Below are 57,671 nucleotides of genomic sequence, written 5' to 3'. Positions count from 1 at the left end.
ACGGATTTAGGGTGATACGAACCTGAAAGGCAGGCACCCTGCAAGCATATCGGTATGCCGCTCTGACAGGGTGATCACCGCATCAGTTTTCTGAGCACGCCTGCAGAACCCGCTTTCAGCCCGTTCTGCCGGTTCCTGCTGACAAACACAAGCTGGCAGCGGCGCCTCAGAAACAGCGGGCGTCGCTCACGGTTGCGGAGCTCAACGCCTGTCCGATCTGCCCAGCAAGCTTGAGTACATTACTCTGCTGGGCAGCCACCAACGGTGCCACACCGGGCGCGGCCGCGGTCCTGAGTTCTGAATAACACGTCAGGCTCTGGCCAGACTGCCTGGTCTGGCCAGGCACATCAACCTGCCATGCCACGTCCAGTAGCGCTGCCTGGCCTGGCAGCAAATCAAATCGCTGCACGTCGACACTGACCTGTGACACGGATCGTTGCCCAGGCCCTGTCGGGTTTGATGCAAGATTCTGTAAAGGGGGCACCCCCATCTCCCGCGTGAGTGCCTGGGAGAGCGCATCACGCAACTGATCCGACAAAGGCGCGGTCCAGCGATCGAATGTCAGCACCATCAGCTGATCCGGGGATTGCCTCACAACCAGAGACGTATCATCCACCTGCGCAGGTATCGTCACCGAATTGATCCGGTACGCCACGGGTGTCGAAGAGCCGGTGCTTTGCATCGCCACGGGCTGGCCCGCTGGTGGTGCACTCAAGGTGTAATACAGCGTCGTGGGTGACGAGCACCCCGCCAGCAGCAACACGGCCACGACCGAAGTCGCCAGCATGGTGAACCGGGCGCGATGACGCAAGCAAGCAAGCGCACGATCCACGAACCCAGCCACCACCACACCGGCCAATACTACACCCCCCACAACGCCATCCATCCATTGGCTTATGGGATCATGGTCTGCTTGCGCGAGGTTTCTGCATCCAATCTGTTTCACGGTTGATTGTCTCCCAGCGTATCCCTGGAGTAGTCTTGACCTGGTGTGCCGAAGATGATCGAGTTTGGCCTGGCCCGAAGTTCGTCAATCAGCGCACGGGTCGAGCGTATCGTCCGGTCAATTTCCCGAAGTGACGAATCGACCTGGCCCGGTATCGAACCGCTGGCGGCCAGCAGCCCATCCAGTTCATCGAGCGTCTTGCGCAAGGCGACCAGTGAGCGGGTCAGTTCAGGCGTCACACTGCTGTCCATGTTACGCACCATCTGCGTGATTTCCTTCAGGCTCTCATCGAGATTCGTGCCGATGGACTCGAACGGGATTTTCTCGAGCTGATCGACAATACTCGTGATCTGTTTCTGAAGATCCTGCAGACTCTCGGACGGAACCGTCGGAATGACAAACGGCAAGTCAGCCTTGATATCTTTGTCCTTGAGCGGCGTGTCGTGATAGCCAAGTTCGACGAAGGCACTACCAGACAGAATGTTCGACGACTTTAACTGGGCACGCAGCCCTCGCTCCACAAAGTCCACCATGTTCGCAGCAATATCCTTCAAGTCGCGACTGCGTTCCGCCATCCTCTCAAACGCGGGTCCGAGGCGAGACGGATACAGGGTTCCGAGAACCTTGGTGTACATACGCATCCGTAAGCGATCAAAGCGCAACTCGACCGATTCGACCATCCCTAGCTTGAGCCCCTGGAACTCGATGGAAGCACCCACATCCAGCCCTCTGGTCGACTGCTCGAAGTACATCGCAATCGGTATGGCAACGCCGGTTGGCACCTGCTCTGCCTGACTACGATCGGTGTAAAGCTTGAAGACATCCTTCTCCCCCAGACTCTTGGCAGGCCCGAAGTTCGCGAATGCCAGCCCCCCGGAAATGATCGAAGCCAGCGACTCGGTGCGCACTGTCAGGCCTTCGGCGTTGATATTGAAGTAGATGCCGCTCTCGTTCCAGAATCGCGTACTGCCACTGACGTACTTGTCGTAGGGCGCATCAATAAACACATTGATATCGACAAACTGGCCACCCTCATCGAGCTCGTAACCCGTCACGATGCCGACCGGAATTCTCAAAAAATAGATGGGTGTGCCCGCCCCTAGCGAACCGAGCGAGTCTGCACGCAGTCGATAGGTTGTGCCAGGCCGATCGCTCTTGATGGGAGGGGGCTTTTCCAGCCCGACAAAACTGAACTTGTTGGGATCGTCCAGAAACGCAGAGTCCGTATCAGCTTCAATGTAAGAGCCAGACAACAGGGTTGCCAGACCCGACACCCCTTCAAGCCCGATCGATGGGCGCACCACCCAGAAAACAGTGCCTTCGTTGGCCAGACCTGCCGCATCCTTGTCCAGTTGCGCGCGCACCAGGACCTGGTCACGGTTCTCGCTAAGACGAATGTCGTCAACAACACCCACCACCACATCCCGATATCGAATCTGGGTTTTACCTTCCTCGAGCCCGGACGCCGACTGAAACGTGATCGTGATGCGAGGCCCTCTGTTCGACATCTCGTGCCAGATGATCGACAGACCGATAAACGCGGCTGCGATCGGTATCAGCCAGACCCACCCCTGGCTACGTCGCCGCTTGCGGATGACGCGCGGAGCCGGTAATTCTTTCTTCGGGTCAGGCTGGGTGGGTTGCATGTGAATCTTTTATACCGACCGGATAGAGTATTAAAAAAAACCGCCTTGTTGATCAGGCAGACTGCGCCGTTCCGGCACCGGCTGAATTGGCACTTGCGGGAGCCGCTTCACCAAGATGGCGCCGATGACCTGCCCGCCGCCAGGCGAGCCGGGGATCAAACCCCATGGCAGCCACCATGGTGAGAACCACCACCCCGCCAAACGCTGCCGCGCCGGTGCTCGGTTCGAACTCCAGCAACGCGCCAAATCGCGCCAGCGCCGAAAGCAGTATAACGACGAACACATCGAGCATCGACCACTGGCCAATGAACTCGACCATATGGTAGAGCCGGGTTCGGCGTTTGAGCGCCACTTCGGAACTGCGCTGCGTCAGAATCAGCAGGACAATCAGTCCAATCAGCTTGCCGATCGGCACCACCACACTGGCAATGAAGACCACGGATGCCACACTGTAGGACCCCATCTGCCAGAGTTCGATCACCCCGCCCATGATGGTGTGCCCCGAGCTGCCGTTAAATGCCCGGATATACATGATCGGCAGCAAGTTGGCTGGAACGTAGAGGATCAGCGCACCGATCACCAGTGCCCAGGTTCGCTGCAGCATCAAGGGCGAAGGTGGGCGTGGCAAAGGGGGATGGCTGACAGACAAGCCCATATCGTGGGCCATGAAACGCAGGCGCTCACTGTCAAGCCGCGTCAGACCGGTCATGATCACCGCCACGGCGATCGTGCCAAACAGACCGATGCCTGGCTGCAGACTCGCCAGGTCGACGAGCTTGACAATCGTGACCAGTGCTCCCATCAGGAATACCGGGACCATGCTCCAGGGCTTGACCCAGTCGATCCAGCGCACGGCCGCTTCGAATCCGAGTGGCAGACGTCCAAACGCCAATGCACCAAACACCCACAACAGCAAACTCAGATGCAGGAACGGCATGGCAAATCCGACTCCGAAGGTCAGTATAGCCACCAGCGGATAGCCGGCATCCCAGGTTACCCTCGCCGCATCAAGAAATGTCGCGGACTGAGTGGACCCCTGAAACGAGAGCGTTACCACCGGAAACGCGTTGGCGAGCACAAATGCGATGATCCCGGTGATGATGATGGCCAGCCACGCATGCGGCTTGAATGTCGCGTAGGCATCGAGCACCGTATCACAGCGCACACACCGGGCAATCTGCCCAGGATCGAGCATCACGCGACGGTACAACGCACCGCAGTGGTGGCACGACAGCATATCGCCTGGGCCAGATCCGGACTTCTCAGTTTCCAGAACGCCCTGCGCCTGCTCGTCAGTGTTCAACGCGACCGGGTTTGTCATCAGAAATGCAGTTTCTCAAAATAGTTCCTCATAAAACCCCGTCAAGCGGTCCCTCACCCCTTTCATTTTCCCCTGTCTTGCATCATTGCCGGAGCGTCGCTACACGTGGAATCACGTATGCCGTATGCGCCATGAGGAGCGAATGATCCGGACAGTTGACAGATACGTACTCACCGCATTCTACGGTTAGCAAAACGCTTTGTGTGAATTGTGTGAATTGTCTGATTAACGTGTGTAACCTGGGTTGTCCCGGCCCATGAGAAACAGAGGGCAGTTGCCCATCGCAATGGCGTTCGGCCCATGATACTGTCAATCTGGACACTGCATCATGTTATCTACAAGTTACGACTCGATCATCCTGCGGGAGAATTTATCCTCCACACCTGTCAGGATAGCCAGCCCCCAGGCACCACACCCGACACAACACTCGACACCGCACTCGACACCGCTACGGAATCATCACAGTCGAGCCCTGTGACATGACGACTGTATCAATCCCCTCTGAAATCAGCTTCGGTGTCTTGCATTGCGTTGGCCGCCTCCGATAGACTTTGAGGTTTGACGCATGTCACCGTGCACAGGTTCACCGAGCACCCATTATCGACTCTCCAGTGTGATGGAACGAGTCAGCTCTGAACCAGCCGCTTCTCGGCAATGCACGTAAATGATTCAAGGGGATGTGAAGTGTCATACATTCAGGCCAACGGGGCGCAGTTGTATGTGGAAGAAATTGGCGACGGACATCCCGTCGTGTTTGTCCACGAAATGGCCGCCGACTATCGGGAATGGGAAACACAGGTGCAGTGGTTTGCGCGCCGATATCAATGCGTGACCTACAGCGCCAGAGGTTACATCCCGTCTGAGGTTCCAGCCGACCCTGCTCTGTACGGACTCGAGCACGCAGCTGACGATATCGCGGCCGTCATTGACGGACTCAATCTGGGCAAGGCACATGTGGTCGGGCTCAGTATGGGGGCCTACGCAACCTTGCGGTTCGGGATGAAGTATCCCGACAAAGCCAGCTCACTGGTGGTGGCGGGTGTCGGTTCTGGCTCACCCGCCCAGGACCGGGATGCGTTCGTGGAGAACTGCCTGCGCATGGCACAGATTTTCAGGGAGCAAGGCTCGCAAATAGCTGCCCAGGAAATTGGTTACGCCGCGACGCGAATCGGTCTCAAGCGTAAGGATCCTGTCGGATGGCTGCGTTTCATGGACCACCTGTCTGAACACGACCCGCAAGGCATGGCGATGACGCTGACTCACTATCAGGCGGCGCGCCCCTCGATCGAATCATTTGACGAACAAATCCGCAAACTCAACCTGCCGGTACTGCTGTTTGTGGGTGATCAGGATGCGCCCTGTCTGCAGACCAACCTGTATCTGAAACAGGCACTGCCCAACGCAAGACTGCTGGTCTATCCAAACACGGGCCATGCGGTGAACCTTGAGGAGCCCGCTGCATTCAATGAAGCGGTACAGGCATTTTTTCACGATGTCGAACACCGGGCTGCGAAGGGACTCAAAGCCGGATAAGGCCACAACTTGAATGCATTAAGGCGCTGGCCAGGAAGAACCAGACCTGGCATCAAGAGTGAGGGGAATTTCCGTTCGGACTCCCCCCATTGGTATCGCTTGCCGGAGCGCTGTCATTGTTCGACGCCCCGATGCAATTGAGCCGGTTGAGATTGTTGCTACAAAGTGGTGAGCTGACTGGTGCAACCTTGAGCTGGCCACGCCCACCACGCCTGGTACACCTACCGCATCTATTTCACCTGGCTCACCACACCTGGTTCGTCACACCATCCAGTCAGATGCTCTTGTAAAAGATCTGACTGCGCAGATCCCGTTTGAGCACATCCACCAGTCTGATCAGGCGCAAGATCTCCGCGGGCTGGCACACATTGGATGGAAGATCCATGACAAGATGACGTGTGGCAACTACATCCCTGTCAGATCGTTCATAGTGAGCTTTGTACATCAGGCCATTCTCTTCAAACACAACATCGTCGGGCACCTGTGTGAAGACCGTCCCATCATCGAGCGTAATGTGGAATGTTTCCTCGTAATCAGATGATGCGCACGGCATCGGGTTTCGCGGAGTCGAGCGGCGGAGCTTGCTGAAGTCGACCATGATGCCGGACATCGGATTTGCTGTCAGTCCGTCTGGAAGATTGAAAGCCCCCTGCCCCGGAAAGTTGGTGATGGGTTCGAGCTCGAATGTGAAATCAAACTTCAGGGGATTGGCCAGATCCCACAACCCCGAGACCTCGATCTCCCCGTTCCCCGGGTGCATGCTTGCCGCCAGCATGCGTCGAATCAGATCCTGAGGATCTTCACGATACAGTTTAGTCATCCAGTACCGTGACCCCATCGAAACAGGCCCGAACGCCTCGCTGTGCGACTTGCCTAGAATGACGCCATCGTCACGGATTCTGAGCTCCACCTGGCTTTTGACCATGTTGTCAGCGGGTGTCTGCCTGGGCGTGCGTACGACCTTGCCGTCACGCACCAGCACTGCAGGCTTGTCCGTATCGGTATCAGGCAACACCCCAAACGGTGTCAGCGCGTTAGTCGAGTCGAGGAACAGGTTCCATTGTGGCAGGTAGGTAATCACATGGTTCAAGCTACCCATGCCGCCAATCTTAGGGATCTGGTAGGAGTAACCGTTATTGATCAAGGCACCCTGCGCATCAATTCCTTTGGCCTTGAGCAGACTGATCAGTAGCGTGTTGTGATCCTTGCAGTCACCATAGCGGTTTCGCAAGATATCCGACGCCATGTTTGGCACAACCGTCGCGTCCCCCAGGTATATGCCAACATAGCGGATTTCCTTGACCACCCACTCATACAGCGCCCTGGCCTGCTCGAACGGATCTTCGATACCCTCTGTGATCGCGTTAGCCAGCGCCTCGATCTCCTGGGTCGGCATCTCGGCTGGCTCGGCTCGCATTGCATACTGTTTGCCAAGCATCTCGACGGACCCCATCGTGGAAACGATGAAGTATGGCGAGAAATCTGCCCAGGCGACCGAGGTCAACTCGTACTTCTCTGGCTTGTCGCGACGAAAACGGTAACGATGCAGCGTCACCTTGCCATCTGGGCCTGTCTGCGACTCATCGACCAGTCCGCGCGTTTCAAAATAGACTTCGATACCCTCGTCATGCGTTAACTCAATCATGAAGTCCCGGTATACGACCTCGGGAGACAAGAGCGTTTCCAGCGTGAACTGATTGGGGAACGTGGTCTTTTTGATGTTCAGGCGACTATGAAAATGCAGACGCGAGCCAGGCTCGACATTGGGAAATACAACGACACGCTTCTTCTTGTCGCTGTAGACCCCCTCCAGGCCAGTATGCTCATCAACGTCCTGAATTGCATCAGGCAGGACATCAATACGTTCACCATCGGGACGCTGTGTCCACGCACCGAGGATTTCCAGGTGATCCAGGCTCGTGCTGTACGTCTCACTTTGCTGAGCAGCCATCTGCACACCGATCTCGTCATATGGGGTGATATCAACCTCTCTTTCCACGACTGCGGTGCCATCGGCGTTCACATGAATCCGGATGTGGTGGCGGTCCATTGCGTAGTTGATCGGCGTTGAATCGTCGGCGGGTTCAGGGAGGTTCCCGGGATCAGGCCTGGCAATGGAAGGGGAAGCAGCAGACGAATCAGCCGAGTCTGTGGTGATCTCGGCCTGAACCGAACCACCTGCAGCTGCCGGGGGAAAGTGGCCCGTCGCATGGGAGCGCGCGGGCCAGATCTCGTTTGCAATAAAAGGGGCGCTTGCAAGCGCGGCAAGAAAGCAGACACGTTTAATCCTGCTCCTGGTTGCCATCGAAAGTTTCAACTGAGTGTCCTCTGAGTCATCAGAAAGTCAAATGCTCACCACGAGACCGCTGACCCTGACCATATACGCTTGCATCGCACGGCGCATGAACGCCAGTCGGACAGCACCAGATCGCGATGCGACGCAGTGCTGGCGCACCCGGACCGCTCAAAGGCCCTGCCATGTCGACTGTGTTATGGAGATGCGATGATCAGACTTGCATGGTTGAAGGTAGCTTGTGTCAGGGACTCGTACTCGATTGCTCGTATCTGAGTGCCCGGCACAACAGGCTCATGGAAAGCCACCGATTGCCCGGAAAAGAAGGAGATCAATCCGGCAAGGAGATGACAATACACCAACTGAAATTTTGATGGTTGGATGATCAAATATCAGTTACACCGATATCAATTCTGGTGCTACCAGGACCACGAAAGCACCATCCGGCGAGTTTGAGGTTTGACGGCCAGGCAATGCTCACTCCTGCGCGGATGGGCAGTCCTTGCGTAGCCAGTCAGCGAGACCAGCCACAGGCGTAAAAGCCTGAAATCAGCCCTGGAAATCAGCCTTGGAAACCACTCCAGGAATCGACCAGGATCGTCGTCAATCCCCCACCAGTGCCAGCATGGTGAGGTAAATGATCGATGCCATGATCGCCGACGCCGGAACCGTGATGACCCATGCGGCCACGATTTTGTAGAGGATCGAGCGCTGCACCAGTTCGGTCTTGTAGACCTTGCGGATCTGTTTGACTTCTTTCTTCTTGAGCCGCACAGACGCTGATCTGGCCTTGAGTTGCTCGAGCATCACCTGTTTGGTCTTGACGTCCGCCTGCGTGAACTCTTCAAGGTAGGCTTGAACGGCTTGCGCATCATGTCCATCATGATGCAGCCTGATTTCCTCAACCATCCGGGAGTAGTTCGCCTTGAGATGTTCTCTGAGAAACCCGACACCGAGTACGCCACCAATGGCGATGTGGGTCGAGCTCACGGGGATGCCGAGCTGAGAGGCAATAATCACCGTGACCGCTGCTGCCATGGCAATACAGAAAGCTCGCATCTGATCCAGATCCGTGATCTCCCCACCGACAGTACGAATGAGTTTGGGGCCGTACAACGCCAGTCCGATCGCAATACCCACAGCACCAATCATCATCACCCACAGCGGAATTCCCGCCCTGGACGACACTCCCTGATTCATCACTGTATCGGCAATTGCAGCAAGCGGTCCGATCGCATTGGCCACATCATTGGCCCCGTGCGCAAAACTGAGCAAGGCGGCCGCAAAAATCAGCGGGAATGTAAAGAGCGCGTTGATACCTTGTTTGGAATTCTCCATTGCACCGGCCCGGCTGGCGATCACCCTGCTCGTGAGCAACCAGACCAGTAATCCTGATACGACACCGATGACCAGTGCCATGGTGAAGCTGACGGGCATCACCTTGCTCAGTCCCTTGAGCATCAGGTAGGTCGCAAATGCAAACCCCATCAGACCGATCAGAATCGGTACCGTCGTCTGTCCGGCGCGGACCATATCCTGCTTGTAGGTGATCGCACGCTTGATCCAGAACAGAAAACCCGCTGCAATCAGCCCGCCCACTGCGGGCGAGATCACCCAGCTCGCCACGATGCCACCCACAACACCCCAGTCGGCTGCGGCAAACCCGCCTGCTGTAACACCGGCACCCAGTACGGCACCTACAATCGAATGGGTTGTGGAAACCGGCGCGCCGGCTGCGGTTGCCAGATTCAGCCAGAGCGCGCCTGCCAGCAGACTGGCGGTCATCATCCAGATGAAATGATCAGTGCTCGGGATCAAGGCCGGGTCGATAATGTTGCCACGAATCGTCGAGACGACATCCCCTCCGCCGATCAGTGCACCCGCCATCTCGAAAATCGCTGCAATCACGATCGCACCGGCCATGGTAATGGATCGCGAGCCGACTGCCGGACCCACATTGTTGGCCACATCGTTGGCACCGATGTTCATGGCCATGTAACCACCTATCATGGATGCCACGACGAGCAGAATACCCTGCTCGCCAGTCAGCCCGATCCCCAGCGTGGTGTAGATCATGATGCTGACAACAAACATCAGGCCTAGACCAAATCGGAAGAACTCACGCTGGGTTTTAGTGGTGCGACGATTCTCGGAAAGATCGGAGAGCTGCATGGAGGGTGCGACGTCCTGTTAGACGGTGTCGTTATGATGTGTGAGTCGAATTGTACCGAGTGTATTGTCGGATGACACAAACGTGACATCCGAATGTCACATGTACCACCAGGGAACATGCTTGCACAGACCCAAAGTCTTTCTGCAGGACACCACAGTGTCAACTGCGGCTCCGGGCCACCGCGTCCATCTCATGCCCTGATGTACCAGCCATGATGTACCTGCCCACATGCACCAGACCACAGCACCAGACCACAGCACCAGACCACAGCACCAGACCACAGCACCAGACCACAGCACCAGACCACATGCACAAAGCCTCGAACCTGAACAAGTACTGAGCAAGAAACAGTGGCCGCTGCCGAACTTCTTGCACACAATATGATCAATAGGGTGAGGCGTAATGGATCAAGCAATCGATGTGTACACAGCAATCAATCAGCGTTCATTGAACCCTGCACTGCACGCCACACACCCTACGTAGGGGCCACCCCTGCCACCACACGGAGTCAAGCATGCTGGATTTCCTGCGTTACCTGCTTGAACGCAACGCGAAAGAGGTTTCATCCAAAGCATCCCGGTCATCCTGCGTTGTCCACAGAACTGGTACCTTACGCTGCATCGTCGATCCGAATCTTGATACCACCGACACTCGCGCGCAGGCAGATCGCCCGCAAGCAGATCGTCCGCAAATGGACGCCACCGGCGCAGCGCAATCCGGACCTGAAAACACGCCCGGCAAGAAGAAGGTTTGATCGAGAAGACACTGAGCGAGCACAATCTGAACGAGGCGACCTGCAACGACAACGCTTTGAACGAAGACGGTGAGCTACTCAGAATCCTGTCAACACGCAGCCAGAGACCAGGGATGGGCGGGCAGGCCGTAATCAATCGCCGGTGCATCTCTCGCATGCTGTCGCATCTGAAAATGCCTGCGAGAGCATTCGCTTGATCATTTGATTGAACGCTTGATTGATCGTTTGCCTGCTGCCCTACCTTGCCGGCCTGACCAGTGGAGCCGCCTCGCTCTTGAGCGCAGGCATGTCGGTCACTGCCTCATCAGAGACGATCATTGCACTGGCCTTTTGCAGATCAGCGCCTAGCCAGGTCGCAAACTGCCGTTGCGGCAAGACAAGCGGCGTACGCTTCTCATCGCCAGGCTTGTGAAACCGGCGCATCTCCGGGTGACGGTCTGCGTTGATGGTCAGCATGGTGAATGACACAATCAGCTCACCCGTTTCTGGGTGAGTCCAGCGCTGCCACAGACTCGCAATCCCCATGGGTTGACCATCTGTGCGCTGGATTTTCCAGCGCACAGCCCGTCCTGTTTCGTAACAAGGCTCGTAAAAATGATCCACCAGCGCGATCGCAAAGTGACAAGCCCGCCAGGCGTGGCGGTAGCTGGGCCTGTCTGACACGGTTTCAGAACGGGCGTTATACGTTTTTCTGGAGATCGTCTCGTCCCTGGCCCAGGGCGGGATCAGTCCAAACCGGGCAGCTCCGATCACCAGCTTCTGCCGGACATGACTTCTCGCGACAATCAGACCGCTCTGTCCAGGATAGACATCTGATGGTGAGGAATTCACTTGCCCGCTGGCGCCAACTCCATCTGAACCATCCTGATTGCCTTCTGGTAACAGATGTGCATCAACGTCCAGGCCAAACGTCTCGCGAATCCAGTCCCGACGGTAGGATGGTCGGTATACCGCACACATACTGCCCCTCCATTTCTCTGGGCCCGGAGTCGCAGGAATCAAGCCGCCCGGCAAACGTGCTCATCCGCGACTAAAATCAAGAGTAACCGTAAATTGACTGGACGGGAACGACGGACGTCACGGGATCACGCAACTGAACGACCCGACTCTGGATGCACGACATTGATGCGCACCAGATGACCACGTCGGTCCAGACATTCCCGGCAACCGGTCTGATTGAGCACTTATTCAAGCATCACGACTTTGCATTGATTCTTCCACTATTCACACATGGCGACTGACATGACCACTATGAACACATCTCAATCTGTTTCTCGCACATCCTGCCTGATCAGGCATTCCGTGCTCGCCGTAGCCGCTGTCTTTGGACTGGCTGCCAGCCAGGCTGCCATGGCGGCCTGGCCAGATGACAAGCCCATCCGTGTCGTCGTGCCCTTCCCGCCTGGCAGCTCACCAGACATTCTGGCGCGCACGATCACTGAGCCACTGGCCGAAGCCCTCAATCAGGCCATCGTGATCGAGAACCGGGCAGGCGCAGGTGGCAACATTGGAACCCGCCAGGTGGCCCAGGCCGACCCAGACGGTTATAGCCTGCTCTACACCATCAATGGCCCACTGGTGACCGCACCCATCCTCTACAAGAACACGCTTGGCTATGATCCGCTGAAAGATCTCGCCCCCATCAGCCTGATTGCAACCAGTCCCAACGTACTGATTGCGAACAAAGAGCTGGGTACACCGGATCTCGCCTCATTTGTCGCCAAGGTCAAGGCAGATCCTGACAAGTACAACTATGGATCGGTCGGACCCGGCAGCGCCTCGCACCTTGCAATGGAAATGTTCACCAATGACGCCGACCTTGATCTGGCGCATATCCCGTACTCGGGATTCCCGAACGTGATCAACGCGATTCTTGCTGGCGACATTCAGGCGAGCTTCATGGTGCCGGCCATCGCAATGTCCCAGGTCAAAGCGGGCAAGATCGACGCGCTCGCGATCTCGAATCTGACACCTGTCGACACGCTACCGGGCATTCCAGCCTTAGCTGAAAACGGTTTTCCGGGGTTTGAAGCCATTTCCTGGAACGCGATGCTCGCACCTGCAGGAACTGACCCCGAGATTCTGAACCGGGTGAGCAGCGAGATCACGCGCATCATGCAGGATCCCGCTGTGGTCGAGAAGTTCAAGTCTGTGTACTTCAATCCCGTCGGATCAGATCCAGAAGAGCTGACCGAATTGATCGAGCGCGAGCAAAGTACATGGAACCCGGTTATCGAGAAGCTGAACATCTCGCTTGAGTGATTTCAGTACGCTAACCAGCAATCTGAGCAACCCGCGCCTGCCTGCAGGCCGGCGCGCAGTCAAGACACAACCAGGGCAAACCCAAGGCAAACCCAAGGCAAAGCGCATGAACACCAGACCGTTTCAGCAGATTGACGTCTTCTCTGACCAGCCTTTCATGGGTAACCCGCTGGCCCTGGTGCATGATGCCCAGGGCATGAGTGACGCCGACATGGCCAGCATGGCCAGATGGACTAACCTGTCTGAGACGGCGTTTCTGTTGCCGCCCACCCATCCTGATGCGGACTACCGCGTGAGGATCTGGACACCCAGGATGGAGCTACCCTTCGCCGGTCATCCAACTCTGGGTAGCTGCCATGGCTGGCTCACCAGAGGCGGGGCTCCCAGGCAGCCCGGAGTCATTGTGCAGGAGTGTGCGATTGGCCTGGTGAGAATCCGCCAGCACAATAACCGCCTGGCCTTCGCAGCCCCGCCGTTGCTTGAAACAGGTTCGATCGAACCCGCACGTCTGGACGGCGTTATCAAGGCACTCGGGTTACGCGCATCCCAGGTACTGGATCACCAGATCATTGATAACGGACCCGGCTGGATTGGACTGCTTCTGGACAACGCACAATCGGTTCTCGCCATCGAGCCCGATCCGGTCGCGCTTGCTCCCTACAAAGTGGGCGTCATCGGTGCCCACGTCACCAAAGATTTGAACGCAGACCCACTGACCCCTGCAGCAGCATTTGAAGTCAGAGCGTTTGCGCCTGCTGGTGGCATCCTGGAGGATCCTGTCACGGGGAGCCTGAACGCCGGCCTGGCGAGCTGGATGATCGCAGAAGGGATCGTCACCCGGATGTTGCCTGCAGAGGCGGCAAACCACCCCAATCCTGCATACGTCGTTTCCCAGGGGACCCGACTCGGTCGTCGTGGCCGACTATTTATCGAGCAGACTGGCCAGGATATCTGGATCGGCGGGCACACCCTGACAACAATCGAGGGCTCACTGAATCGCTGACATGTTCGGGAGTCGATAAGCGAGACACAGCGAATTGTATGATCACCCTTCAGATTGCGGCAAAAGAGGGACTGCCTCCATCCTGGTCAGGAGCAGAGACAGGGCAGGCGTGAATGCTGTTTCGATGGTTCCGGGCCCAACATTGAGACCGAAAAAGTTCACATCAAGGTTGTTCGACCCAGATCAGCCACAAATCCCTGAGCAAGCGCCTTGATCGAGGGTCACACAGTGCCGGATCAAATCGGTGTCTGGACCTCAGGGTGGCAATCAGAGAGTAACCGGATCACTTCGGTTCCATCCCTGGAGAGATAAAAACGAAGCATTCGCCACAGCGCCTTGCATTGAGACTGATGCATATGTCTCGAAGGACTCACACTCTGTCGACTGCCCGGCAACATCCGGCTCTGGATCTGCAACCCGGAGCGGGCACCTCCGTGGAAGTGCCCGCTGCCGTGGGTTGATTTACTCTGTGATGCCCAGCACTGCACGCGCCAGGATTTCGCACTGGACCTCGGTGCTGCCACCATAGATCGTCGAAGGGATGGAGTTAAAGAGGATCGCAGGCGGATTGAGCGAACTGACATCGGTGTCGTACGCTGCATCCACTGAGCCGCTTTCCTGTGCAGCTTCCATCAAAGCCTGGCAGACACGCTGGTAAGCCTGCGTTCCCCAGACCTTGAGCAGCGAGACACTGGGCGGCAGGTTGTCACCACGCTTGATGTACTCAGCGAATTCCGAGTAGGCTGCGGCCTGATCGTCCACGTCCATCAGCAGTTCCGCATACTTGGCACGAAACACCGGATCTTTGAAGAGATCGCGCTCACGTGCCAGCGCATTGAGCTGGCTCAGCGCATAGCGCCCCTGCTTTGGACTGCCCAGGAAGATCCGCTCGAATCCGAGCAGTGCCTTGGCCATGGTCCAGCCCTGGTTGACCTCACCCACCAGGTTACGCACCGGCACCCTGACATTCTCAAAAAACACCTCACAGAACTCGGTGTGACCCGCGATGTCCTTGATCGGACGCACCGTGATGCCCGGTGAATCAAGATCAATGAGCAGGAAGCTGATACCGGCCTGCTTCTTGGCATTGTTGTCAGTGCGAACCAGCGCAAAGATGTAGTTCGACGAGTGTGCCATGGTGGTCCAGATTTTCTGGCCATTGACGATGAACTCATCCCCATCGAGCACCGCACTGGTTTTGAGCGATGCCAGATCAGACCCGGCATTCGGCTCGGAATACCCCTGACTCCAGCGGTGTTCGGCATTCAGCATCTTGGGCAGGAACTCGGCATGCTGCTCAGGCGTGCCATATTTGATGAGCAACGGCCCCACCATGATGACGCCCTGGTCGATGGTCCGGGCGACACCATAATTTTCTTGCTCTTCGACGTACGCCAGGAGCTTCTCAGGCGACAGACCCATGCCACCAAATTCCTTTGGCCAGCCCGGTGCGATCCATCCCTGACGCGAGAGCGTCATGGTCCAGTCACGCACTTCTTCCCAGGTCAGGCGACGCTGGATGTTGCGAAGATTCTCCGGATAGTTGCGACGATAGAACGTACGCAGCATGTTGCGGAAATCGCGATCCGACATCGCATTCCAGTCCTGATCCTGCGGGATCTCGACGTCCACAACTTCCTGCACCGCGTCCGACAAAGCCGGCGTCAGTTCAAGGTAGCGGGCGCGATGCGTCGATGCATTGCCGAGCCAGGCCGACAGCACCATGGCACGCTTGAGATACAGACCAATGTCATACTCGTCGGTGTATCCGATTGCACCGTGGAACTGGATGCACTGGCGAGTAATCGACAGGGCCGCTGCCGAGCAGCGTGCCTTGGCACGGCTGGCCTGGCGCGCCAGAACTGCGTCTGACCCATCTGCCTGAGCAGTCGCAATCGCATCGTTCAGTGCAGCACTGGCAACCTGGATTTCTACCCACGCATGTACAGCACGGTGCTTGAGCGCCTGAAACGAGGCGATCGGCTTGCCGAACTGCTTGCGCACCTTCATGTAGTCAACCGTCATGTCAAAGGCACGACGCATGACACCCACGAGTTCGGCAGCAGCCATCAGGCGGGTCATGTCGTTGGCGCGATTGACGTTCTGGAGCGTCCCGTCACCGGCCATGATGACACGGTTTGCGGGCACTTTCACGCCGTCAAACACGAGATCGGACAGCACAGAGCCGTCGACTTGCGGATAGTCCTTGCGTTGCGGCTTGTCTTCGGCCGCCACCCAGATCAAGGCACCCTGACCATCGTCGGTGTGCGCCACCAGCAACCAGCCATCTGCCCCCTCAACCGGACCCACCAGCCGCTTGGTGCCGGAAAGAACCAGTTCTTCACCCTGACGCGTCGCCGTGACCACAGGGTCCGTGATCTCGAGCTGCCCCAGCGTTTCCTGCCAGGCCAGCCCTGCAACCAGCTCACCGGCCATGGCGCGCTCGAGGAGTTCATCGCGCAGCGCGCCAGCAGGCGCACCCAGCAATGCCTGAACGATCTGCACCGACCCGGCGAGGTAGGGTTCTGCGAACAGCTGCTCGCCGGCCTGCTGGGCAATCACCGACAGATCCGCCAGGTTGCGCCCCAGGCCGCCCGCTTCTTCGGGCACCAGCAGCGAGAACCAGCCAGCCTCGGCCACTTCGGCCCAGACTTTGCGGTCAACTGCCGGGTTTTGCGGCTTCTGGCGGCAACGCGCCATGTTGTCGTGGCGGCCAATGAGGTCCTTGGCACTATCGCGAAACGCTTCCTGAAACTCCGTGTCGAGCATCACTTTCTCCTGTCAGCTGGGCAACCGGGCTGATCTGACCCTCACGGCCACCGTCCGATTCCCTATCGATCATTGCACCCGGCATTCTATCGCCCGGCGTCACATTCCTTAACCTTTTGATTAAACCTGATCTGGACAGGATCTGCGGGACCCCTGCCTCTGCTTCCCCGAAACCTTCGCTTAAGCGCGAGCAAAGTCACGCTTTCGAACCGAGGTGAGACAACGCTAAACAGCGCGATATGGAGCGAAACAGGATGACACGCGCATCAGCAGTCCGCATCAGAAGTCGGCACCAGTCGCCGTTATCCGCCTTGCCAATCAGCCGCCCTGCAGGAGCATCTTGCGAAACCGCCGCATGGCCAGCCAGAAGAAGATGGAAGCGATCACGAACATCGCCAGCATCTGCGGCCAGACCACCTCGAACCCGGCACCGCGATACAGAATGGCCTGAGCAACGGCCGTGAAGTGCGTGGTCGGGGCTGCCATCATTAGCACCTGCGCCGCCTCGGGCATGCTTTCGCGCGGCGTCATGCCACCCGAGAGCATTTGCAACGGCAGCAAGGTGAGGATCAAGAGCAGACCGAACTGCGGCATGCTGCGGCTCACCGTCGCCATGAAGATGCCCATGGAGGTGGTTGCCATGAGATGCAGCGCCACACACGCCATGAACAGCAGAACCGATCCCTGGATGGGCACCTGCAGGGCCCCTTCAATGACCAGCGTGAGCGACAGTCCGGTCGCCAGAAACACCACCAGTCCGGTTGCCCAGACCTTGGCGAGCATGATCTGTCCCGGCGTGACCGGCATCACCAGCAGATGCTCGATCGTGCCATGCTCGCGTTCACGAATGAGCGCAGCACCGGCCAGAATGATGGAAATCATCGTGATCTGGTTGATGATCTCCATGATCGAGCCAAACCAGGCTTGCTCGAGCGCGGGGTTGAATCGCATACGTGGCACCAGCTCAACCGGCAAGGTGGCGCTACCGCGAAACCCCTGCACGAACTCTGCCACTTCATGATTGACCATCTGCTGCACATGCCCGCTGCCAGCGAATGCCTGACTCATGCGCGTGGCGTCCACGTTTAACTGGACCGCGGGCTGATCGCCAGCCAGCACATCGCGCTGAAACCCCACTGGAATCGTGAGCGCAAAGGTGTAACGCCCTGAATCCATCCCGTCATCAATCTCGGCAGCAGACCCCACCTCGAACACCACAAAGTTGGGTGGATAAAAGCTCGAGACGATCCGCCTGGACAGCGCGGACTGATCTTCATCGATGATGGCAATAGGTGCCTTGTGCAGCGTTTCAGGCAAGGCCGTGGCAGCCGAGGACACCGCAAGCGTGAACGAGTATGCGATCAGGATCAGCATCATGGGATCCCGGAGCAGACTCCAGAGCTCCTTGACGCCGAGGCGAAAGATGTTTTGCAGGTCGCGGCTGATCATTTGTCCTGCTTCCTCAATGACACCACCGCCAGCAGCATCACCAGCGGCACACTGCCAGCGACCCACAGGATCGACGGATACAGGTCACCAAATCCGAGTGCTTTGGAGAAGGCACCGCGGCTAATGATGAACATATAGGTGGCCGGAAACACTTCCCCGATCGCCCGGCCAATGCCTTCAAGCGAGGTAACCGGATTCATCAGTCCGGCAAACTGGACTGCCGGGAGCAAGGTGCCGATCAGTGTCACAAAGATGGCGGCCACCTGGCTTTTTGTCCAGGATGAAGAGAACAGACCGAATCCTGTGGCAAAGATCACAAACACCAGACTGGCCAGCGTCAGCGTCAGAAAACTGCCTTTGAGCGGCACGGCAAACACCCACAGTGCCAGCAAAAGCATCAGAATGTAGTTGAGCATGCCCAACGCAATGTAGGGCAGCTGTTTGCCTATCAGAAACTCAAGCCGGTTTACCGGCGTGACGTACAGATTGACGATCGATCCGAGCTCTTTTTCCCGGACGACAGAAAGCGCCGCCAGCATGGCCGGAATCATGAGTAACAGCAATGGCATCACCGCCGGCACCATGGCCGGCAGGCTGCGCACATCGGGGTTGTAGCGAAACCGCGTCTCCACTGTGGCGGCCGACATTGACGGCACCACCCCCAGCTTGCTGCGCGCATAATCGGCCAGCCAGCTCATGTGCATGCCACTGACATAACCCTGCACATTCTCGGCTCGCTGAGGCATGGCCCCATCAATCAGCGCAAAGAGCCGGGTGGGCCGACCCGCGAGCACATCGCGACCGAATCCTGGCGGGATTTCAAGGACCAGCGACAACTCTCCACTGGCCATGCGACGATCGGCCTCGGCCTGATCGAGTACAGGCGCGCGCTCCACAAAATAGCGTGATCCGCTCAGACTGTTGGTGTAACTCTGGCTGATGGTTGACTGGTCACGGTCGAGCACCGCATAGGTCAGATCCTCGACATCCATGTTGATGCCATATCCCATGATGAGCATGAGAATCAGACTGCCCACCAGGGCCAGTGTGGCCCGCATGGGATCGCGTTGCAGTTCGAGCGACTCCCTGCGCGAATAGCTCCACAGACGTCTGAAGCTGAATCCAGAGACAGGCTCTTCAGACCTGCCCGGTTGATTCTGGAGTGCAGGGGCTGGTAACTCAGAAGGTTCAGATGAGTCCGAAGGCTCAGGATCAGCGAGCTGGCTGGCACTGCGGATCTGTTCAATAAACGCCTGCTCCAGCGTATCGCATCCGCTCTTGCGAATGATCTCCTGTGGCGTATCGGTCGTGAGCACCTTGCCCGCATGCATGAGCGACATCCGGTCACAGCGCAGGGCCTCATTCATGAAGTGGGTGGAAATGAAGATCGTGACCTTGTCCTGGCGGGCCAGATCGATCATCAGACGCCAGAACTCGTCACGCGCCACGGGGTCAACCCCCGATGTGGGCTCGTCCAGAATCAGCATCTCGGGCTTGTGCACCATGGCCACAGCCAGCGACAGGCGCTGTCTGACACCCAGCGGCAAGGCATCAGGCAGCGAATCGAGCACACTGGTGAGCTCGAAGCGATCGGCCATTTCCTGCACACGGCCGGCAATCTCGTTGCGTGGCACGGCAAACAGACGCGCGTGCAGCACCAGATTCTGCCGCACCGTCAGCTCCCCGTAGAGAGAGAACGCCTGGGACATGTAGCCGACCCGGGCACGGGTCGCAATGTCACGCGGATCCACCTCGTTGCCAAAGAGCCATGCCTGCCCTTCTGTCGGGGCCAGTAAACCCGTGAGCATTTTCATGGTGGTCGACTTGCCGCACCCGTTGGAACCAAGAAACCCGAAAATCTCGCCACGTCGAATCCTGAAACTCACCTTGTCGACTGCGGTGAACGCGCCGAATCTCATGGTCAGGCCTTCGGCCTCGATCGCCACTTCCTCTTCGCCGCTGGTGTCGAGTGGCGTGACGACCACTTCCTGATGACGTGCCCGCTTGGCCTCAGGCAGCAATTCGATGAATGCTTCATCCAGGGTCTCGCGCCGGGTGCGCGCGAGCAGTTCCTGCGGGGTGCCGGTGGCCAGTATGCGACCATCGTCGACAGCCGCCAGCCAGTCAAACCCCGCGGCTTCGTCCATGTAGGCCGTGGCCACCATCACCGTCATGGTGGGATGATCTCGCTTGAGATCGGCAATCAGCTCCCAGAACTGGCTGCGCGCCAGCGGATCGACCCCGGTGGTGGGCTCATCCAGTATCAGCAATTGCGGATCATGAATCAGCGCGCAGCACAGGCCGAGTTTCTGTTTCATCCCTCCCGAAAGCTTGCCAGCCGGACGATCCAGAAAGGCCTGCATGCCGGTGGCCCGGGTCAGCACATCGACCCGTCTGAGAATCTCGGCCTCACTGTGGCCGAACAGTCGCCCGAAGAACTGCAGGTTCTCCAGCACCGAGAGGGTGTGATACAGGTTCTTGCCCAGACCCTGCGGCATGTAGGCAATGTCCGAGCAGATCCGGTCACGGTGACTGGACCGGGACATCGACCCGCCAAACACCTTGACTTCGCCCTTCTGAATCTTGCGCGCACCCGCAACGAGCGACAAAAGTGTCGACTTTCCCACGCCATCCGGGCCGATCAGGCCCATGGTGCAACCCTGCCTGACCTCGAGATCGAGCCCGTCCAGCGCACGGGTCTTTCCGTACTGAAACTCGACGCCACGCACCCGAACGACGACAGGTGCCGGGGTCCCGGTGCTCGACAGATCTCTCATCTCGCGGCTCTCTCACACCACCTGATCACGGCCTGACCTGCAGACTCTCGGGCCAGGTATCGGAGCCATCGAGCGAGACCCAGGTCACGCCCGGCAACCCTGTTTTAAGGACCTGACGATGAGCATCTATGTAATCCGGGTCCACATTCGCCTTGATGCGAAACATCATCTTCTGGCGTTCATCTGCGGTCTCAACGGTTTTAGGGGTGAACTGGGCTGTACTTGAGACATACGTCACCTTCGCGGGCAAGGGGCGATCGGGAAACGCATCGAGCACTATCCTCGCGGGTGCACCGACACGGACCTGACCTGTTTCCATTTCGGGCAGAAAAAACGTCATGTGTGCATCATCCAGATCCACCAGATTCAGGATAGGCGCGCCGGCTCCCACCACCTCGGATTCCCGGGCGATGATGAACTGGATCCTGCCAGATCTCGGTGCATCGATTTCGCTGTCGGCGAGCTCGGCATCCACACGTGCAACCGAGGCCTGTGCGGCTTGCACCATCGACTCGGCCGCAGCCACTTCAGCCTGCACCGCATCGACCGCAGCACGGGCAGCGTTCACCTGCGCGCTGGCTGCATTCACGTTTGCCTGGGCACTGTTCACCCGGGCCTGGTCATCTTCGAGCTCCTGAACCGACGCAGCCCCTTCCTTTGACAGAATCCGCGTGCGTTCCAGTCGTCTGGCAGCCGAGTCCTGATCATTGCGGCGCATGACCTCCATGGCCTGTGCTGCGGCCAGATCGCTCTGACGCACTGCCACCTGCGCATTGGCGCTGGCAACTGCCTGGCGGGCCTGCTGCAAACGGGCCTGGGCCTCGTCTCGCTGGGCGCGCAGTGTCATGACATCCATGCTGACCAGCGGCTGGCCTTCCTGCACATAATCACCTTCAGCAACCAGTACGTTGCCGATTCGGCCCGGCATCTTGGAGGCGATGTCGACTTCAATCGCCTCGATGCGACCATTGCCACTGACAAAGTTGGGTCCATATCCGCCATTGTCAAAGCGGTTGATACCCAGCCAGGTCGCCCCGCCCAGGGCCACAAGCACGACAGCTCCAGCCACCCATTTATTCATCTGTATTCACCTGCTCAGTTTGTTGCTTGCGCGATGTATCTGCGAGGAGCTGATTCTGCGGTGCATCCGCAAGTCGCTCACTGCTCTGACCAGAAACCCGTATCGGATCGGCCCCCAGCGCCGCATACAGCCTGACACCTGCCAGGACTAGTGCGAGCTCCTGGCGAACCAGCTCCTGCTCGACCTGCAACAGGGCGCGCTGGGCGTCGAGCACCTCGAAGTAAGATGATGACCCGCGCTCAAACCGCAAGCGAACCAGGCGCGCGCGCTCGGACTGGGCCTGCACGGCCCTGCGCTGGATCTGCACCCGCTGCTGCAACGCCTCCCGATCGGCCAGGGCGTCCGAGACCTCGCGAAATGCCTGCTCGATGGCCTTTTCATATTCGACGACCGCGATCTCTTTTCTGACTTGCGCGAGATCCAGATTGTTCTGCAGCCGCTGCCCGTCAAATATCGGTAGTGACAGACTCGGCGAGAACAGCCATGCCCGGCTGGCCGAATCAAAAAGACCCGACAGATCGGTGCTCACACCTGCCACAGCACCGTTGAGGGTGACGCTCGGAAAGAACGCTGCGCGCGCAACCCCAATATTCGCGTTGGCGCCTTTGAGTCGATTCTCGGCAGCGACAATGTCAGGTCTGAACAAAAGCAGTTCCGACGGCAGTCCGGCACCGATCTCCGGCAGACTGAGATCAGCCTGAATCGCATCACCGGTCGCCTGCATCGCTGAAAGAACAGAATAATCTGCCGTCAGTACAGCGAGCTGGTTCAGTCTGGACTGGCGTTGCTGCCCGAGCTCGGCCACCATTGCCTGGGCCTGGGTCAGCAAGGTTTCAGCCTCCGCCACCTCGAGTCGGGTACCCGAGCCTACGGCGTGACGTCGCCGGAACATGTCATAGGTACGCTGACGGGTCGAGACCGCTTCCTGGGCAATATCCAGCTGGTCATCAATGGCTGCAATGGCATAGTAAGTCGATGCGACCTGGGCAATCAGTGTTAGCGCAGCGGCCTGCTGTGCTGATTCAGTCACAAGGTAGTTGCGTAACGCCGCTTCATTCAGGTTGCGGATCCTGCCCCAGAAATCCAGCTCCCAGGAGGCAATCCCTGCAACCGAGTACTGCGTGATGGTCTGCGTCGTTCCGAGCGGAGAAACTTCCCCAGGCAATCCGACTCTCGATGCGCCCGCATCGGCACGCAAGCCAGGATACAGACTCGAGCGTTCGATTCCGTAAAGCGCTTGCGCTTCGCGTATACGCAGTGTCATGACCTCCAGTTCACGGTTGTTCTCCAGTGCAGACCGGATCAGCACCTGCAACCTGGGGTCGGTGAAATAGTCTTCCCAACCCAGTCGCACCAATGGTTCGGCGCTTGCAACCGGATACTGACCGGGCACTGGACTATCTGGCTGCTCATAAGGTGGCGCAAACGAACATGCGGAAAGGGAAACGATCACACCCGTCACAATCGTCAGGATGGTTGTATGTCGGGCGCCAGGCCACTTCCGGCCGGATTCGCCCGGACGGTCGACCGACACAGGACGAGACACATCGTCTCCCGGCCGGGAGGCGACACGCGCCCACGCCAGGCCAAGGCCAGCTAGCGGACGTTTCACGAGGGCCATGAAGACTCCATCCCGTTCTTGTGCGAGCCGTTTGTGGTCGGGCAATATCGATTCATCAGCGTGCTTCCTCCTTGAAAAGCAGCAACTCTTTGAGCAGACAGGACAGGTCCTGCTGAACCTGATCACGATCAAACTCCTGCGCGCCAGTCCTCACCAGTTGTGCAACCATCGCATGCACCACTGGAGACAGGGCCAGCCAGGGTTTCTCGACCACCATACTGGGTCGACAGGAGCCGTTGGCAACGCAGCGCTGTAACAGCAGGCCCAGTTCTGCCTGCACGCTGTGCATACTGTTTTCAAGCCAGGAGTCAACGACTTCTGGCACGCGCCAGCCGTCGGCCAGCAGTATCCTGAACACCAGCATCGTCTGTTCGTCGGCGAGCCCCTGCGTCAGCAACGCACTGAGCTCATCAATGAGTTGTGGCATGGGGGGCAGTTCGCTGAAAGCGTCCTGCAAGTTGATCGCAGAGCCGGACAGGTTGTGCCGCAGTAGCGCCTCGAACACCGCTTCCTTGCCCGAGAAATGCGCGTAGAAGCCCCCTTTGGACAGACCCGCTGCGGCGGCAATGTCCTGGACCCGGGTCTGCTGAAACCCACGGCGCGCAAACTCCTGGGCAGCCGCCTGCAGAATTTGCGGGATACGTTCTTCGGGACTCAATCGCTGCCGCCCCCCCGCTGTCGGTGGCGCCACTGCAGATGCATCCGGATTCGCAGGATCAAGTGAGTCGAAAGTACTGTTGGACACGACCGACATGACAAAGCTCTCCCATCAGGTTTGATACCGGGAGGGTCAGCCTGGTGCATGGACACCTCGCCCGATCACCAGGATGGATCAACGCGACTGACAATCCTCCCAAGAAACCGACTGGTCGGTATTTAATGAAGAAGCATACTTCAGCAATCAGTCGGCTACAAGGAGTATCTCTGCATGGGATTGATCTGGAACAAGACAAGTGAATCAGGCAGTCTGCAGTTTCAATTTCAACGAAACCGGAGCAAGACGATCCGCGTTTGGGAAGCGGGCGCGGGGGCTCATTGATCGAGTACTTGAGGAATTGCACTGCTTTAGACGGCACATACGAGCCGGCAGCTTTGTCGTCGTACTGAGCACCCTTCTGTCAACGGTTCAGACCGAGAGCAGCTCTCGCACTGCAGGGTCCCCCATCTGGTCCCGGTCACCACTGGCAACCACTTCACCACGAGACATGACCAGAAAGGCGTCTGCAAGCTCATGCGCAAAATCAAAGTATTGTTCGCACAGGATGATGGCCATCTCTGACTGGTCGCGCAGCATGGCAATCACTCGTGCGATGTCCTTGATGATGGACGGCTGAATACCCTCAGTCGGCTCATCAAATATGATCACGTCCGGACGTGAGACCATGGCACGCGCAATTGCCAGTTGCTGTTGCTGACCACCCGAGAGGTCCCCTCCCCGGCGACTGAGCATGGTTTTTAGAACCGGAAACAGGTCAAAGATCTCGGCTGGAATGTCACGCGCCTGACGGGCGGGCAGCCCCGCCATGCCCATGCGTATGTTCTCCTGGACAGTCAATCTGGAAAAAATTTCCCGCCCCTGTGGCACGTAGGCAATCCCCAGACGTGCCCGCTTGTGTGAGGGCAGCCTGGAAATGTTCTTGTCCTTGAACAGAATCTGCCCCTGGCGAATCGGCTCGACTCCGACCAGACATTTCAGCAAGGTGGTCTTGCCCACCCCGTTGCGCCCGAGAACCGCCAGGCACTGACCGGCCTGGACAGAGAGCGACACCCCACGCAAGGTGTGACTGCCGCCGTAGTCGTGATGAACGTCGATTGCCTGCAACATGATCACCGCCCCAGATACACTTCAATCACTTTCGGATCGTTCTGCACGGCCTGCATGGACCCTTCTGCCAGAACGCTGCCCTCGCAGAGCACAGTCACCTTGCCATCGCCGGCGATCGCGCCCACAAAGTCCATGTCATGCTCGACGACCATCAACGAGTGCTGACCCTTGAGCGCCAGAAACAACTCGGCCGTGCGTTCAGTTTCCGCATCAGTCATGCCCGCCACCGGCTCATCAAGCAGCAGCAAGCGTGGCTCCTGCATCAGCAACATGCCGATCTCGAGCCACTGCTTCTGTCCATGGGATAACAATCCGGCCAACTGGTGCATCTGTGGCTGCAAGCGCAGCAACTCCACTGTCTTTTCAATCCGCTCACGCTCGCTTCCCGTCAGACGGGCAAACAAGGTCGGCCAGACGGACTTGTCGGTTTTAAGGGCAAGTTCAAGGTTCTCGAAAACCGTGTGGTGCTCGAAAACAGTCGGGCGCTGAAACTTCCGACCGATTCCGGCGTGTGCGATGCTGGCCTCGCTCATGCCCGTCAGATCGTAATTCTGCCCAAAGTACACTCGACCGGCGCCCGGACGGGTCTTGCCGGTGATGACATCCATCATGGTGGTTTTGCCCGCACCGTTCGGTCCGATGATGCAGCGCAACTCACCCACACCGATGTCCAGGCTCAGACGGTTCAACGCCCGGAATCCGTCGAACTCCACTGTGACATCCTCCAGATAGAGGATCACGCCATGGCTCAGATCGACCGCTGTGGGCGCCATCCGTCCGTAACCTGGCGTATCGCCAGACCCCAATGCGTACTCACCCGTCTCGACAGGCAGATCGGTTCTCATGCCAGGCGCTCCTGTTTGCGTTGCAGCAGTTTTCTGGCAAGACCCACGATGCCCTGGGGTAGCAACACGGTGACCAGCACGAACAGCAGACCCAGGGCGTATAACCAGTACTCGGGAAAGGCACTGGTGAACCAGGTCTTGAGTGCGTTGACCGTCCCCGCACCGATGATTGGGCCTACCAGTGTGCCACGGCCACCCGTGGCCACCCAGACCACCATTTCAATCGAGTTCTCCGGCGACATTTCGCTCGGATTGATGATGCCGACCTGGGTCACATAGAGCGCGCCGGCCAGACCGCACATCATGGCCGAGACGGTCCACACAAAAAGCTTGAAACCCAGCGGCTCGTATCCCAGGAACCGCATCCGGCTCTCGGCATCCCGGATGGCAGTCAGAACCCGGCCGAGCTTGGACTGGGTGATGGCGCGAGCCAGCAGCAGGCAACCGAGCAATGCCATCAGGCTGACCCAGTACAGGCCTGCCCGGGTCTGGGCCGAGGTGATGTCGAATCCCAGTATGGTCTTGAAGCCAGTAAATCCGTTGTTGCCACCAAAACCGGTCTCGTTCCTGAAGAAAAGCAACATGGCGGCAAACGTCAGCGCCTGGGTGATGATGGAGAAGTACACGCCAGTGATGCGCGAGCGAAACGCAAAGTACCCGAACACGAATGCCAGCAGCCCCGGCGCCACCAGCGCCAGCAGCCAGGCATATGGTGCGTACTCGGTGAAACTCCAGTACCAGGGTATCTCCTTCCAGCTCAGAAACACCATGAACTCGGGGAGCGCCTGCGGGGTCGGGGTCGATGCCCGCATCAGGTACATCCCGTGCGCATAGCCTCCCAGTGCAAAGAACAGTCCATGTCCCAGCGACAGGATGCCTGCGTACCCCCAGACCAGATCCAGCGCGAGCGCCGCCAGCGCAAAACACAGAAACTTCCCTAAGAGGCTGACTGTGTAATCCGGCACGTACAGCGCGTGCGCCTCGGGCAGGATGAGATTGAGCGCAGGGAGCAAGGCCAGGACGGCAGCAACTGTCAGGATCGCGCCATAGGCGCGCGCGCTGAACAGACCAGTGCGTGCCCCGGAAAATGACCCCGAAACTGAAGGGAACTCAGTGCGCACTCTTGCACCCTGCCCCGGATCTGACCCGGTTGATATCGAAATGGATTTGGTCATCACGCGCTCCGGCCTTTGGGTGCGAACAGCCCTTGCGGCCGTTTCTGCACAAACAGAATGATGAACATGAGGATGGCGATCTTGGCGATCACAGTCCCCGTGAAGGGTTCAATGAATTTGTTGAGCGTGCCCAGACCGATCGCGGCCACCACGGTTCCGGCCAGCTGTCCGACACCCCCCAGCACCACCACCATGAATGAGTCGACAATATAGGCACGCCCCAGATCAGGTCCCACATTTCCCAGCTGCGAGAGTGCAACCCCGGCCAGTCCAGCAATACCGGACCCGAGTCCGAACGCCAGCATGTCAATGCGTCCGGTGGGCACCCCGACACACCCGGCCATGGTGCGGTTCTGAGTGATCGCCCGCACAAACAGTCCCAGCCGGGTGTGCTGGAGAATGACCCAGACCAGCATCACCACCAGAAAGGCGAACACCACAATCGCGATCCGGTTGTAACTGAGCACCAGGCTACCCATGACCTGCACTCCGCCTGACATCCAGGACGGGTTGGAGACTTCGACATTCTGTGCGCCAAACAGGGTGCGCACGCCCTGCATCAAGATGAGACTCACGCCCCAGGTCGCCAGCAAGGTTTCCAGCGGACGGCCGTACAGCCAGCGGATGACAGTACGCTCAAGCACCATGCCCACGGATCCAGCGATGACAAAGGCCACTGGCAGGGCTGCAAGGACATACCAGTCCATGGCCTGCGGAAACCAGAGCTTGAAGACGGACTGAACGAGATAAGTGGAGTACGCGCCAATCATCAGCAGTTCGCCATGAGCCATATTGATCACACCCATGAGACCAAAGGTGATCGCCAGTCCGAGCGCGGCCAGCAACAGAACGCTGCCCAGGCTAACCCCGTAAAAAAGGTTACCCACCCAGGACTGCAGTTGCTGCCAGGATCGGATCCGGTCCAGAGCATCCTGAGCCGCTTCGCGTACTTCGACCGACTCAACCGGATTGCCCTGCGCATCGCTTGCAAGCAGACCCGTCAGCACGCTGATGAACTGCCCGGATCCGGACTCACCCAGTTTCTCGATTGCCATGAGACGGGTCGCGAGATCGTCTGACCGCAAGCTGGCGCTGGCTATCGCAATCTCGATTGCGTCCCTGATCTCGGCGCGGGTCTCGCTTTCGAGGGCTTGCTGCAGGATGGGCAGACGCGCCGGGTCCGCTTCACCCTGCAGGCGGCGTGCAGCGGCCAGTCGCCGGGCAGCGCTGCCACCGAGCAACTCCGAACTGGCCAGGGCTGACTGTAAGGCCGAACGCAACCGGTTGTTCATCCGGACTTTACGCAGTTCTGAACCGGGCGCACTGGTCGAGATAACAGGTTGACCAGTCGTCACGTCCAGAAACTGGTCCGGCTCTGTTTCGATCACCATGTCACCCGATGCACTAACGTAAAGAGTCGACTGGGCAAGCGCCTGCAGGACCTCGAGGGCGCGAACCTCTCGTGAGAGTCCAAGCGCCTCGATCGCTCCGAGCCGGGTGGTCGTATCAGAACTGGCCAGATCAGTCGCCAGTCGCGATACCTTGACGGGCCAGTCCTGATCACCGGGGACAGCCTCAGGTGCCTGGGCAGACAACGCCCCGGAAAACAGCCCCGATATCAGAAACAGGATTGTCAGCCATCCTCGTGCCAAGTTCTGCATGTCCATGTGCTCCGATATCGGGTCGATTTCTATCTGGTGTGCATGTGGCGTACATGTGGCGTACATGTGGCGCGCATGTGGCGTGCACTCGCTGTCTGAGAACTTGCGACCAGAGAGACTGGCCGCTCACCCTGAGCTCAGACAGCTATGCCAACTGGGCACACCGCGGATCAGAGTCCCTGTTTGTCCTCGTTACCCGGAATGAATGGGCTCCATGGCTGGGCCCGGACCGGACCATCGGTCTGCCAGACCACTTCGAACTGGCCATCTGGCTGGATTTCCCCAATGTAGACAGGCTTGTGCAGATGATGATTGGTCTCATCCATCTTGATTGTGTATCCGTCGGGCGCTGCAAAGGTCTGACCACCCATGGCCTCAATGACATTGTCGACATTGGTCGTGCCTGCCTGCTCGACAGCCTGCTTCCACATGTTGATGCCGATGTAGGTTGCCTCCATCGGATCGTTTGTCACGGCGGTCTGCCAGTTCGGCAGGTTCTTGTCCTTGGCGTAGGCTTTCCACTTTTCGACGAACGCCTTGTTCTGCGGGTTCTCCAGGGACTCAAAATAGTTCCAGGCGGCAAGGTGGCCTACCAGTGGCTTGGTATCCACGCCTCTGAGTTCCTCTTCACCGACCGAGAATGCGACAACGGGCACGTCGGTGGCCTTCAGGCCTGCATTGCCCAGTTCCTTATAGAAGGGTACGTTGGAGTCACCATTGATAGTCGACACCACAGCTGTCTTGCCACCCTGGGCAAACTTCTTGATGTTGGCAACAATGGTCTGGTAGTCGGAGTGTCCAAACGGTGTGTAGATCTCTTCAATATTCGCATCAGTGATGCCCTGCTTGTTGAGAAACTGACGCAGGATCTTGTTGGTTGTACGGGGGTAGACATAGTCGGTGCCCAGCAGTACAAAGCGCTTGGCCCCACCCCATCCTCGCTCAACAAATACTCGACTGCTGGAATGGCCTGCTGGTTGGGCGCGGCTCCGGTGTAGAACACATTCATCTCGAGCTCTTCTCCTTCGTACTGCACCGGGTAGAAGAGCAACCCGTTAAGCTCCTCGAACACGGGAAGAACCGACTTGCGTGACACCGAGGTCCAGCAACCAAACACGACTGCGACCTGGTCCTTGGTCAACAGCTCGCGTGCCTTCTCGGCAAACAGTGGCCAGTTGGAGGCCGGGTCCACGACCACGGGCTCGAGCATCTTGCCCATCACCCCGCCTTTGGCATTGATCTCATCAATGGTCATAAGAGCTACGTCCTTGAGGGAGGTCTCCGAGATCGCCATCGTCCCGGAAAGCGAGTGCAGGATGCCGACCTTGATGGTGTCAGTCGCGGCAAATGACTGTGGCATCCAGCCGACCGAAGCGAGCAGGCAGGCCGCCGAGAGTTGCTTGAGCATGAGTCTGCGTTTCATGGTTGTACTCCTATTGGATGAGGTGGATCAGACTTGCGGGTATGGCCCTCGCACGACAACCACCAGGGCACACGATTGCAAAGCAATTTCCGTGCCAGAAACGGGTCGGCTTGTGTAAACGGGGAACTTTTTGCCAGCAATCAACATGCACGGTGACGTCTGATGATGTCAAAGTCGCAGATGCAAGGCGCTATGGTGATCCGGCATGAGCAAACGATCCGGGATCGCCTGGATCGATGGGGTACGCTGGCAAGGGCACACCTATCATGAGTCAAGGCATCAAGATGATGCCTGGGCGAGACACGCGCACTGCATAAGCAGTCCAGGTTGGCCCATGAACCAGGTGAAATGCATACCTTCAGCGCTTTGTGCCCCAAACTGACGCATGCACTGGTGCAGCGTGCAGCGCCAGATCGGCCATCACGGATCAGCATCAGGCATTTTTACGCATGGCAGAGCGTGGACATTGCGGCTATTGCATTTCTCGTGGCAACTCTATTCTGGTGGACCTTTTTCCTGATCCAGAAATACCCATGACCCAGAACGACCCTAGCTATCGACAGCTCTTTGGCAACCACGCCGTGATGCGTGACTTGCTACGCCTGCCATGGCTGCGCCAGCTTGGCGTGACGCTTGATCTTGACACCCTTCGCCCAGGCGATTGCACCGATCTCGTCACCACCCGTCTGCGCCAGCGCCGTGTCGATATCCTCTGGCAGGCACGTACCCTGGACGACCAGCCTGCGTGCATCCAGATCCATGTCGAACACCAGTCACAACCTCGACAGGACATGGCGCTGCGCATGATGACTTACCGCGGCCTGCTGTACGAAGACCTGCGCAGCAGGCAAGCCGGGCAAGACACCCAGGCCACCGGCGGTCTGTTACCGGCCATGATTCCGATCGTGCTCTACAGCGGAATCCGACGCTGGAAGGCACCGCACCAGATACGGGACCTGATCTTGCCGGTTAACGACTTGCTCGAACCATTTCAGCCCAGGCTAAAATATATTTTACTTGACACTCAGACTCTGACCCGACAAGTTCTGGAGAGCACGGCAACCCCCGGGGCAATCACCGATGCCGATCTGCAGGACAATCTGGCATGGTTACAGTTCCGGCTTGAGCACAACAAAGGGCGCGACGATGTGATCGACTTGATACACCGTCTGGTGAGCCTGACTCAACCGTCACTCGGGCAACAGCAATCCGGCGAGCTCCACGAATCCGGTTCGCAAGGCAACAGCAGTACGCAAGACGTCTTCGCTAACTGGCTTCATTCTGTCGTGTTGCCCCGCAGTTTGCCAGCCTTGCATCAATGCAAGACTGGGTCACAAGAGAACCTGAACGCTTCGTCCACAATCAGCATTTCCGAGGTCATCAACATGCTTATGAACACACGTAACTGGGAAGAACAATGGCGACAGGAAGGGATCGAGAAGGGGATCGAGAAAGGGATCCGACAAGGCCAGGCAGCGCAACTGGCTGACACGATGTCGTATCGCTTTGGACCTATCCCTGAGGACATTCTGCTGCGCCTCGAGAACGCAAGCCCCGAAGAGCTGTCTCGATGGGCACGAAACCTGCTCGATGCGAAGAATATGGAGCAGGTGTTTACATCTGATAGCAAATAGCGTCATCAGACTAAGCACGACAGGCCGGCGAACTGATTCCCTGGGTTCTGGCTTGATACCCGCGCACTGAACCCCAATAACCACGGAAGGTGTGCGGTTCAGCCATGCAAGCCACCGACAACCTGAACGCTTCGTCCACAATCAGCATTTCCGAGGTCATCAACATGCTTATGAACACACGTAACTGGGAAGAACAATGGCGACAGGAAGGGATCGAGAAAGGGATCGAGAAAGGGATCGAGAAAGGGATCCGACAAGGCCAGGCAGCGCAACTGGCTGACACGATGTCGTATCGCTTTGGGCCTATCCCTGAGGACATTCTGCTGCGCCTCGAGAACGCAAGCCCCGAAGAGCTGTCTCGATGGGCACGAAACCTGCTCGATGCGAAGAATATGGAGCAGGTGTTTACATCTGATAGCAAATAGCGTCATCAGACTAAGCACGACAGGCCGGCGAACTGATTCCCTGGGTTCTGGCTTGATACCCGCGCACTGAACCCCAATAACCACGGAAGGTGTGCGGTTCAGCCATGCAAGCCACCTTTTTTGCTCTGACGGGCATCAATCAAGCTGAACGTCTCGATTGTCTGGTCCTGAATGCGGCTAATCCGCCGCTGGTAGCGCCCGGGGCCAGATCTGATCGTTACTCGTGTCTTAACGCATCAATCGGATCCAGGCGCGCAGCGCGTCTGGCCGGAAAGAACCCGAACACCACGCCAATCAATGCGGAAAAGACAAACGCCGTCACGTTAATCGCGGGGTTAAACAGAAAGGGCATTGACATGAGGTCCGTGACGACCAGGCAAGCAAGAAACGCAAGAATCAACCCCACCAGTCCGCCAATGGCCGACAGCACCACCGCTTCGATCAGGAACTGCAACAGCACCTCGCGCTCAAGCGCCCCGATCGCCAGTCGAATCCCGATTTCACGAGTCCGTTCGGTGACCGATACCAGCATGATGTTCATGATACCGATTCCTCCCACGAGCAGACTGACCGCCGCAACGGCGCCCAGCAACCCGGTCATGGTCTGGATCGTCCCGGACAGCGTCTGCGCAATCTGTTTGGTGTCCATGATGCTGAAATTATCCGGATCACCCGAGGCGAGTTTTCGCCGTTCGCGCATCAGCTGACTGATGGAGCGGATGGTCTGATCGACATCCGCATTGTCTGTCATGGAAAGCAGTACTGTACTGACATTCGTGTTGCCGGCAATTCGGCGCTGCATGGTAGTCAGTGGCAAGAGCACCACATCGTCCTGGTCCATACCCATTGCGCCCTGGCCTTTGGGCGAAAGCAGACCGATGATCTCGCAGTCAAAATTCCGAATCCGGATCCGGTCACCAATCGGATTGATCGCGCCAAACAACTCCTGACGCACTGTCTGCCCGATCACACACACCGATCGACCCGCGTTGAGCTCGTCCTGCGTGAAGACTCGCCCGTCCGCGAGATTCCAGTTACCCGTGATGAAGTACTCGTTATTGGTGCCAACCACGCTGGAGGACCAGTTCTTGCCATCTGACACGAGCGTGATACCGCGACTCACGGATGGGGCAACCGCCTTGAGACTCGGAATCTGCTCTCGCAACGCGTCAACGTCCTGCATCCTGAAACTCGTTGAACCGGCTGCATCGCTCCCGGGTCCGAGTCGCTGGCTCGGACGCATCACGAGCAGGTTACTACCCAGACTGGAAATGCTGTCAGACACCATCTGGGTTGCACCATTGCCCAGGGTCACCATGGTCACGACTGCCCCCACACCGATCACGATACCCAGCACGGTCAGAAACGAACGCAGCAAGTTGCGGCGAATCGCTCTGAACGCGAGTAGAAATGCGTTACCCCACATTAATCGTTCTCCATGCCGGTGGCAGATCCCACCGTGGCCGTCTGAAACACGTCGCTGCGAACCTCGCCATCCACAAATGTCACGATCCGTTGCGCATAAGCTGCCATCTCGGACTCATGAGTCACCATCAGCACGGTGATGCCCTTGTCCTGATTCAGTTGTGACAACAGGCTCATGATCTCCTTGCTGCGAGAGGTATCCAGGTTGCCAGTGGGTTCGTCTGCCAGCAGCACCAGGGGATTTGTCACGATCCCGCGAGCAATCGCCACCCGCTGCTGCTGCCCCCCAGACAGTTCGGCCGGGGTGTTTTTCTCCCAGCCATTCAGACCGACCAGTCGGAGTGCGTCCATGGCCAGCTTCCTTCTGACCGGGGCGGGCTCACCCCGGTACAAGAGGGGCAGTTCCACATTCTCCAGCGCCGAAGTCCGAGCCAGCAGATTGAAACCTTGAAACACAAATCCGAGCGCAGTACGCCTGAGAATGGCGCGCTGATTGCGATCCAGTGTATGCACACCGACACCTTTGAACAGATACTCGCCCGCGGTCGGTGTATCCAGACATCCCAGAATGTTCATGGCGGTCGATTTGCCAGAGCCACTGGGCCCCATGATGGCAACAAACTCACCCGCATGAACGTCCAGATCAATCCCTTTGAGTGCCTTGAACGCCAGCGCACCTTCGCCATAGACTTTGGTGATCCCGCGCAAGCGGATCAGCGGCTCACCTGGTACGCGACTCATACTGTCCGAGTGTGCCGGGCTTTGCACTGCATCTGGTCGGGTCTGCGTCGCATCGCTCACTGAACGGTCTCCTGCGCAACGATGACCAGATCGCCCGGTTTCAGATCGCCTGAAACAATTTCAGTCAATCTGCCGTTGGAAATTCCCGAGACAACATTGACAGCTTTCGGCACACCCGCTTCAAGCACCCAGACCTGGTTGCCCGGTCCGCTCGAACCTGACTGTGGTCTGGCCCGAGGGGGCCGGCGTGGCACCAGCCTGGACACCAGACTTGGAGAGCTGGGCGCTTCCTGCGCCACTGCCTGCGGGGTATAACGCAAGGCCGCATTAGGCACCAGCAAGGCGTTATCTCGCTCTGCGGTCACGACTGTCGCTGTCGCTGTCATGCCCGGACGCAAGGCAAGATCCGAGTTGTCGACTTTCATGATGGTCTTGTAAGTCACCACGTTGTCAGTCGTGGTCGATCCAAGCCCTACCCGCTCGATCTCGGCCGGAAATGTTCTGCCTGCCCAGGCCGAAACCGTAAACGTGGCAGACAAGCCCGGCTTGATCGTCGCGACATCCGCCTCGTCGACGTTGACCTGCAACTCCATCTCCGACAGGTCCTGCGCTATGGTGAACAACACCGGGGCCGACATCGAGGCCACCACCGTATTACCCGGCTCGACCTGACGCACCAGCACCACGCCGTCAACCGGGGAGCGGATCTGCGCCTTGGAGAGGTTGGTTTCATTGGTTTTAAGATCGGCCTGCACCTGCATCACCGCCGCGCGCGCAACACTCTCGTTGGCAGTCGCCCGTTTGAGCGCAGCCTCGGCCACTTCGATTTCTGTGGCAGCCGGCACCTTGCCATTTGACAGTTTGAACACATCCCGCATTCTGGCCAGCGTTGCTTTGGCTTCAGCCACGGTTGCCTCGGCTTGCAGCACCTGCGCCTCGGCTGACGCCAGGGCAGCGCGTGACTTGGTGATCGAATCATTCAGTTTTGAGGTGTCGAGCCGAGCGAGCAACTGACCCTCAACGACCTGATCGTTTTCTTCGACAAAGACCGATTCGATGGTGCCGGAAAGCTCGGAGCCCACCTCCACTGACTGGGTGGGCTGAATCGTTCCTGTCGCCGTCGCCGTCACAACCAGCTCGCCCTGACTGGCCGGCTGGGTGAGATACCGGATCGAAGCAGTATCCCCTGCCCCGAAAAAAATGTAAGCCAGCCAGGCAGCCACCAGCACCACGGCCAGCACCGCCCACTTGCGCCAGCCAGACCGGCGCGACGACTGTCGGGCAATCAGATCCGCCAGGTCATTGCCGGCGTCCGGCTTGATGTCACGCGTAGTACCTGGTGCGGCTGCCCCCGACACTGAAGACTGGTTAACTGATTGTTCTGTTTCCGACGTGTTGCTCATATTGTTCGATTTCTCTGATTCCTGCGATGACGATCCATGTGGGCCAGATCTGGCGGCGGATTCCTACTACTGCCCCTGCGGCTGTTCCGGACTCTTGTCTGGCCCTGTCCCCAGCCCAGCCCCCAACCCTGGTTCCTGCACATCCTGCCAGCCGCCACCGAGCGCCTTGTACAACTGGATCAGAGTGGTCAGTTCGGTGGCACGAGACTGCGCGAGACTCTCCTGCGAGTTGAGCTGTGCGCGATCGGTAATCAGAACCTGCTCAAAATCCACCAGTCCGGCCTGATACAACTGGCGAGACTGGGTTGCCGCACTTGACGATGCCCGCGAGGCTTCAGTCCAGGAACGGGTCCGGTCACGCGATAGTGCATGCGCCAGCAGTGCATTCTCGACTTCCTCGAGCGCCCTCAGAACCACCGATTCGTACTCTGCCAGTGCCTGTTGTTGCGCCTCGGACTGCACATCCACCAGACTCTTGAGACGCCCGCCATCAAACAGGGTGGCTGCCAGTCTGCCAACCACCCGACTGACAAAAGCGTCCATGGTCCCTAGCCCCGTCAGGCTGTACGCGGACCAGCTGAACGAACCACCCAGAGAGAGACTGGGATAACGCTCGGCGATCTGCTCACCGACCCTTGCAGTCTGGGCCGCCAGATTTCTTTCTGCAACCTGGATGTCCGGGCGCTGGGTGATGACGACCGACGGGATCGCGCTAGCCACCTGTTCAGGCAGCCTCGGTAATGGCCGAACGGCTGACAGGCGATCGCTGACCGCGCCAGGCGGCTGTCCTGTGAGAACGGCAAGACGATTCTTCGCACGAGCCAGATTGATCTCCAGATCCGGCAGACTGGCCTGCGTCTGTGCCAGACTGGCTCTTGCCTGTTCGACATCGGTCTGTCTGGCCAGCCCTGCCTGGTTACGCCACTGCGCAATCTGTAGCGTCTGTTTCTGCGAGGCAAGGTTGCGCCGGGCAATCTCGAGTCGTTGCTGAAAGTTACGCACATCCACATAATTCTGCGCTGTCTCTGCGATCACCGACACCTGGATGTTTGCCAGGCTGGCCCGGGCAGCCTCTTCTTCAGCGGCAGCCGCTTCAACAGAACGCCTGGTCCTCCCAAAAATGTCGATCTCCCAACTGGCATCAAACCCCGCATCAAACTGGGTCTGGTCAGGTCGCATCGACGAGGAGGCTCCGTAATTTGTCGGTGTGGCGGCAGTCGACGCGGACAAGGAAGGATAAAAAGCACTCACGGCCACGGCACGACTGGCCCGAGCCTGACGCAAGCGAGCCTGCGCCGCAGCGATGGTCAAATCCGATGCCAACGCCTGGCTAACCAGCCAGTCCAGCTCGGCATCATCGAGTTGCGACCACCACGCCTGCAACTCGGCCGTGGCCTGCTCGGGGGTACGAGCCTGGGTCCCGGACGGATATATGTCGCTTTGCGTCTGCCACTGTGTAAACGCCGGGTCCTGCGGGCGAACATAGTCAGGCCCGACTGAAGGCAGACTGCTACAGCCAGCAACAAGCAGCCCGAGCGATAAACAGGCGAAACGAATAAGTCGATAGTCGTGAATCAGCATGTATGTCCAAAATTCAGTCCACCTTAGGACCGGCTTGGGCCATCCGAGTTCAAAGCAAGCGCCTCAGCCTCAAAGGCGAGCTCTTCACAGCCGGGCTGCAGGGTCAACCCGTTGACTGGTCGCGCCCGCTACGTGGACACCAGGCAGCTACCGTCCCGACAAGCGGACATTGAAGAGATGACTGCCACTGAGGGGGCCGAGATCGCAGACTATACGCAAGACAGCCACATGCAGAACACGGGGTGCGCGCACCTCACACTCGGCCCGCCAGGTCACAAAGGCCCTCATAGTACGCCAACTCCTTAGGACGGCATGGCTGGATTGTTTGTTTGCAATCAACTGAAACAGATTTATTGCCTGCAGGCTGGGTAGCGCCTCTCACACGAACATCGGCTGGCACATTACTGGCAACCATTCAAGCCCGCGATGGACCAGTTTTCGACCGGTCTTGACCTTCCCACAACGGGAAGGTTTAAGCTAGCACCATTGCAACTTCCATTGATCAGCACCTTGCTGACGGAGTCAACCATGACAGACACAGCAACCACGATGGCACCTTCTGGCCCACCCCCATCGACCACACCCAACGGTCTCACACTGTCCCTGTCCGTCGAGGGCATGACCTGCGCCTCGTGCGTCAAGCGAGTCGAGAAAGCCATTTCAAAAGTGGAAGGTGTCGACTCCGTGGCTGTGAACCTGGCTACCGAAAAGGCGACCGTTCACGCTCAGTCTTCGCTTGACTATCAGTCGGTTGTGCATGCAATCCATAAAATGGGGTACACGGTCATTGCCGACACAATCAACCTGGAAGTCGAGGGCATGACCTGCGCATCTTGCGTCTCAAGAGTCGAGCGGGTGCTCAACAAGGTGCCCGGGGTGAGCGAAGCCAGTGTCAACCTGGCGACCGAGCGTGCTTCCATTAAAGGGAGTGCTGATCCTGCTGCACTGATCCGCGCCATCAAGAAAGCCGGCTACCAGGCACGAGTGCTGCAGGACAATCCGGTACCAGACGAGGATGGGTCTGCTACTGACCGCAAAGCACTCGAGTTGCAATCCCTGCAGCATAGCCTGACGATTGCGCTCGTACTGACGCTGCCGGTGTTTGTACTGGAGATGGGTTCGCACATGATCCCGGCATTCCATCACTGGGTCATGAACACTCTCGGCACCCAGACGAGCTGGCTGATCCAGTTTGCGCTGACCACGCTGGTGCTGGTCGGTCCTGGCCGGGTCTTTTACCAGAAGGGCATACCTGCACTGCTTCACCTGGCGCCTGACATGAACTCGCTGGTCGCCATGGGCACACTGGCCGCGTACGGATTTTCAGTGGTGGCGACGTTTTTGCCGGACATCCTGCCGGCAGCGACGGTCAATGTCTATTACGAAGCCGCGGCCGTCATTGTCACGCTGATTCTGCTGGGCAGATTCCTGGAAGCGCGTGCCAAGGGACGAACATCCGAGGCCATCAAGCGCCTGGTCGGACTCCAGGCCAGAACCGCACGCGTCAAACGGGACGGCCAGAGCATTGAACTCCCGATTGACGAAGTTCGTCAGGGTGATCTGGTCGAAGTTCGCCCTGGCGAACGCATCGCCGTGGATGCCGAGGTGACCGAGGGAAGCAGTTATGTCGACGAGTCCATGATCACGGGAGAGCCCATCCCGGTCGAGAAGTCACCTGGCTCAAAAGTAGTCGGCGGCACAGTGAATCAGAAGGGTGCCATGACCCTGCGGGCAAACGCAGTTGGCCAGAACACCGTCCTGGCGCAGATCATCCGCATGGTTGAACAGGCGCAAGCAACCAAACTGCCCATCCAGGCCATGGTCGACAAGGTCACGCTCTGGTTCGTTCCTGCAGTCATGGCTGCGGCATTGCTCACATTCCTGATCTGGATGATGGCAGGCCCATCCCCGGCACTGACCTATGCCATGGTCAACGCAGTGGCTGTGCTGATCATTGCCTGCCCTTGCGCAATGGGTCTTGCGACACCGACCTCCATCATGGTCGGCACCGGACGCGGAGCCGAACTCGGCATCCTGTTTCGCAAGGGTCAGGCGCTGCAACTCTTGCGGGATGCCAAGGTCGTCGCCGTGGACAAGACCGGCACGCTCACCCAGGGAAAACCGGTGCTGACCGATCTTGAAACCGCCCCAGGGTTCGATCGCACCACCATTCTGGCCCAGGTTGCCGCAGTCGAGAACCGTTCCGAGCACCCGATTGCCCGCGCCATCGTACAGGCCGCACAGGACGAGGGCATTCAGATCGCCGATGCGACAGCATTCGAATCACTGACAGGGCTGGGCGTACGTGCGACGGTCACCCTACCTGATGCACCATCGGCTCAGCTCCAGGTCGGCGCGCAGCATTTCATGGACAGTCTGGGGATTGATACGTCTGTTTTTCGGGAAAGCGCGCAACAGATGGCTGAACAAGGCAAGTCACCACTTTATGCAGCGGTCGACGGACATCTCGCGGCCATCATTGCGGTATCCGACCCGATCAAACCCACCACGCCGGGTGCCATCAAGGCCTTGCATGATCTGGGTCTGAAAGTGGCCATGATTACGGGTGACAACGAGCGCACCGCACATGCAATTGCCGCAAGCCTGGGGATCGACGAGGTCGTCGCCCAGGTTCTGCCCGATGGCAAAGTCGAGGCGGTCAAACGGCTGCAAGCCCGATACGGTTGTCTGGCTTTCATTGGTGATGGCATCAACGATGCGCCCGCTCTGGCGCAAGCCGACGTGGGGCTGGCTGTGGGTACCGGCACGGATGTGGCGATGGAGGCAGCCGATGTGGTACTGATGTCGGGCAATCTGCAATCGGTTCCCAATGCCATTGCACTGTCAAAGGCCACGATCGACAACATCCGCCAGAACCTCTTCTGGGCCTTCGCCTACAACACGGCACTGATCCCGATTGCCGCTGGCGTCCTTTATCCGGCCTACGGCATCTTGCTGTCGCCGATTTTTGCGGCAGGTGCCATGGCACTATCAAGCGTGTTTGTGCTGTCAAACGCGCTGCGGCTAAAGCGGTTTCATCCCCCGGCCGGGGAGACAACACCCGCAAAAGGGGTCGGCGCATGAATATCGGGCAAGCGGCCAGTGCCAGTGGAGTAACCGCCAAAATGATTCGTTACTACGAAGAAACCGGCCTGATTCCACCAGCCACGCGGGCCGCACAAGGCTACCGGATTTACAACGACAAGGATGTGCATCGCTTACGCTTTATCCGCAGTGCGCGCACACTGGGGTTCTCGATCCCGGAGATCAGTGCACTGCTCGGCCTTTGGAACGACCAGCACCGTCAGAGCAGCCAGGTCAAGGAGCTTGCGCAGGCGCACCTCGATGACCTCCAGGCGAGAATTGACGGTCTGAAGCGGATGGCCAGAACACTGCAGGACCTGATCAGCAGCTGTGCCGGCGATCATCGTGCTGACTGCCCGATTCTGGACCGGCTGGCCCGTGAAGACGCGTCTGGCCACACCGACGGGTCTCCCGGACGAGGCGAGCGATAGGCGTCTGATATGGTCGCTTTCAAGTTTGCTTGGTATCATCCAGAAGGATATGACTGATAAAGGAGTCCACCATGAGCGGGCTGAGCAGAATACTGATTGCAACCGATCTGTCAGAGTCCTCCCGGATTGCGGTGGTACGAGGGCTGGACCTTGCTCAGACCCATGACCTCGAATGCACGATCGTGCACGTGTTGCCTCGCGATCTGATGTTCGATATCCAGCATCTGATCTCAAAGTGGGACAGCACATTCGAGCGCGACGCGATCGAACGTCAGACTCGGGAACTCAACCGCAGCGTTCAGTCCGTCCTAAAAAACCGGGAAATCAACGCGCACACCCGTTTGCGAACCGGCAAACCGGCTGAAGAGATTGCGCAACAGGCACGAGAAAGCCAGGCCGATCTGCTGGTCGTGAGCTCGCACGGAAAGGGACTGGTCAAGAGACTGCTTGTCGGCAGCACCACGCTTGGCGTCCTGCAAGACGCGCCCTGCCCGGTACTGGTGGTCAGAACCGAACAAGCACGGCCCTACCAAAAAGCTTTGCTGGCGATCGATTTTTCTGAAACCAGTCGCACGGTCGTCCAGCTTGCCAGACGCTACGCTTCGAACGCCCACCTGGTGATGACGCACAGCTTGCGCGCACCGTATGACGAAATGCAGAGACTTGCCCTGCTGGACAAGGCGCAGACCCAGGCATACATTGATTCGGCCAGACACCAGGCCGAAGACCGTTTGCATCAACTGGCCGAATCCGCAGGCATTTCCAGCAAGCAATACACCGTTCAGGTCCTGGACAACCACTCTCCCGAAGCGATGCTCGCAGCGCAACTGTCCCAAGACTGCGATCTGATCGTGACCGGCAAGCACGGGCGCCATGCCACCCGCGACCGGATTCTGGGTAGTTTCACGCAATCCATCCTGACTCATGCCACGTGCGATGTCCTGGTTGCGCAGCCTCGCAACGGTTGATGCCCCAGGCGCAGGCGGAAGATCACCTTGATGGCGCGTGTGCACAAAGTCGCGATTAACGGGAACCTCTACCTGCCGTAGACCGTCAAATCCGGTCCATACTGCGATCAATACCGCAGCTTGATTGAGCATATGCAGGTGCGTGCAGCATTCTCTTGTCACGACTTTATTGCATTATTTAGCGACAATTACTGATAATTAGCGCCAAATAAGACAGTCGAACACCACCAGAACGGACCAGAACGCTACGTGATCACGCCGTACTGCGGATTCGTGCTTTACAGGCTGGCCGGTGCTGCTCCCGGTTGGTTGCTCGCACGTCGAAGGCTTTGCCACGCTGCATGCACTTTCTTGCATGCACTTTCTTGCACGCGCTTCCTTGCCTGTACTTTCTTGTCTGCGCTCTGATTTTCGTTCTTTTGCCTACTATCTGGTCCTCGACATATCCCTCACCCGCAAGGCGAACTGCATGCCACCAAACGAGAAGCTTCAGCCATCATCACCCCAGCGTCGTACGCCTTCAGACCGACAGACAGAAGTCACCTCCAGCCAGGACAGTCGTGCCTGGCACACAGAATCCGCCGAAACAGTCCGTCGTTCGTGGCAGACCGGACCAGAAGGGCTGGATGAGAGCGCGGTCAAGCGTCTGCAGGCAGAGTACGGACCGAACGTTTACAAACTCGAGAACGGCAACACATTCCTGAAGCGGCTGGCAGCCCAGATCAACAACCTTCTGATCTTTGTCCTGCTCGCAGCGGCCCTCGTGACAATGCTGACAGGTCATCAGCTCGATGCCGTAGTGATTCTGGCGGTTGTGGTCCTGAACGTCGTCATCGGGCTTTACCAGGAGGGCAAAGCGGAAAAGTCACTACAGGCGATCCAGAAAATGCTGGCGCCCAAAGCGCAAGTCATGCGCAATGGGCGGCTGATCACACTGGACGCCGAGGCACTGGTTCCCGGGGATCTGCTGGTGGTGGCCTCCGGAGACAACCTGCCGGCCGATGTCCGCTTTGTTGAAACAGTCAATCTGCAAGTGGATGAGTCCGCGCTGACCGGCGAATCTGTGCCAGTAACCAAACAAATCGACCCCGTTGCGGCCGATGCCTCTCTGGGTGACCAGCTTTGCATGGGATTCTCGGGAACACTCGTCACACAGGGCAACGCAAAAGCGATCGTGGTTCGCACGGGCATGCAGACAGAGATGGGGCGCATCGGTCGTATGCTCAAGGAGGTCCAGAGCACCAGGACACCGCTGGTGCAGAGCATGGAGAAGTTCTCGCGCTGGCTGACTGTCTTCATTCTGGGGTTTGCCGCATGCCTGTTTGCCTACGGATACGGGTTCATCGGTATGGCACTACCCGAAGCGTTCATGGCAGTGGTCGGGCTCGCCGTGGCGGCCATCCCGGAGGGGCTTCCAGCCATCCTCACTATCACCATGGCGATCGGTGTGCAAAGCATGGCCAGAAAGCGGGCCATCGTGCGCAGACTACCTGCCGTGGAGACGCTGGGCTCGGTCACCGTTATCTGCTCAGACAAGACAGGCACCCTCACTCGCAACGAAATGACGGTTCAGAGCGTAGTGACAACGGACCAGACACTGGAAGTCAGCGGCACGGGCTACGCGCCGCAAGGGGAAATCAGCGTCGTCCATGGAAACAATGCCGTACATGCTGCGCCTGACCCATCGGCTAGCCCTGACAATCCGGTCTCCCGAGACACATCCTCTGGGGGTCAGCCAGTTCATCCTGACTCCCCAGGCCTCACGCTGATTGGGCTGACAAGCGCCTTGTGCAACGAGGCTGCATTGCAGGAAGAGCCAGATGGCAACTGGACGCTGACAGGCGATCCGACTGAAGGTGCGTTGCTGACGCTGGCAATGAAACTGGGCCTGGATCTGACGCAGATCCGCAAGGAATCACAGCGGATCGCACACATGCCGTTCGAATCCGAGCACCGGTTCATGGCGACAGTCCACCGGGCAAGTGACCTCCCTGGCAGTGGTGGCACACAGTCCGAGGCGGTCATCCTGCTCAAAGGAGCGCCGGACAAGGTTCTGACGCTGTGCACAGATGAGATGGGACAAGACGGAGTCGGTCGGGATCTCGATATGGCCTACTGGAATGAACAGATCGAACAGCAGGCGAGTCAGGGTCGTCGGGTACTCGGATTTGCTTTCAGACCCGATGTCACGGGGGTTGATCAGAAGAACATCCACACACACGCGCGCGATCTGACATTTCTGGGCATTGTTGGCATCATGGACCCACCGCGAGATGAAGCCATTGAGGCGATTGACAAGTGCCATCGTGCCGGGATACGGGTCAAAATGATTACTGGAGACCATGCAGGCACGGCACTGGCGATTGCCCGATCCCTGCACATTGGCAATGGCGAACGAGGCATGACGGGTGCCGAACTCGAGCGTCTTGACGATCAGGCGCTACGCGAAGTGGTGCGTGAGGTGGACGTGTTTGCAAGAGCGAGTCCCGAGCACAAAATCCGGCTAGTCCGGGCACTACAGGCTAACGGTGAAGTCGTGGCCATGACCGGGGATGGCGTGAACGACTCACCGGCACTCAAACAGGCCGACATCGGTATTGCCATGGGTCTTAAAGGCACGGAGGCGGCCAAGCAGGCAGCCGAGATCGTGCTCACCGACGACAACTTTGCCTCGATCGTTAACGCCGTGGAGGAAGGTCGCACAATCTACGACAACCTCAAGAAGTCGATCTCGTTTCTGCTGCCGATCAACGGTGGGGAGTCAATGGCGATCGGCCTGGCAATCCTGCTCGGGGTGGCTTTGCCGATCACGCCCTTGCAACTGCTCTGGATCAACATGGTGAGCTCGATCGGTCTGGCGATGGTACTCGCGTTCGAGCCCGCTGAGCCAGGGATCATGAGTCGGGCCCCGCGCAACCGGCATGACCCTCTCATCTCACGGTTTCTGATCTGGCGAATCCTGTTTGTCTCCACCTTGTTCCTGTGCGGCATCTTCGGTTTGTATAACTTGACACTGGCGCAAGGGGCCGACATCGATACGGCCAGAACGGTTGCAGTCAACGCACTGGTCTGCATGGAAGTCTTCTATCTCTTCAGTGTCCGTTATCTGAAAGCCCCGTCATTCACCTGGATCGGCATCCAGGGAACTCCGCGAGTACTGGGTGCCGTCGGACTGGTGGTTGCGCTTCAGATCATCATGACATATACACCCTTCATGCAGACCTGGTTTGCCACCTCCGCCCTGAGTGTCGGACAGCTGGGCACGATCGTCGCGGCAGGCGTGGCTTTGCTGATCATCCTGGAGCTCGAGAAGCTGGTCACCCGCCGATCCAGAAAGCCAGAGACGCGGCACACCTGATCGCGTGCTCACCGATCCAGTGCGACCTGTTCTGTCGCGCTGGACGGTTGCCCCGTACCAGCGTGATAATCCACGATTCATCGTCGCTCAAACGGACGAACAATCGTCCCCGCAGCACACGCCCCGCCCTGTGGCGCTCCGACTCAATCGATCATTGCAAGCATGGATATCACTCTCACGCTGTTTGCCCTTGTCTACCTCGCAATGGGCGTCGGGCACCTGCCCGGTCTGAAGGTCGACCGAACCGGTGCTGCGTTGCTGGGTGCCATGCTCCTGATTGTCGCCGAACGCATCACGCCCAGAGCAGCATGGGCGGCGATTGATGTTGAAACCATTGGCCTGCTCTTCGGGCTGATGGTTGTGTCAGCCGCATTTGTGGTGGGTGGTTTCTACGACTGGGTCGCCCGGCGAGTCGGGCAGATTCAAGTCGGACCCGCTACGCTACTTGGCATTCTGATTGCAGTCAGCGGCATTTTGTCGGCGCTGCTGACTAACGACGTCGTCGTGGTGGCGATGACACCGGTGTTGTGCTCGATCGCACTGGCCAGACAGCTTAACCCGGTTCCGCTGTTACTAGGCTTTTGTTTTGCGGCGAACGTCGGCTCGACTGCAACCCTGATTGGCAGCCCTCAGAACATGATCGTGGCCCAGGCGCTGGACATCTCCTTTAATCGCTTCTCGGCCATCACGCTCGCCCCCTCCATTCTTGGCTTGCTACTGATCTGGCTCCTGATTGCGATGCTGTATCGAGGCCGGTGGCATTTGTCATCGGTTTGCACACCATCTTGCCCACGACCGACTACGACTGACGAGTCATCATCCACCACCCGCACACCGAGGCCTGTCGTACCACTGAACAGGGTCGAGACCGCCAAGGCCGGCATCGTCACCCTTGCCCTGATCAGTGCCTTCATCTTCACCGACTGGCCTCACATGCTGATCGCACTGGCGGGTGCCAGCGTACTGCTGCTCAACCGGCGCATTGCCTCTTCAGACATGCTCGGGCACGTCGATGGCAATCTCCTGCTGCTGCTGATGGGACTGTTTGTCGTGAACGCAGCGCTGGCTGCAACAGGTCTGCCGGACCAGACCATGCACTGGATCAGTCAAACCGGAATTGATCTGGATGCACCCGTCCCCATGCTGCTGATCTCAGGCTTGCTCAGCAATATCGTGGGCAACAGTCCGGCGGTCATGTTGCTGACACCGTTTCTGACAGGAGCAGATCATTCAGAGACACTGGGAGCGGCCATTGCCCTTGGAACCGGATTCTCGTCGAACGCAATCGTGTTTGGAAGCCTGGCGGGCATCATTGTGGTCGAGCAGGCTCGCGCCCAAGGTGTCACGATCAGCTTCACCGAGTTCATGCGGGCAGGTCTGCCTGTCACGCTGGCCAGCACCGTGCTGGCCGTCGGCTGGATCTATTATCTCGGGGCGTGACATGTCACCACTCAGAACAGGTGCCGCACACCCATGCCGACCACAGAACTTCGTGCAGTCTTGACCATCTGGAAGTTCTCGCCATATGAACCCCATACGTAAAGATTGGTTCGTCTGGACAAGTCGTAGGTATACATGACACTGACCACATTCTGAGTCCCTGACGGGGGAGAATGGGTCGATTCTGTGACCGGTCGCATCGCCTGCCAGGACAGGGCGATGCGGTCTACCTCGCTCAACGGCACGGTGGCACCGAGAAGGTATTGTTCGGTGCGCAACGCCTGATCGAACAGAATCCCGGCTCCGCGTGTTACGGTCACCAGGGGCATTGCATACTGCGTGCCAGGATCAGGGGTCTGCCCATAGAATGCGCCACCAATCGTCTGGCCATAAGCCCCTGCAAGTTTGATGAGCTTCAGATCGTAGGTCGCGCCCAGAATCCAGGCCTTGGGAGACCCTTTGCTGGTATTGCTGACTTGCACTGTGCCCGCCGCATTCTGCACCCTGCCTGCGCCATACGCCTGGTCATAGGTTGCCACCATCGCAAACGGACCTGCGTTGTATCGGATTCCGGCAGTCAATGCACGCTGGTTGTCTGAAGTCGAAAAGTACTGTGTGGCTGGCTAGATACCCGAAAACGGCCCGTTCAGGTAGATGGCAGAAGCACCTGTGTTGAACGAGTATCCGATACTCGCCTGAGCACCTGACACCACAGGCGTTTCATACACGATCAGATTGTTGTAGCGCACGGCATTGGCTGAGCCAAATGACGTTCCCATGGTGGACTGGGAACCGGCCAGCGCCAGTGGGTCAATGACACCCATATAGTTAAACGCGACGTTGGCCCGACGACCCATCTCCAGCTTGCCAGCAACAGGGTCGTCGAACCAGAGGGTGGACTGGCGCCCAAAGCCCAGTCCACCCTGAGACATACTGCCGGTCGTGATGTCGATACCGCCTTCAAGAACGAATCCGACCTTGCTGCTGGCTGCCCTGCCTGTGCGCCACGCGAGACATGATTGTAAAAAAGCCCGACGTCAGCCACCCCGTAAAGGGTGACCGTCCCTTGTGCCACCGCCCATCCAGGGCAGACGAGTATCGCTGCACACAGTCCGGGCGCGACATAGCGCCCCCTTGCACCAGTGACCCAACCGGACCGCCGGCTAACTCCTTTATTATCTCTGCGTTGCATTCAGATCGCCTTCGATTATCTGTTAACGAACCGGGCTCAAAATCAACCTGAAACCGGGTGAGCACAAAGCAGAAACAGGAGCAATCACAAGACTGTTGCATACAACATCTTCGTCAAGCCTGGTGCGCTGAACAAGCCAATGTGCGCCTGGCGCACACAGCAGCCCCTGGCTAGCCAGCGACAACAGCGTGGGTAGTCAGTCCCTATGAGCGTTGTTCGGATTGTTCGCGCTCATGCTGCTGCCTGCCCATGGCAGGCCTGGAGTCCACCTGGTCATCGCACCAGAAAATCATAATATGTGTCTGGATAGGGTTCATCTGCAAGTGTGAAATGCCACCACTCCTTCGGATAAGGCTTAAAGCCATGACGGGTCATCACCTGCTGCAACAACATCCTGTTGGCGCGCTGCTGTGCAGTCAGATCGGAGTATTCAGGCCAGGACTCGACCCCGAAAAAATCAAACCCTGATCCCATATCCAGCTCTGCACCATCATCCGATGAGATCAACGTCAGATCAACCGTACTGCCACGACTATGACCGGATCGCTCTGCGATATAGTCCAGATCGAAGAGATCTGCCTTGTCAACATCCGGGTAGTAACTGGCTTTGTTCTGAGTGTCCGCGACATCCTTGGCCCAGCGCACAAAATGGTTAACCGCCGTTTGTGGTCGATAGGCATCAAACACCTTAAGCCCAAGTCCGAACCGATTCAGGTCCGCCTGGACTTGGGCAAGCGCCCTGGCAGCGGGTTCGGAGATGGCGGCCCGATTAGCGTCATAGCCATCAACAGGAGTACCTAGAAAATTGTTGGCCGTCGCGTACCGGAGATCAACAGACACGCCCGGAACCATTTCATCGACGTATACAAATCCGTCTGGCAGCGCCCAGACCCTGGCTGGCCAGACCAGCAGAACCACCGAACACAACAGGAAAAACCAGCCTGGTCTGATCGAAGACAAGACTGAAGACGACATAACAGACCGACCAGCAATCGTGAGCGACATCGCCCTACTCTCCTTCATTGGAGCGCCTGCATGATGTTGCGAACATCAAAAACAAATTGATCTTAGCGCAGTCACACGTGCAGGCCAACTCCGACGACACATCGACTATTGGTCAGACGGCTTGTTTGTGACTGAGAATGGGTTTCCAGGGAATGCCAGTTAGACCGCGTACTCGAACACCCTCTGCTCAGGAGGATCTGCGAATCAGTGCGCCAAGCAAATGGAGATAAGATCGGCCGCACCTGAAACACTGGTAACGACGACTTGACCAGAGAAGATACTTTTCCCGGCGCGTTCGCTCTACACGGGCCAACGGGTCACCGGGATCTTTGCATGCTGGGCAGTAAAGACGTTTATAGGGCATTAAAACCAGGTTGATCACAGATACTGACGTGCATACACACTCAAGCAAAAATCAGCGAGCCGGGATCCTCGATGTAGAGAATGTGCTCATTCCCCGCTGACCATATCCCTTGCGTTCAACTTTCACACAGAAAGACCGCAACAGTACACCAGCCTGGCCGATCTTTACAAGATGCCCGTCCTGACAAAATGCTTCTATAAAATAGCGACCTGTGGTGCAACGGACGGACCCGACCCGATATCATTCGCACGCTGCATTGCCAGGAGTCGCAGTCATCTAGAGACAGCACAGAAATCCCGCGTCAGATCAAGCATCCGGCAGGTAAGGCCTGAATCAGCCTGATGACAGGGGCCATCAGTCAAACGCCGTTCATACGCATTGATATTGAGACCGAGACGAATCGTGAGCCAACATGAGCCAGCATGGGCCAACATGAGTCAATGAACCGACAGTCACTCGCGAAAGATCCACTTGATGCTGTCCCGACCTGACCTGACCTTCTGCACCCGCGCAGACATCGTGTGGCAAAGCGAGGCGACCCGAAATTGAAGTGCGCGGACAAAGCCTTCAAATGACCAGACAAACCAGGGCCAGGAGAAGGTATCAGGAGAAGGCATCAGGAGAAAAAAGCTCCTGTCCTGGCAAATGTGTGCGTCGCCTCACGCGCAGGCGACGCGGACAGGTCTCAATGACAAGGACCCATCACCCTGGGGCGGATGACCGTCGCTCAGGGCTTGACGGCGATCTTGAGCACACCGTCACGCTGATTCGCAAACAGATCGTACGCCGCGACGATGTCATCGAGCTTGTACTCATGGGTGACCAGCAATCCCAGATCGACACGACCAGAGTCAATGACTTCCATCAGTCTGCGCATACGCTCTTTGCCACCTGGGCAGAGCGCAGTGAGAATCTTGTGATCACCCAGTCCAGCTGCAAACGCATCAACAGGAATCGTCAGATCCTCGGAATACACCCCCAGACTTGAAAGCGTGCCACCGGGCTTGAGCACACGCAGCGCCGATTCAAATGTCTGCTGGAGCCCGAGCGCTTCAATGGACGAATCAGCACCCTTGCCGCGGGTCAGCTTCATCACTTCCTCGACCACATCGCAGTTCTTGAAATTCAATGTGACATCTGCCCCCATCTGCCTGGCAATTCCGAGACGATGCTCATTGCCATCGACAGCAATAATGGTGGTCGCACCGAGCAGGCGGGCACCCGCCGTTGCGCACAGGCCAATCGGTCCTTGTGCAAAGATGACAACCGTATCACCGATCTTGATGTGAGCGTTTTCTGCACCTTTGAACCCGGTTGACATGATGTCAGGGCACATCAGTACCTGCTCGTCAGTCAACCCGTCTGGTACGGGTGCAAGATTGGCCTGCGCATCCGGCACCAGCACATACTCGGCCTGGGTGCCGTCAATCTTGTTACCAAAACGCCAGCCAGCGGTCGCATGGTAGCCGTGGCATCCGCATGCGTTTTTAGGGTTGAGATAACTACCGTCCTGAGAAGGTACGCCATCCTGAGCCGCATAGGAATGGAAGTTCGGGCAGATGGCGCCAGCGATCACTCGTTGTCCTTCCTGGTAACCGTGCACGGCGCTGCCAAGCTTCTCGATCACCCCAACAGGCTCGTGCCCCACCGTCAGCCCTTTCTCAACGGCATACTCGCCCTTGAGAATGTGAATATCCGTACCGCAAATCGTCGTAGTCGTGATCCGAACCAGTGCGTCGTTGGGCCCGACATCCGGAATCTTCTTGTCGACCACTTCAATCCGACCGGGCTCAACAAATACCGCAGCTCTCATCATTGCACTCATGGATATCTCCTTACGTTTAAGCACACTCTCTCGCGAGAGGCCAGCCGATCAGGACGCCACCGGCTCCCCGACCAGAATCTGACACAGACCTGCCGAATTTGAGACACTGATGCAAGCCTTGACGGGTCTCACCGGGCTGGTCGCCCCTCATCCGTTCCATTATGAAGGCGACCGCCCATGCTGACCACCATCAACTACACAAGCGATGATCCATATCAAACCTGCAAACGCTTCATCGTCCTGTTCCTCCCATTGACACAACCGCTACCGAGTCCAGCCAGTCTCATGCGAACGCAACTCGGCATGCCCGGATGAAAAGTGCAAACCATGTGCAGGTCGTCTGACCCGGGTGGCCGTGCCTCGCCGAATCAATACTCCAGCATTCGCGGCAGTTCCTTGGCCTGCGCCACCCACTTGGCCACTTCAGATTCACTGGGTGACCGACGCACGAGTTTTTTCTGATCATTGACTTCAGTCATAGCTTTGGCGAGGTTGTCAGGACGCCGCTGGGCAAGCTCGGGCACTGTATCCACTCCGGCCGCCTCAAGCAACTCGGCATACTCGGACCCGACTCCGCTGATTCGATACAGATCGACCATGTTGGCAAACTTCAAAATCTGCTGGGTCGTCAGGTCCGCCTTTTCTGCGAGTTCTTTTCGCTGGGCGGGGGTACGACAGGCCGCGAGCAGCGCATCCGTATCGGCCACACCCGCCTGGCGCAGCTTCTCTCCGATGACAGGACCAATTCCCTCGACATTCTCGATCTTGTAGTTCGCCATCACACATCTCCCTTGACTGTTGCGAAATGCACCGACCCTCCGCCCGCACCCGTACTGACCGTTCGCAAAGAAAAGCTGTTGCAGGTTTCTTTAACAGTTCGGGACGAATAACCGAGGTTCAGTGACTCTTAAATTGCTCCAGCAAATGTAGTCGCAAGAACACCAGGCGTCTACCACGGATCTTCTTGCGGGTGTGTTGAGAACCAGAAAATGGCATCCAAAGCCATGCAGATCAGCAAGCAGCCACTACAGCTTTCGCTCCTGACCAAACGGGTCAGTCTGATCTGTTGATGATCCTCTGGGTGGATAGTCAAGCGTCGAGCGCAGTTGTGCCTTATCTGGCCAGGGGTGATCTGGAAACGGTAGCCTGCCTTCCTCGCGCCACTGGGCAACAGTATTGACAGAGGCTTCGGACTGCGCCGGGTCAGGCATCCTGTCAGTTGTGTTGTAGTGAACGACCGCCGGAAACGCGAACTTGGTACCTGCCTGAGTCACGATATCCATGACACGCAGATAAATATCTTCCCGAATGGCGACAAACTCTGCCCGGTCAGTCGTCATGAGATAGGCGAAGATCTCCAGATCAAGCGAATGTTCGCCGAACCCGATCAAACGCACCCTCAACGGATCAGAGGCAACCTTCGGATGAGCCAGCAGCATTTCCCGAAGTTGCACCAGAACATAACGCAACTGATCCGGTGCCGTTTCATAGCGCAGACGTAGTGTCGAATTGAGAAACATCTGATCACGCTTGGCATAGTTTTCGATCTGCATATTCGAGAACTCGCTGTTAGGAATCGTCACGAGCGTGCGATCCAGCGTACGGATTCGAGTCGAGCGCATACCGATGAACTCGACGGTTCCCATCTGCTCGCCAAACCGGCAGAAATCCCCAATCGCTATCGGCTTGTCAAAGTACAGTGTGATGCCGGAAATAAAATTCTGTAGCGTAGACTGTGCGGCCAGTGCCACCGCGATGCCACCAATGCCCAGGCCTGCCAGCACGCTTTGGTAAGGCACTTGCAGAACATCGGCCAGCATCAGGATTGCCGTCAGGACAATAGCCACCCGGATAATTCCAGAAACCAGCGATACCAGGGTGATGTTGTGACCCATTAGCGCTTTCTTTCGCCTGACGTGGTCAGCCATCAGTTTGACCACGAGCAAAAGCATCGCCGTCACTGAAAGAATAATGGTCGACCAGCTGATGGTAGCAATCAGTACCTGCACCACATCCGGAAAGCTCAAGGCGTAATCGGCCAGACGCAGCCCAAGCCCCACAGATAGCAGCGTGAACGACCAGCGCAAGAGCCACTCCAGGAACGCTGGACTCTCAAACTCATGCGATGCATATCGCAGCGCCAGAAGCACGATCAATCGACTCAGTAACCGACCAAGAATATAGGCCAGCACGAAGGTGACCAACAATCCGATCCATTGCCAGGTCTCCATCGGACCTGTCTGCCTTACCAATCCTGTATTCAGGCTTCGGACATAGTCCCGGATCTTAAAGTACAGGCTGACTGGTTGTGACGGCTGATAAAGCGCTTGCGGCGACGGAAGGTTATCCAGTGCAGCATAGACACTCCGGATACTGGCCAGTGTCTCCTGGCCAAACAGCCATTCAACCTGCCCTGCTTCGTTCAGAACCGGCTCAATGGCAATGACCCCGAGCGGATGCTCAAAATAAACGTACGGGCTGGTGGCTGCAGGGTCATCAGGCACTTCCTGCCAGATAACCGGTCCGAGACGCTCGATCACTCTGTTGATATACCGGGCAAGCCGTGGAGCCTCGTATTCGCGAGCCAGGGCCGACAACCCTTGAAGATTCAGCGTGCGAACCGCGCGCTCCAGTGAAGCACCATCGGTCTTGTCAAATGACTCGACCAGTGTTCTAAGCGTATCCCGTGGCGATCTCAATTCTGACACCACACCAGGCCTCAGCGCAGGACGGGCGGCCTTGAGGGCTTCGAGTGTCTCGCGCAACAGATCAGGTGATGGAGGATCGATGTGCCATTCGTCACCAGTTCTTGTAAATTCCAGCAAGAGACTGACGTCAGATCCCGCCTGATACAGGCGTACGGAAGCCGTTCTGTCGGTTGCAGAGTGTTTAATGTCGAAAGACCGAAATGTGAGTCGGTCAAGTACTTCAAACAACAAACGCGTGTAATCGAGCTCGCTGATTCGCGTCTCGAACGGACGACTGAAGTCAATGAAGTGTGACGCTTCACTTTGCAGTTCCATCCGGCCAGGCCCGACTGCGTTCATGATGGACAGAAAGTGAAACAGGACGGAGGCAGGACTGCTGTAGTCGAATGCGTCCCCTTGATACGCATTGTCATCCTCAACGCGAATCGCGGTCAGCCACTCATTATTACCAAAACGGGCGGTGAATGTGCGTCCATCACTCGACATGATTGCGAGAAACGGGCCAGACCGGCCACCCTCTTTCCAGGTGCCAGTGAGCTGCAATCCGGATACAACCCCGTCAATTTCGCCCCCGTACAAGTCATAGCCACCCGTCACCTGCTGGCCGGTCTGCTCCAAAGTGATCCTGGCACCACGATGGCGCCAGATGCTGTCCCACTGGCCTGTCCAGTTGAACTCGGACGCAACGGTCGTGCTGCAAACAAGAAACAGCAGCAACAAACCAGAAAAACGTAAAAAACTCTTATTTATCAAACCACTCACCCACTCGAAACACGACAAACTTCGCTAGACGGGACTGGCTCGTGACAGCGACCTCGTACCCTTTCCCGGCCCTATCCGCCACAGCAACCAGAACGCGATCATGAGATTGACCGCGTTCCAGGCCAGACCGTTGACCATCGCTGCCTCATAAGAGCCGGTCAAGTCGAATATCTTTCCTGACATCCAGCCGCCCAGTGCCATCCCCAGCATGGTGGCCATCATGACCGCACCAACCCGGCGACCCGTCTCCTGCACAGGAAAGTGTTCCCGCACAATGATCGCGTATGAAGGCACGATACCTCCCTGGAACAACCCGAAAACGGCCGAGATGACATAGAGGGACACCAGACCATCAAAGGGTAGAAACATGATCAGCGCAATGCCTTGCAGCGCCGAGCCCAGAATCAGCGTACGGACCCCGCCGATGCGGTCGCAGATGTAGCCCGATGCAAGCCGGCTGATGACACCACAGGCAAGCATCAACGACAACATTTCTGCGCCACGGGCCGGACCGTACCCGAGATCAACGCAATAGGCCACAATGTGCACCTGGGGCATCGACATTGCCACACAGCAAGCCACTCCCGCGACGATCAGCAACGCCTGGGCCCGACCAGTGGACAGACCAAACGGCCGCTTTCTGGCCAGAGTTTCCCGACTGGCAGTACCGGACATATCAATCTGCGCAACCGGCGGCCTGCGCTTGAGAAACAGCGCCAGCACAGCCATACTGACACCGGAAATGATGCCCATCCAGATATAGGTCTCGCGCCAGCCAATTGACGTCACGCCCCACTGGGCGAGCTTGGGCCAGACAGCACCCGCAAGGTAATTGCCACTGGCCACCACCGCCACCGCCATGCCGCGATACCGGTTCCACCACATCGACGTATCAGCCACCAGTGGTGCAAACGTCGCAGAGCTCCCCAGAAATCCCAGGAATATGCCGTGTGCCAGTGCAAACGTCAGCAGACTTTCACTCAGCCCCGCCCACACAAACCCAGTCAGCATCCCGACAGAACCAACCAGTAGAGAACTACGCACGCCCCAGCGGTCCACGAGCTTGCCCATATAGATCCCGCCCACACCGAACCCGATCATCAGCAACGTGTATGGAAGCGACGCATCCGAGCGCGAAACCCCGAACTCGGCCTGCACAGATGGCAGCACCACGGCCACAACAAACATGCAACTGCCGCCCATGATCATGGCACCAAGGGCCACCATCAAACGCCAGAATGCATAACGGGAATCGATCAAATCAACCGGAGTAGGCGCAGATTGCGCACTGGCGCGTTCAGTCATGGCGTCGAGGTACTGGCAAAAGCGTCAGGGAAGGTGGTGCCTGAGTCAGGAAGTCAACACGATCCAGTCCTGGTTCAGATACTCTTGATTTGCACATTCTATCGACCTGCGAGCCCTTGTATAGCATTGACATGTTTCCGGACCTAAAGATCGAGGCTGTCTGGCGCCCTCTATCATCACGCTTGCACTATCGAGTTCGCCGGAACCTAAAATGAACCATCACCCATGTTCCGGAGGCAATCATGCCAATCAAAAGCCGTGTCAGGACCATTGAGCACTATCCCCGACCCGGAATCATGTTTCGGGACATCACCACCTTGCTCAAGGATCCGGTCGGATTCCAGCTCCTGATCCGTGAGTTCGTGGGACGCTATCGCTACATGCAGATCGACAAGGTGGTTGGCATCGAATCCAGAGGCTTCATTCTGGGCGCGCCGGTTGCCTACGAAATCGGTGCAGGCTTTGTTCCCATCCGAAAGCCTGGCAAACTGCCCGCACAGACAGTGGGCCAGGACTATGAACTCGAATATGGTACCGATCGGGTCGAGATTCATACCGATGCGATATTGCCGGGTGACCGAGTCCTGCTGATCGACGATCTCGTTGCAACGGGTGGAACCGCACTGGCCTCGGTTGCCTTGCTGCAAACGCTGCAGGCGCAGGTTGTGGAGTGCGCCTTCGCAATTGACCTTCCAGATCTCGGCGGCATGGCCAGGCTCCAGGCGCTTGGCCTTGAAACGTTCACTATCACTGCGTTCGAAGGTCACTGATGTCACATTATCCAGAACCAATCAGTCTGGCGTGCCACGCTTGCAGACTGCACGCAGCACACTGGCCAGCGCCGAGCCCGGCTTTACTGCAAGGCATGGCATGAGTGCGCGTGCGTCCAACGTCGAACTCGCACTGCAGGCCAGACCGGGAACGCTTCTGTGGCGTTTATCCTTGCCCAACGTGCTTTCCAACCTGCTTATCACGCTCGTTACCATTGCGGATGCCTGGTTTGTAGGACGACTTGGTGGTGCGGCCCTGGCCAGTCTGGCGCTGGTGTTTCCGTTTCAGAGCCTGATGCAGATGTTTGGCAATGGCGCGGTCGGCGGTGGGATCGCATCGGCCATCTCGCGCTCGCTTGGCGCTGGCGACGCCCCACGTGCAAGCGTGCTGGCCTGGCATGCCTTGCTGATCGCCGGCACGCTGTCACTGGTCTTTATGCTGGTGTTCGTCCTCTTTGCCAGACCCATCTTCATGCTGATGGGGGCCACCGGTCCCTCACTTGACGGGGCAGTCACCTATGCCGCCATCGCCTTTGGTGCGTCAACTGCATCCTGGCTATTCTTTTCCATGTTCGCGATCTGTCGTGGCTGCGCCGACATGCGTACACCTGCCCGCGTCCTGCTGGTATCCACCGTCGCCCAGGCCATTCTGTCCGGATGTCTGACGTTAGGCATCGCGGGAACAAGCTTTGA

Annotated in this window: 40 protein-coding genes and 2 pseudogenes (1 of these 42 only partly in view); 15 read left to right on the top strand and 27 right to left on the bottom strand. The window is 57.9% G+C overall.

Translation table 11 applies throughout. The annotated features are described in order from the left end of the window. Nucleotides 1-166: 166 nt before the first annotated feature. The 3 genes from DBV39_RS00540 to DBV39_RS00530 are packed head-to-tail and all read right to left on the bottom strand — an operon-like array spanning nucleotide 167 to nucleotide 3,913. Nucleotides 167-946, bottom strand: coding sequence for a PqiC family protein (locus tag DBV39_RS00540; protein WP_159078699.1), 780 nt, complete (start codon nucleotides 944-946; stop codon nucleotides 167-169). Continuing rightward, entirely contained in the window at nucleotides 943-2,592 is a 1,650-nt protein-coding gene (locus DBV39_RS00535; RefSeq protein ID WP_108619885.1) for a PqiB family protein, read from the bottom strand. The genes DBV39_RS00540 and DBV39_RS00535 overlap by 4 nt, the downstream gene beginning before the upstream one ends. Nucleotides 2,593-2,644: 52 nt before the next feature. Next, nucleotides 2,645-3,913 (bottom strand): paraquat-inducible protein A, encoded by a 1,269-nt coding sequence (locus tag DBV39_RS00530; protein WP_227870741.1) that lies wholly within the window; start codon nucleotides 3,911-3,913, stop codon nucleotides 2,645-2,647. A gap of 684 nt (nucleotides 3,914-4,597) precedes the next feature. Here DBV39_RS00530 and DBV39_RS00525 point away from each other — a divergent pair. Further along, the gene (locus DBV39_RS00525) at nucleotides 4,598-5,446 is read left to right on the top strand and encodes an alpha/beta fold hydrolase (RefSeq protein ID WP_159078698.1); all 849 of its coding nucleotides are present in this window, start codon (nucleotides 4,598-4,600) and stop codon (nucleotides 5,444-5,446) included. 274 nt (nucleotides 5,447-5,720) lie between these two features. On the opposite strand, the gene DBV39_RS00520 is transcribed toward DBV39_RS00525, so the two are convergent. Both DBV39_RS00520 and DBV39_RS00515 read right to left on the bottom strand, forming a co-directional pair. Continuing rightward, nucleotides 5,721-7,763 (bottom strand): DUF3857 domain-containing transglutaminase family protein, encoded by a 2,043-nt coding sequence (locus tag DBV39_RS00520; protein WP_159078697.1) that lies wholly within the window; start codon nucleotides 7,761-7,763, stop codon nucleotides 5,721-5,723. Nucleotides 7,764-8,342: 579 nt separating this feature from the next. Next, nucleotides 8,343-9,911, bottom strand: coding sequence for an inorganic phosphate transporter (locus DBV39_RS00515; protein ID WP_108619882.1), 1,569 nt, complete (start codon nucleotides 9,909-9,911; stop codon nucleotides 8,343-8,345). 515 nt (nucleotides 9,912-10,426) lie between these two features. On the opposite strand from DBV39_RS00515, the gene DBV39_RS00505 reads away from it, so the two are divergent. Then, the gene (locus DBV39_RS00505) at nucleotides 10,427-10,666 is read left to right on the top strand and encodes a hypothetical protein (RefSeq protein WP_108619880.1); all 240 of its coding nucleotides are present in this window, start codon (nucleotides 10,427-10,429) and stop codon (nucleotides 10,664-10,666) included. Next, complete coding sequence (locus tag DBV39_RS00500; RefSeq protein ID WP_108619879.1) at nucleotides 10,663-10,863, top strand: hypothetical protein; 201 nt, start codon at nucleotides 10,663-10,665, stop codon at nucleotides 10,861-10,863. The genes DBV39_RS00505 and DBV39_RS00500 overlap by 4 nt, the downstream gene beginning before the upstream one ends. 40 nt (nucleotides 10,864-10,903) lie before the next feature. On the opposite strand, the gene DBV39_RS00495 is transcribed toward DBV39_RS00500, so the two are convergent. Further along, nucleotides 10,904-11,626, bottom strand: coding sequence for an SOS response-associated peptidase (locus DBV39_RS00495; protein ID WP_108619878.1), 723 nt, complete (start codon nucleotides 11,624-11,626; stop codon nucleotides 10,904-10,906). Nucleotides 11,627-11,908: 282 nt separating this feature from the next. Here DBV39_RS00495 and DBV39_RS00490 point away from each other — a divergent pair, with 282 nt between their 5' ends. Then, complete coding sequence (locus tag DBV39_RS00490) at nucleotides 11,909-12,928, top strand: Bug family tripartite tricarboxylate transporter substrate binding protein (protein ID WP_227870740.1); 1,020 nt, start codon at nucleotides 11,909-11,911, stop codon at nucleotides 12,926-12,928. Further along, nucleotides 12,921-13,931 (top strand): PhzF family phenazine biosynthesis protein, encoded by a 1,011-nt coding sequence (locus DBV39_RS00485; RefSeq protein ID WP_322348732.1) that lies wholly within the window; start codon nucleotides 12,921-12,923, stop codon nucleotides 13,929-13,931. The genes DBV39_RS00490 and DBV39_RS00485 overlap by 8 nt, the downstream gene beginning before the upstream one ends. 462 nt (nucleotides 13,932-14,393) lie before the next feature. On the opposite strand, the gene DBV39_RS00480 is transcribed toward DBV39_RS00485, so the two are convergent. The 11 genes and pseudogenes from DBV39_RS00480 to urtA all read right to left on the bottom strand — a co-directional run bounded on the left by DBV39_RS00480 (nucleotide 14,394) and on the right by urtA (nucleotide 30,557). Beyond that, entirely contained in the window at nucleotides 14,394-16,700 is a 2,307-nt protein-coding gene (locus tag DBV39_RS00480) for an acyl-CoA dehydrogenase (RefSeq protein ID WP_108619877.1), read from the bottom strand. Between the two features lie 318 nt (nucleotides 16,701-17,018). Next, nucleotides 17,019-18,149: an ABC transporter permease gene (locus DBV39_RS00475; RefSeq protein WP_108619876.1), complete on the bottom strand. Its 1,131-nt coding sequence runs from the start codon at nucleotides 18,147-18,149 to the stop codon at nucleotides 17,019-17,021. After that, a complete protein-coding gene (rbbA, locus tag DBV39_RS00470; RefSeq protein ID WP_108619875.1) occupies nucleotides 18,146-20,926 on the bottom strand; it encodes a ribosome-associated ATPase/putative transporter RbbA in 2,781 nt (926 codons plus the stop codon). Before rbbA ends, DBV39_RS00475 begins: the two co-directional genes overlap by 4 nt. Nucleotides 20,927-20,951: 25 nt before the next feature. Further along, entirely contained in the window at nucleotides 20,952-22,007 is a 1,056-nt protein-coding gene (locus tag DBV39_RS00465; protein ID WP_108619874.1) for an HlyD family secretion protein, read from the bottom strand. Then, nucleotides 22,000-23,628 (bottom strand): efflux transporter outer membrane subunit, encoded by a 1,629-nt coding sequence (locus DBV39_RS00460; protein WP_108619873.1) that lies wholly within the window; start codon nucleotides 23,626-23,628, stop codon nucleotides 22,000-22,002. Before DBV39_RS00460 ends, DBV39_RS00465 begins: the two co-directional genes overlap by 8 nt. A 55-nt stretch (nucleotides 23,629-23,683) precedes the next feature. Next, nucleotides 23,684-24,382 (bottom strand): TetR/AcrR family transcriptional regulator, encoded by a 699-nt coding sequence (locus DBV39_RS00455; RefSeq protein WP_108619872.1) that lies wholly within the window; start codon nucleotides 24,380-24,382, stop codon nucleotides 23,684-23,686. Nucleotides 24,383-24,754: 372 nt separating this feature from the next. Continuing rightward, on the bottom strand, nucleotides 24,755-25,453 hold the full coding sequence (urtE, locus tag DBV39_RS00450) for an urea ABC transporter ATP-binding subunit UrtE (RefSeq protein ID WP_108619871.1): 699 nt from the start codon (nucleotides 25,451-25,453) through the stop codon (nucleotides 24,755-24,757). Nucleotides 25,454-25,455: 2 nt separating this feature from the next. Beyond that, nucleotides 25,456-26,298 carry an urea ABC transporter ATP-binding protein UrtD gene (gene urtD / locus DBV39_RS00445; RefSeq protein WP_108619870.1) on the bottom strand — a complete coding sequence of 281 codons (843 nt, stop codon included), beginning with the start codon at nucleotides 26,296-26,298 and terminating at the stop codon, nucleotides 25,456-25,458. Next, nucleotides 26,295-27,473, bottom strand: a complete 1,179-nt coding sequence (gene urtC, locus DBV39_RS00440) for an urea ABC transporter permease subunit UrtC (protein WP_108619869.1) — start codon at nucleotides 27,471-27,473, stop codon at nucleotides 26,295-26,297. The genes urtD and urtC overlap by 4 nt, the downstream gene beginning before the upstream one ends. Next, nucleotides 27,473-29,134: an urea ABC transporter permease subunit UrtB gene (gene urtB, locus DBV39_RS00435; RefSeq protein ID WP_108623002.1), complete on the bottom strand. Its 1,662-nt coding sequence runs from the start codon at nucleotides 29,132-29,134 to the stop codon at nucleotides 27,473-27,475. The genes urtC and urtB overlap by 1 nt, the downstream gene beginning before the upstream one ends. Before the next feature lie 170 nt (nucleotides 29,135-29,304). Continuing rightward, nucleotides 29,305-30,557: pseudogene (urtA, locus tag DBV39_RS00430) on the bottom strand (urea ABC transporter substrate-binding protein). 533 nt (nucleotides 30,558-31,090) lie between these two features. Between urtA and DBV39_RS00425 the strand changes: the two are divergent. Continuing rightward, a complete protein-coding gene (locus DBV39_RS00425) occupies nucleotides 31,091-32,191 on the top strand; it encodes an Rpn family recombination-promoting nuclease/putative transposase (RefSeq protein ID WP_159078696.1) in 1,101 nt (366 codons plus the stop codon). A gap of 104 nt (nucleotides 32,192-32,295) precedes the next feature. Next, a complete protein-coding gene (locus DBV39_RS00420) occupies nucleotides 32,296-32,616 on the top strand; it encodes an RpnC/YadD family protein (protein ID WP_108619867.1) in 321 nt (106 codons plus the stop codon). 217 nt (nucleotides 32,617-32,833) lie between these two features. Here DBV39_RS00420 and DBV39_RS00415 read toward each other — a convergent pair whose 3' ends face one another. The 4 genes from DBV39_RS00415 to DBV39_RS00400 form a co-directional block, all read right to left on the bottom strand. Next, nucleotides 32,834-34,042, bottom strand: a complete 1,209-nt coding sequence (locus tag DBV39_RS00415; protein WP_108619866.1) for an ABC transporter permease — start codon at nucleotides 34,040-34,042, stop codon at nucleotides 32,834-32,836. Continuing rightward, nucleotides 34,042-34,782: an ABC transporter ATP-binding protein gene (locus DBV39_RS00410; RefSeq protein WP_108623001.1), complete on the bottom strand. Its 741-nt coding sequence runs from the start codon at nucleotides 34,780-34,782 to the stop codon at nucleotides 34,042-34,044. Before DBV39_RS00410 ends, DBV39_RS00415 begins: the two co-directional genes overlap by 1 nt. A gap of 56 nt (nucleotides 34,783-34,838) precedes the next feature. Continuing rightward, nucleotides 34,839-36,185, bottom strand: coding sequence for an efflux RND transporter periplasmic adaptor subunit (locus DBV39_RS00405; protein WP_108619865.1), 1,347 nt, complete (start codon nucleotides 36,183-36,185; stop codon nucleotides 34,839-34,841). Between the two features lie 66 nt (nucleotides 36,186-36,251). Further along, nucleotides 36,252-37,766: an efflux transporter outer membrane subunit gene (locus DBV39_RS00400; protein ID WP_108619864.1), complete on the bottom strand. Its 1,515-nt coding sequence runs from the start codon at nucleotides 37,764-37,766 to the stop codon at nucleotides 36,252-36,254. Between the two features lie 549 nt (nucleotides 37,767-38,315). On the opposite strand from DBV39_RS00400, the gene DBV39_RS00395 reads away from it, so the two are divergent. The 5 genes from DBV39_RS00395 (at nucleotide 38,316) to DBV39_RS00375 (ending at nucleotide 47,047) form a co-directional block, all read left to right on the top strand. Further along, nucleotides 38,316-40,850 (top strand): heavy metal translocating P-type ATPase, encoded by a 2,535-nt coding sequence (locus DBV39_RS00395; protein WP_108623000.1) that lies wholly within the window; start codon nucleotides 38,316-38,318, stop codon nucleotides 40,848-40,850. Continuing rightward, nucleotides 40,847-41,281, top strand: coding sequence for a Cu(I)-responsive transcriptional regulator (gene cueR / locus DBV39_RS00390; protein ID WP_108619863.1), 435 nt, complete (start codon nucleotides 40,847-40,849; stop codon nucleotides 41,279-41,281). Before DBV39_RS00395 ends, cueR begins: the two co-directional genes overlap by 4 nt. A 71-nt stretch (nucleotides 41,282-41,352) precedes the next feature. Further along, a complete protein-coding gene (locus DBV39_RS00385; RefSeq protein ID WP_108619862.1) occupies nucleotides 41,353-42,249 on the top strand; it encodes a universal stress protein in 897 nt (298 codons plus the stop codon). 469 nt (nucleotides 42,250-42,718) lie between these two features. Beyond that, nucleotides 42,719-45,607 (top strand): cation-translocating P-type ATPase, encoded by a 2,889-nt coding sequence (locus DBV39_RS00380; protein WP_108622999.1) that lies wholly within the window; start codon nucleotides 42,719-42,721, stop codon nucleotides 45,605-45,607. Between the two features lie 162 nt (nucleotides 45,608-45,769). Beyond that, a complete protein-coding gene (locus DBV39_RS00375) occupies nucleotides 45,770-47,047 on the top strand; it encodes an ArsB/NhaD family transporter (RefSeq protein ID WP_108619861.1) in 1,278 nt (425 codons plus the stop codon). Nucleotides 47,048-47,058: 11 nt separating this feature from the next. Here DBV39_RS00375 and DBV39_RS19740 read toward each other — a convergent pair. From DBV39_RS19740 to DBV39_RS00355, 3 genes and pseudogenes are all read right to left on the bottom strand, one after another. Next, nucleotides 47,059-47,979: pseudogene (locus DBV39_RS19740) on the bottom strand (porin). Between the two features lie 533 nt (nucleotides 47,980-48,512). Next, a complete protein-coding gene (locus DBV39_RS00360) occupies nucleotides 48,513-49,244 on the bottom strand; it encodes a M15 family metallopeptidase (protein WP_227870739.1) in 732 nt (243 codons plus the stop codon). Nucleotides 49,245-50,335: 1,091 nt separating this feature from the next. Next, nucleotides 50,336-51,433: an NAD(P)-dependent alcohol dehydrogenase gene (locus tag DBV39_RS00355; protein WP_108619858.1), complete on the bottom strand. Its 1,098-nt coding sequence runs from the start codon at nucleotides 51,431-51,433 to the stop codon at nucleotides 50,336-50,338. A 177-nt stretch (nucleotides 51,434-51,610) separates the two neighbouring features. Here DBV39_RS00355 and DBV39_RS19315 point away from each other — a divergent pair, with 177 nt between their 5' ends. Beyond that, entirely contained in the window at nucleotides 51,611-51,748 is a 138-nt protein-coding gene (locus DBV39_RS19315; protein ID WP_159078695.1) for a hypothetical protein, read from the top strand. Nucleotides 51,749-51,801: 53 nt separating this feature from the next. Here the strand turns inward: DBV39_RS19315 and DBV39_RS00350 are convergent, their stop codons facing one another. The 3 genes from DBV39_RS00350 to DBV39_RS00340 form a co-directional block, all read right to left on the bottom strand. Then, nucleotides 51,802-52,212, bottom strand: a complete 411-nt coding sequence (locus DBV39_RS00350; protein WP_108619857.1) for a DUF4332 domain-containing protein — start codon at nucleotides 52,210-52,212, stop codon at nucleotides 51,802-51,804. Between the two features lie 246 nt (nucleotides 52,213-52,458). Next, a complete protein-coding gene (locus tag DBV39_RS00345) occupies nucleotides 52,459-54,894 on the bottom strand; it encodes a mechanosensitive ion channel family protein (RefSeq protein ID WP_159078694.1) in 2,436 nt (811 codons plus the stop codon). Nucleotides 54,895-54,927: 33 nt separating this feature from the next. After that, the gene (locus tag DBV39_RS00340) at nucleotides 54,928-56,208 is read right to left on the bottom strand and encodes an MFS transporter (RefSeq protein ID WP_108619855.1); all 1,281 of its coding nucleotides are present in this window, start codon (nucleotides 56,206-56,208) and stop codon (nucleotides 54,928-54,930) included. 242 nt (nucleotides 56,209-56,450) lie between these two features. On the opposite strand from DBV39_RS00340, the gene DBV39_RS00335 reads away from it, so the two are divergent. Further along, complete coding sequence (locus tag DBV39_RS00335; RefSeq protein ID WP_108619854.1) at nucleotides 56,451-56,978, top strand: adenine phosphoribosyltransferase; 528 nt, start codon at nucleotides 56,451-56,453, stop codon at nucleotides 56,976-56,978. Beyond that, nucleotides 56,941-57,671: the 5' end (the start) of an MATE family efflux transporter gene (locus DBV39_RS00330; protein ID WP_159078693.1), read on the top strand. The gene runs 760 nt beyond the window's last position; 731 of the gene's 1,491 nt are visible here — the first part of the coding sequence; the start codon lies at nucleotides 56,941-56,943; its stop codon lies off the right edge, out of view. The genes DBV39_RS00335 and DBV39_RS00330 overlap by 38 nt, the downstream gene beginning before the upstream one ends.

Source organism: Orrella marina (genome assembly GCF_003058465.1).
Taxonomy (GTDB): domain Bacteria; phylum Pseudomonadota; class Gammaproteobacteria; order Burkholderiales; family Burkholderiaceae_B; genus Algicoccus; species Algicoccus marinus.
This window is presented reverse-complemented; position numbering and strand designations above follow the sequence as displayed.

Coding starts and splice junctions, on each gene's coding strand:
- DBV39_RS00535 (WP_108619885.1), bottom strand. CDS start 2,592: ATGCAACCCACCCAGCCTGACCCGAAGAAAGAATTACCGGCTCCGCGC.
- DBV39_RS00530 (WP_227870741.1), bottom strand. CDS start 3,913: ATGACAAACCCGGTCGCGTTGAACACTGACGAGCAGGCGCAGGGCGTT.
- DBV39_RS00515 (WP_108619882.1), bottom strand. CDS start 9,911: ATGCAGCTCTCCGATCTTTCCGAGAATCGTCGCACCACTAAAACCCAG.
- DBV39_RS00505 (WP_108619880.1), top strand. CDS start 10,427: ATGCTGGATTTCCTGCGTTACCTGCTTGAACGCAACGCGAAAGAGGTT.
- DBV39_RS00495 (WP_108619878.1), bottom strand. CDS start 11,626: ATGTGTGCGGTATACCGACCATCCTACCGTCGGGACTGGATTCGCGAG.
- DBV39_RS00490 (WP_227870740.1), top strand. CDS start 11,909: ATGACCACTATGAACACATCTCAATCTGTTTCTCGCACATCCTGCCTG.
- DBV39_RS00480 (WP_108619877.1), bottom strand. CDS start 16,700: ATGCTCGACACGGAGTTTCAGGAAGCGTTTCGCGATAGTGCCAAGGAC.
- DBV39_RS00475 (WP_108619876.1), bottom strand. CDS start 18,149: ATGATCAGCCGCGACCTGCAAAACATCTTTCGCCTCGGCGTCAAGGAG.
- rbbA (WP_108619875.1), bottom strand. CDS start 20,926: ATGAGAGATCTGTCGAGCACCGGGACCCCGGCACCTGTCGTCGTTCGG.
- DBV39_RS00465 (WP_108619874.1), bottom strand. CDS start 22,007: ATGAATAAATGGGTGGCTGGAGCTGTCGTGCTTGTGGCCCTGGGCGGG.
- DBV39_RS00460 (WP_108619873.1), bottom strand. CDS start 23,628: ATGGCCCTCGTGAAACGTCCGCTAGCTGGCCTTGGCCTGGCGTGGGCG.
- DBV39_RS00455 (WP_108619872.1), bottom strand. CDS start 24,382: ATGTCGGTCGTGTCCAACAGTACTTTCGACTCACTTGATCCTGCGAAT.
- urtE (WP_108619871.1), bottom strand. CDS start 25,453: ATGTTGCAGGCAATCGACGTTCATCACGACTACGGCGGCAGTCACACC.
- urtD (WP_108619870.1), bottom strand. CDS start 26,298: ATGAGAACCGATCTGCCTGTCGAGACGGGTGAGTACGCATTGGGGTCT.
- urtC (WP_108619869.1), bottom strand. CDS start 27,473: ATGACCAAATCCATTTCGATATCAACCGGGTCAGATCCGGGGCAGGGT.
- urtB (WP_108623002.1), bottom strand. CDS start 29,134: ATGCAGAACTTGGCACGAGGATGGCTGACAATCCTGTTTCTGATATCG.
- DBV39_RS00425 (WP_159078696.1), top strand. CDS start 31,091: ATGACCCAGAACGACCCTAGCTATCGACAGCTCTTTGGCAACCACGCC.
- DBV39_RS00420 (WP_108619867.1), top strand. CDS start 32,296: ATGCAAGCCACCGACAACCTGAACGCTTCGTCCACAATCAGCATTTCC.
- DBV39_RS00415 (WP_108619866.1), bottom strand. CDS start 34,042: ATGTGGGGTAACGCATTTCTACTCGCGTTCAGAGCGATTCGCCGCAAC.
- DBV39_RS00410 (WP_108623001.1), bottom strand. CDS start 34,782: ATGAGTCGCGTACCAGGTGAGCCGCTGATCCGCTTGCGCGGGATCACC.
- DBV39_RS00405 (WP_108619865.1), bottom strand. CDS start 36,185: ATGAGCAACACGTCGGAAACAGAACAATCAGTTAACCAGTCTTCAGTG.
- DBV39_RS00400 (WP_108619864.1), bottom strand. CDS start 37,766: ATGCTGATTCACGACTATCGACTTATTCGTTTCGCCTGTTTATCGCTC.
- DBV39_RS00395 (WP_108623000.1), top strand. CDS start 38,316: ATGGCACCTTCTGGCCCACCCCCATCGACCACACCCAACGGTCTCACA.
- cueR (WP_108619863.1), top strand. CDS start 40,847: ATGAATATCGGGCAAGCGGCCAGTGCCAGTGGAGTAACCGCCAAAATG.
- DBV39_RS00385 (WP_108619862.1), top strand. CDS start 41,353: ATGAGCGGGCTGAGCAGAATACTGATTGCAACCGATCTGTCAGAGTCC.
- DBV39_RS00380 (WP_108622999.1), top strand. CDS start 42,719: ATGCCACCAAACGAGAAGCTTCAGCCATCATCACCCCAGCGTCGTACG.
- DBV39_RS00375 (WP_108619861.1), top strand. CDS start 45,770: ATGGATATCACTCTCACGCTGTTTGCCCTTGTCTACCTCGCAATGGGC.
- DBV39_RS00360 (WP_227870739.1), bottom strand. CDS start 49,244: ATGTCGCTCACGATTGCTGGTCGGTCTGTTATGTCGTCTTCAGTCTTG.
- DBV39_RS00355 (WP_108619858.1), bottom strand. CDS start 51,433: ATGAGTGCAATGATGAGAGCTGCGGTATTTGTTGAGCCCGGTCGGATT.
- DBV39_RS19315 (WP_159078695.1), top strand. CDS start 51,611: ATGCTGACCACCATCAACTACACAAGCGATGATCCATATCAAACCTGC.
- DBV39_RS00350 (WP_108619857.1), bottom strand. CDS start 52,212: ATGGCGAACTACAAGATCGAGAATGTCGAGGGAATTGGTCCTGTCATC.
- DBV39_RS00340 (WP_108619855.1), bottom strand. CDS start 56,208: ATGACTGAACGCGCCAGTGCGCAATCTGCGCCTACTCCGGTTGATTTG.
- DBV39_RS00335 (WP_108619854.1), top strand. CDS start 56,451: ATGCCAATCAAAAGCCGTGTCAGGACCATTGAGCACTATCCCCGACCC.